Origin of the sequence: Saccharopolyspora terrae (assembly GCF_004348435.1) — a bacterium.
In the GTDB taxonomy this organism is placed as follows: domain Bacteria; phylum Actinomycetota; class Actinomycetes; order Mycobacteriales; family Pseudonocardiaceae; genus Saccharopolyspora; species Saccharopolyspora endophytica.
This window is the reverse complement of record NZ_SMKS01000048.1, coordinates 1-45,716: the sequence shown is the minus strand read 5'-3', so window position 1 is coordinate 45,716 and position 45,716 is coordinate 1. Positions and strand designations below refer to the sequence as shown.

Sequence of the window (45,716 nt, the reverse complement as noted above, 5' to 3'; positions counted from 1 at the left end):
TACAGCACCGAGACCCAACGGCGCGCCGCCTTGCCCGGCTGGCTACACGGCTACAACCATCACCGCCACCACACCAGCATCGGCGGCCCACCCGCCAGCCGCGTAACCAACCTCTCAGGTCAGTACACCTAGCCCTCTGCCGGGAACTGGGAGCGGAGCAGGCGTTTGAGGATCTTGCCGGTGGGATTGCGGGGCAGCGCGGACACCGCGGACACCGACTTCGGGCACTTGTAGTGGGCGAGCCTGGACCGGGTGAAGTCGATGAGCGCCTGCTCGTCGAGGGATTCGCCCTCGTCGGGCACGACGACGGCCTTCACGGTTTCGCCCCACTTGTCGTGCGCGACGCCGATCACCGCCACGTCGGCGACCCCCGGGAACTCCAGGACCACCCGCTCGACCTCGGCCGGGTAGACGTTCTCGCCGCCGGTGATGATCATGTCCTTGACTCGGTCCTCGATGTAGAGGTAGCCCTCGCCATCGCGGCGACCGGCGTCGCCGGTGCGCAGCCACCCGTCCGGGGTGATCGTCTCGGCGGTGGCGTCCGGCATGTTCCAGTAACCGGCCATCCGCTGCTCGGACCGGACCCAGAACTCGCCCAGCTCACCGAGCTCGACGTCGTCGCCGGTGGCGGGGTCGACGACGCGCACCTCGGTTCCCGGCAGCGGTCGGCCGGCGGAGGCGCGCAGGTGGGTGCGCTGCTCGTCGCGGTGCTCCTGCGGACCGAGGGCGCAGAACACTCCCGACATCTCCGTCATCCCGTACACCGAGTGCAGCGGGGTGGGCAGCGCGCTCAGGACGCGCTCCATCAGCGGAGCGGGCATCGGCGAACCGCCGTACCCGAGGACGCGCAGGCGAGCCATCGCGGTGCGCGCACGTGCGCCGTCGTCGATCAGCGCGTGGATGACGGCGGGGACGAAGAACGCGTGCGTCGCGCGGGTCGCCTCGATGAGGTCCAGCAGTGCCGCAGGAGCGACCTCGCGAACGAGGATCGTGCGCGCGCCGACGCTCATGCCGCCCAGCGCCCAGCTGGTCCCGCCGACGTGGAACAGCGGCATCGCGACGATGTTCGTCGACGACTCGTCCAGCTCGTACGCGGGCGTGAGGGCGCTGGCGTGGGCCGTCATGCTCCGCTGGGTCAGCATGGCGCCCTTCGGCCAGCCGGTGGTGCCGGAGGTGTAGAGCTGCAGGAAGCAGTCCTGCGGTGCGGATCGGTGCGGTTCGGCGACCGGGTCCGCCGCGGCGAGCCGCGCCTCGTACTCGTCCTGGTCGCCGCCGAGCAGGATCACCTCGCGCACGCGCGGCAACCGCCCCCGGATCTCGTCGAGCAGCCCGGCGAACTCCGCGCCGACCACGACGACTTCGGCGGTGGAGTCGTTGAGCACGTGGACCAGCTCCTCCGACGCGAGCCGGAAGTTGACCACCACGTTCACCGCTCCGGTGAACGACGCCGCGAGCGTCAGCTCCAGGCAGGCGAGGTGGTTCTTGTCCACGACGGCGAAGCGGTCCCCCGGCCCGATCCCGGACGACCGCAGCACCCCGGCCGCGCGCCGGACCCGGTCGTCGAGCTCCGCCCAGCTCACCCGCCGCTCGCCGAACGACACGGCTTCGACCTCGGGTTTCTCGGTCGCCCATCGCTCGACGAAGTCGTGGACGCTAGAGCACTCGGCAGCCAAGGCGGACCTCCCCTTTTCCAGGCGCGGACCGTACGCGCGGCCAGCGTACGAGGTGATCCCCCGCCGAGCACAGATCTGCGGCCGCGGCGCGCCGGGTTCGGACGCGCTCGTCCTGCGGGAAGGTGTCCTGCGCCACCTGCCGGAATTCGTGGTCGCACCCGTTGTTGAACGGCATGCGCAGCCGTGCGACGTCCGGAGAGCAGCATGCAGGTGCCCCCGAATCCCGCGAACCCGCGGACCGATCCCCCCGCGCCGCCGGAGATCCAGTCCCGCGCGGCGACGGTGGTGGTCATCGGCGGCGGCCAGTCGGGCCTGTCCGCGGGCTACCACCTCCAGCGCCGGGACTTCGCCAGCGCGCTGGACCACCCCGAGGCCGAGCGGACCTTCGTCGTGCTCGACGCCGGGCAGGCGCCGGGCGGGGCGTGGCGGCACCGCTGGGAATCGCTGCGCATGGCGACCGTGAACGGGATCTTCGACCTGCCCGGGTTCACCCAGCCCCCGGTCGATCCGGACGAGCCCAGCCGCGTGGCGGTGCCGCGCTACTTCGACGCCTTCGAGGAGGCGACCGCGCTGCCGATCCTGCGGCCGGTGACGGTCACCGCCGTGCGCCCCGGTCCCGATGGGAACCTGGTGGTGGAGACCGATCACGGGTCGTGGATCACGCGCGCGATCATCAACGCCACCGGGACGTGGTCGAACCCGGTCCTCCCCCACTACCCCGGGCAGGAGACGTTCACGGGCACCCAGCTGCACACCCGCGACTACGTCTCCGCCGAGCACTTCGCCGGGTCGCGCGTCGCCATCGTCGGCGGCGGCATCTCCGCGCTGCAGCAGCTGGAGGAGATCTCCCGCGTGGCGACCACCTTCTGGTACACCCGCCGCGAGCCGGTGTTCCGCGACGGCGAGTTCGACAGCTCCGCCGGGCGCGAGGTCGTCGCGAAGGTCGCCGCCGACGTGGAGGCCGGCAGGCCCACCGGAAGCGTCGTGTCCTACACCGATCTCCTGTGGACTCCGTACGCCCTGGCCGCCGAGGCGAGGGGCGCGCTCCAACGCCGCCCCATGTTCACCGCGATCGAACCGACCGGTGTCCGCGAAGCCGACGGGGCCTTCACCCCGGTCGACACGATCCTGTGGGCCACCGGCTTCAAGCCCGCCCTCGCCCACCTCGACCCGCTCGGGCTGCGCAACGATCTCGGCGGCATCCAGGTGCGCGGAACCCAGGTCGTCGGCGAACCACGCGTCCACCTCACGGGTTTCGGTCCTTCGCAGTCCACCGTGGGCGCCAACCGGGCGGGCCGGGAAGCGGTCACCGCTCTCGTCCGGCACTTCCGCGAGCAGGACGCCGAGGAGCTCACCCGGGCGTGAACCCGCAAGGCGCACGGCGACTTCGTGCGTTCACCGCTACTTCGGTGATGAACTCCCACAGGCGGTGAGATGTTCGCCAGATGGCAACTGCCGTCCGGACTTCGTCGCATTCCGAACAATTGGAAAGGTTTTCTTCACGGTCGGCGTTTCCTCGTGTACGGATTCGCATGACATGCGGGAGGAGACCGTGATGTCCAACAACAAACGAGCAGGCACGGAGAGGAAGCGCCGCACGGCAGCCGTAATCGCCGCCGCCAGCGCGAGCGGCGTGCTGATCGCGATGGGTGGCACCGGGATTGCCCAGCCACCGCCACCGCCTCCGCCCGCTCCGGCACCCCCTGCACCGCCGCCTGGCCTCGAGGAGCAACCTCCTGGCGGTCAACAGCCCGACACGGACGAGGGTCGTGGCGATCAGATGAACGGCGGGATCGACACCGGCATGACCGTGGAGTCGGTGGAGGTCGTCAGCCAGGATCTGGACGACAATGCGCCCGAGCAGGTGGAGTACCGCTTCGCCAAGCCCGTCAGCGATGTAGGAGATCCGTCGTCCTTCCAGCTGTCCGGCTTCGCCACGAACGCCTCGGTCAAGGCGCAGAGCGCGCAGATCAAGGAAGGCGACACCAACACGGTGCTCACCGAGTACGCGCCCGGAACCGATGTCGAGGCGTTCACGGTGGCGATCACCGATTCGCAGGCGGTGCAAAACGAGAGCGGTCGGACCAACCTGCCTAACACCAACGAGCTCCAGGGCGGCGAAGGCGGCGTCAGCGGTACCGACGCTCCTCGGCTCGAGAGCGCACAATCGAACGACACCCTCGACCAGGTGACCTACACGTTCGACCGCAACCTCAAGGAGGACGGCGGCGGCGCCGACGCCTCCAAGTTCGGTCTGTACACCCGTGACGGCCGGGCGATCGACGGGCAGTCCATCGTCACGTCCAATGACAACACGGTCACCGTCCAGTTCGACTCCCAGGTCGAGGACGGCGTGCGGCAGTTCGCCGAGTCCGACGCAGTCAGCGACACCCGGGGCGTGATGAACGCACCGACCTCCACGGGAGAGGACACCACCGGTCCGAACCTGGCCTCCACCAGCGGACTTGTCGGCAAGACCCAGTTCGACTACAAGTTCGACGAGCCGGTGACCGCCGAGGACGCCAAGAAGTTCACGGTCTACACCGCGGACGGCAAGGCGATCCAGGGCAACAGCATGGTGCAGCCCTCACCGGACACCATCCGTGTCGCGTACCCGGACATCCAGGACTACGGCGACCAGATCAGCTTGGCCGCAGTGGACGAAGGTGCCGCTCAGTCGTCCGATGGCTCCGCCACACCGAACGCCCTGGGTGACCAGAGCGTCGGCGGCGACAGGTCGGGCAGCCTCACCTCGGGTCCGGATCTCACGGGCGCCTCGGTCGACTCCGACACCGGCCAGGTCCGCCTGGACTTCGACGAGACGATCGACGACGGCAAGGACTACGACCCGGCCGGCTTCCAGCTGGTCACCTCGGCCGGCGACAGGATCGACGCCAGGGACGTCGTCGAGGTCGATGAGAGCAGCGTCCTGGTCAGCTTCAACCGGGCATCCGCTGAGGCTGCCGACTCCGTGACGATCAAGAACAACGCGGTCCAGGACGAGCAGGGCAACGGCAACCTGCTTTCCAACCGGGGCCTGGGCGGCGGCGACACCACCGCTCCCGCACCCGACCAGTCGGACCAGTCCGATCAGGGCGGTCTCGAGGAGCGGGCACCTGCGACTCAGCAGAGCGACGAGCAGGACCTGAACCGCGACAACGACCGGACCGATCAGAACAACGACCTGGACGACGACCGGAACAACAACCGGGACGACGACCGGACCGATCAGAACGACAACCAGAACGACAACCAGCACAACGATCGGGACGACAACGGTCCCAACTGATCACCACCCGGTGTGCCTCGCTGCGACTCCTCGGAGCGAGGCACACCACTACAGCGGAGGAGGCGCAACGATGTCGGAGACACCGTCGCGCGCCACCGGCGAACCGGCCCCGTCAGCGAGATCCCACGACCCGACGACGGGGCCGTCGGCCGCCTACCCGGCGCCGCACCGGGACCCCCTCTCCGGGACGTGCTCGTTCATCGACCAGCAGTTGCGCGCCGCGCTTCGCGTGCTCGCGCCCAAGCTGAGGCACCACAAGCTCTCACCCGGAGACCGCATCTTCAGCGTGGGTGCGAGAGTGGGGGCGATCTCCATCATCGAACGGGGCCTCGTGGCACTGCGCAGCCCCGGCTCGGCGACGCTGATGCTCCTGCGGGAGAGCGGGATAGTCGGCGACGTCGAGGTGATGACCGAGATCCGGGCGGAGAAGGAAGCGACCGCCCTGCTCGACACCGACATCATCCGCCTGCCCGGCGACGAGTTCCGCTGGCTGCTCCAGCGCTACCCGGAGTTCGCCTTGCGGTGGAGCGATGCGATGGCGTGCCGGATGGCCGGTTACGAACGCCGACTGCTCGACATGCTGGCCGGCGATCTGCGGGCGCAGGTCTCGTCCCTGCTGCTGCACGAGTTCGCCGATTCCGACGTCACGCACCTGACCCACCAGATGATCGCCGAACTGCTCGGCGTGCAGCGCACCAGCATCAGCCGCGTGGTGAGCCAACTCGTCCACCACGAGATCGTCGAAAGCGGTTACGCGCACATGCGATTGCGCGACCGCACCGCGCTCGCCCGTGCCGCGCTCGGATATTCGGCGGGTAGCCACACCTGAGATCTCTACCAGGCGGGAGTTCGACCAATGAACGACAACACGGCGTGGAACCTGGGTGAGGAATCCGAAATCCTCCGCCATCGCGAAGGAGAGGTGATGCGCGGCCTGCTCTGGGAGCTGAAGAAGGTGATCGTGGGCCACGAGCCGGAAACCGAGGAGATCGTCGTGTGCCTGCTCGCCGGTGGCCACTGCTTGCTCGAAGGGCTGCCCGGAGTCGCCAAGACGCTGACGATCAAGACGCTCGCCCAGGCCGTCGACGTGGACTTCACCCGCATCCAGTTCACCCCCGACCTCGTACCGTCGGACATCGTCGGGACGCGGATCTACCGGGCCTCCCGCGAGGAGTTCGACATCGAGCTGGGACCGGTGTTCACCAACTTCGTGCTCGCCGACGAGATCAACCGCGCACCGGCGAAGGTGCAGTCGGCGATGCTGGAGGTCATGGCCGAGCGGCAGGTCAGCATCGGCGGGCAGACGTGGGCGATGCCGCGCCCGTTCCTGGTGATGGCCACGCAGAACCCGATCGAGACCGAGGGCGTCTACCCGCTTCCCGAAGCGCAGCGGGACCGCTTCCTCGTCAAGATCCTCATCAACTACCCGCAGGCCGGCGACGAGCTGGAGATCGTGCGGCGGATGAGCACCGGGACACCGGTCCCGAAGCAGGTCCTCGACGCCGAGCGGCTCACCGCTCTGCAGGACGCCGCCACCCAGGTCTACGTCGATCCGCTGGTGATGGAGTACGCGGTGGCGCTGGTGATGTCCACCCGCACGCCCAGCGAGCTCGGGTTCGGCGACATCGCGCCCTACCTCTCGGTCGGCGCGAGCCCTCGCGCCAGCCTCGGCCTGATCGCCGCGGCGCGGGCGTTCGCCCTCATCCACGGCCGCGGCTACGCGGTTCCGGAGGACGTCCACCACCTCGCGCCCGCGGTGCTGCGGCACCGGCTGGTCCTGACCTACGAGGCGCTGGCCGACGGGGTCACCGCTGACGACATCATCCACAAGCTGCTGGACCGCGTGCACCAGCCACGGCCGGCCAAGACCAGATCTTCCCTGTGGGGTCGGTCCTGATGCGGGCCCACCACGAGCAGCCGGCGACCCGAAGGGTGCTGGCTCAGCTGGAACTGCTCATCTCGCAGCGGCTGGCCGGAGCCGTGCACGGCGACTACCAGGGCTTCTTCCCGGGGCCGGGCGACGAAGCCGGTGAGGGGCGGCTCTACGTGCCCGGCGACGACGTGCGCATGATCGACTGGAACCTCTCGGCCCGCACGACCCACACCCACGTCCGCGACCCGATCCGGGATCACGAGCTCGACGTGTGGCTGGTCGTGGACCTGTCCGCGAGCCAGTCGTTCGGCACCCGCGGTGGCGAGAAGCGGGAACTCGCGCTGTTCGGCGCCGCCGCGTTCGGGTTCGCCGCCACGTGGCTGGCGAACCGCATCGGCGCGGTGCTGCTCTTCGACGGCGAGTCCGAGGTCAGGCCGCTCCGCTCGGGCAAGATCCACCTGCAGGCGACGCTGCACCGCATCGCGCAGCTCAACACCCGCAGCGCCCGTCCTGAACGCCCCGTCGGCCGCACCGACCTCCGGCCCGCCCTGACCCAGGTCGGGACCGTCGCACGTCGCCGCGGATTCATCGCGGTCATCTCCGACTTCCTGGTCGAGCCGGGCTGGGCTAACGAACTGCACCGGCTGTCCCAACGCCACACGGTGGTGGCCGTGGAGCTCGTCGACCCGCTCGAAATGCGGCTTCCGGCGGTCGGATCGCTGGCGGTCGAGGACCCCGAGACCGGTTCGAGGCTGACCGTCGACACCCTCGACGGCCAGCTGCGGGAGCGCTACGAGGAGGCGGCCCGGCAGCAGAGGCAACGGATCGCCTACATCATCCGCAACGCTGGAGCCGAGCACCTGCAGCTGCGCACCGATCAGGACTGGATCGGCCAGCTGGTGCGCTTCTTCCAGCTCCGGCGGCACCGACAATACGGCTATCGGCGGTCATCATGGGTGGTCTGAGCTTCGCGGCACCGGCGTGGTTGTGGCTTCTCGTGCTCGTCGCTGCCCTGGCAGTGGGTTATTTTCTCGTGCAGCGCCGGCGTCTTCGATACACGGTCACGCTGACCAACCTGGACCTGCTCGCCTCGGTGATGCCCAAGCGACCGGCGTGGCGCCGCCACGTGCCGCCCGCGCTGATGCTGCTCGCCACCCTGATCATGGTGCTGGGCCTGGCCGGGCCCACGGTTCGGATGCCCGATCCGTCGCGGAACAGCGTCGTCATGCTGGCCGTGGACGTGTCGCCCTCGATGATGGCCAACGACGTACCGCCGAACCGCTCCGAGGCGATGAAGTCCGCGGTCCGGGACTTCCTGAACTCGGTCCCGGACGACACCCAGGTGGGGCTGGTCAGCTTCGCGGCCTCTGCCAACGTCGACGTACCACCCACGCAGGACCACCGAGCGGTCACCGATGCGCTCGCCAAGATCCCGTACCAGTCGAACACGTCCCTGAGCCAGGCGGTGCTGACGGCCCTGAACACCTTGCGCACCGCGGGCGGTAGTTCCGCGGGGATCGTGCTGCTCTCCGATGGCGCGAGCAACACGGGACCACCACCGGAGGTGGCGATCGAGGCAGCCCGAGCCGCCAAGGTTCCGGTGTCGACGATCGCCCTGGGAACGCCGACCGGGAAGGTCCAGCTCGCCAAGGGACCCGTGGACGTCCCGCTGGACACCCGGGAGTTGGAACGCCTGGCTCGCGACACCGGCGGTCTGACGTTCACCGCCGCCAACGAAGCTCAGCTGCAGGCCATCTACAGCAACATCGGCGAGTCGGTCACGCCGCCGATCGTTCCGGTCGACATCAGCAGCTGGTTCTTCCTCTCCGCGCTCATCGCAATGGTCGCGGCCGCCGCGTTGTCACTCGTGTGGTTCGCACGAATGCCGTGATGTCGGTGAATTTCATTCCCGATCGCGCAAGCCCATTGCGAATTGTCGCAATCTGGACGATGCCGCGTTGTCGAGAAAGCCCCTGCGATCGGCGAGGCTGCGCTTGATGTCGAGGTACAGCTTCGTTTCCGCTTCGCATCCCCGGCACGAGTCCAGGTGGCGCTCGAACTCCTCGAGCTCCGATGCATCCAGGTCCCGGTCGATGTACCGCTGCAGCAGGGAGAGCGCCTCAACGCATTGCCTGGTGCGCTCATCCTTGGCGCGCTGCGCCCACTGCTGTGACCGGTGGTCTCGCCGCAGCGGTTCGAACCATGCAGGCACGGCACACCACCTTCCCGGCTCTCACCTCGCGTGGGTGCAGACAAAACCCAGTCTACACCGCAGTTCTCGGCCTCAATCCGATTCGGGCGGGCACTGGTCCACATCTTCGGCGTGTGACTTTATGCCCTTAATGCCACCTCGAATACCCAGGATGCTTGGCCTTAAGCCAGATCGCTCTGAAGAACAAAACGATTGGCATTGGTTGGAAGGCCTCGAGCTCTGTCCGCGGTAGTAGCGGTGAACGGTGTCGCGCCACGCGGCCACGATGCGCCGGGTCCGTCGCAACGAGCAAGTGTTTTCCACGAAGAAGGGGGTGTCGAGACCGTGGACAAGTCCGACACTTTCTCCGTGGTCGAAAGGCAGCAGTTGTTCGACCGGTACATCGTCCCGGAGATCCCACTGCTGCTGCGGGTCGCGCGGTCGCTCACCGACCAACCCGCCGACGCCGAGGACCTGGCTCAGGACGCACTGCTGCTGGCATATCGCGGAATCACGAGTTTCGACGGCTACTTCCCACGTGCGTGGCTGCTGCGGATCCTCCACAACACCCACGTCAGCAGGGTTCGCCGTCGCACTCCTCTGCTCATCTTCGGCACCAGCGATCGCGAAGAGACCATCAGCGATCCCGCACCGCACGTCTCACCGGAGAGCGTCGTCGTCGACGACTCCTTCGGCTACGCCGTCGAGAAGGCCCTCGGCATGTTGCGACAGCCGAACAAGAGGGTGATCGACCTCGTGGACATCGCGGGACTCTCCTACGCGGAGGCCGCGATCGCGCTCGACGTCCCGATCGGGACGGTGGTGAGCCGCTTGCACCGCGCCCGCAAGCAGATCCGCGAGCACCTCGCCGACCAGGGCGTCGGCCCGCACCGGCGCGGTTGGTGAGTCCCTACCGGGCAGGTCCGTCGATGAGCCCGCGGGCCTGGTCGATCGGCACGGTGAACCCGAGCCCGGCCGCCTCGTTGCCCTTCTTGGTGCCCGCGACAGCGGTGTTGATGCCGACGACCTCGCCGTCCATGTTGACCAGCGGACCACCGGAGTTGCCGTGGTTGATCGCGGCGTCGGTCTGGATGGCGTTGCCGAGTCCGGCGCCGTTCCCGGTCGGGACGCTGCGGTGCAGCGCGCTGACGATCCCGCTGGTGACCGTGCCGGGCAGGCCCAGCGGTGAACCGATGGCGATGACCTGCTGACCGACCTCGGGCTCCGGCCCGTAGGCGAGCTTCGCGGGCGTCAGATCCTTCACCCCGTCGGCCTGGACGACCGCGAGATCGGCACGGGGATCCTGCTGCAGGACCCGGGCCGGTGCCTTCTTGCCGTCGTTGAACGTCACCGTGAGCTTGGCGCCGTTCGCCGCCTTGGACACGACGTGGTTGTTGGTCAGGATCCGCCCGCCCTCGTCGACGATGACGCCGCTACCGGTGCTCTTGCTGTCCTGGCCGACGACGTCGAGCGACACGACGCTGGGCTGCACGGCGGCCGCGGTCGCCTGCGGGGATGCGGAGGGCTGCGAAGCGTACGAGGCGATCCCGTAGGTCGCGGCGGCGGTGGCGCCGCTGCTCAGCAGCGCGGCGGCCACGACCACGGCGGTCACGCCGTGACGCTTGGGCGCACGCTTCAGCCCGACGTGCTCGGGAAAACGGGGGCGAGGCATCTGCTTGAACAGCTCGCCCAGCTTGTCCATCGACGACGGCCGGGGAGCCTCGTCGTTCGACGGGTCGACTGCTTCGGTCTTGGTCTCCGCGGGCTCGGTCGAACCCCACGGGTCATAGCTGAAGGGGTAGTCGTTGCGCACCCTCTGGTACTGGGCGGGCGTGTACGGAGTGTGAGTAGGGGCTTGCTCCATGGCCGAAAGTCTCCGTATCACACCCGAAGATCGCCAGGCTTTCTTACGTAGGGTGCATCACTTCACGCCTGGTCAGGACTAAATACCCGGAAACTCGTCAGTCTTCCGGGTGAAGATCGGGACGCTGTCAACGGTGCCTCTCCGGAGGCGCGCGCTGAGACAGGTGGGAACGGAGTTGCTTCTGCGTCCGCCGGGGCGAATGTGACTCCGCTCCAACGCGATCCGGTCGACCGAGGAGTCACACTACGTGGACCCCCGCCGACCAGGATTCACGACAACGCCTGCACGGCGGGCATTTCCCAACACGCTACCAACGTCGTGCGGACGCGTCACCTCGACCACGTCCGACGACCGGCGAAACCGGGCGCCCGGCACGCATTCCACGATCACGCCGAAGATCGGGGTTGCCCGCGAACCGGTTCGGCGAGCGGAACCGGGTCAGGTGGCACCGCTGGTTGCTCTGCGGGGGTACGTGGCGGCATCGGTGGTGTACTCGGGATTTCCGTACTCGGCGAGCCGCTGCTTGACCACGCGGGTGGTGTAGCAGTCGGTCAGCTTCCGCAGGAGGGGCTGCCCGGCGACGACGGACATCGCCACGAACCGGCCGAGCACGAACGGCGCGGTGGCGGCCACGCACGCGGCGTCGACCGGTCCGAACTGGACGCTCATGGCCTCGGCCCGCTTGAGGTCGCCGCCGCAGATCCCCAGGAAGAAGGCCCGGCTCCAACTGCGCTCCACGGTCTCGGCGGCCTGGTCGAGCAACGAGTTCCCCTGCCGCAGGTCGGCGGCCATGGTGGAGCGGACCAGCTCCCCGCAGGTGGCGTCGTCGAAGCCGCGGCGCAGCGTCGCCGCCCGCGCGTGGAAGACCTCGATGATCCCGGACGCCGTGGTGGGCAGGAGCTCTTCGGGCAGCCCGAGCAGGAAGCACCGGTACCGGCTGAACTCCAGCATCGCGCGCTCGCGCGGGGAGAACTCGTCGCGGCCGGCGCTCCTGGCGAGCACCGCCGCCAGGTACATGTTGAACAGACCGGCCGGCATCTGGTCGACCTGCGGCACCGGCACCCCGTACACCTCGGGGTCCCACCCCTCGGAGCTGGCGAGGGCGTTGCAGCGCACCATCGAATGCATCAGCCGCACCATGGCGGCCGCCTCGAAGCCCTCCCCGTAGCGCTCCAGGGCTCCCGGCAACGTCGTCACCGCGAAGAAGTTCGCGGTCTCGTTGACCCGGCGGGAGGCCCGGCGCCCGGTGAGCGCACCGGTCAGCGCCATCGGCAGGGCGGCGTAGGTGTTGATGAAGGTCGCCAGGAACGCGCCGCGGGTGATGTAGGGGGACAGGAACGCCGCCCCGATGCGCAGCTGCCGCGCGCCCTCCTCGACCAGCTCGACGTCGAGCCACTCCGGCGTCGCTTCCATCGACGCGATGAACGCGCGCAACTCGTCGGGCGCGTCGGCGACGGAGTCGACGCCCGACCGACAGGCCTTCCGCAGCATGTCGATCAGGCCCTTGGCGCCGTGCTGCTTCGCCAGAGCCGCGTAGGGGTCGGCCACGACGTCACCGAGCATGGTGGTCGTGCGGATCAGCTCGACGGCCCGCTCGTCGGCGAGGACCGAGTCGCGATCGGCGACCCAGGCGGGCAGGTCGGACCTCACCTGCGGGTCGGTCGTGAACCGGTGGGGGGTGCGGTCGAAGTCGATCGAGCCGTAGAGATCGGGCAGCCGCCAGCGTTGTTCGCGGACGCGCTCGGCGAGTTCAGGATGGTGGAGCGCCATTGCGACACCTCAACTTTCAACCTGTCACTTCAGACTGACAGGTTGTCAGTTAGAGTGTCAAGGGTGAGCGGACCCCCCAGCGCGCGCAAGCGGATGAGCTCGGCCGACCGCCGCGAGCAGATCCTCGACGTCACGCACGACATCGTCGACGCGGAGGGGTTCCACGCCGCGACGCCCAACCGCATCGCCGAGGCCGCGGGCATCACGCGCCCGGTGCTCTACCAGCTCTTCGGCGACATCGCGGGCCTGTTCGTCGCGCTCGTCGACCGCGAGTCCGAGCGCGCGGGAATCCAGTTCGCGCGAGCGACGTCGCAGCTCGTCGGAATCGCGGAGGAGGACCGGCTCGTCAGCACCTTCTGCGGTGTGCTCAACGCCGTCGACGAGCATCCCGCGACCTGGCGGCTGTTCCTGTTCCCACCCCAGGGCGCTCCCCCTGAGCTGCACCAGCGCCTGGCCGAATCCGAGGAGCTCGTCCTGCGGTTCCTCCAGCAGGAGCTGGAACGCACCTTCCCGCGCATGCCCGACCCCGAGTACACCGCCAGGATGGTGCACGCCTCCGGGCGCGAACTGCTCCAACGCCGCCTCGTCGACCCCACCCACGCCACCACCGAACGCCTCGTGGCCCTCGTCCGGCACGTGCGGACCTGGGTGCTGCCGACGCGGAACCTCACGACCTGACAGCACCGCCGGCCCGGGAGTTCCGCGCCGGCGGTGCTCGAGGTCACAGGGATGCGGGCACGACCAGGAAGCTCCAGGCCAGGATCGGGCCGATCCCCACGATTCCCGCCGTGTAGCCGATGATTTGCTTGTAGAAGCGCTCCCGGTCGACGCCTCGGGCGTTGCTGAGCACGAGCGCGCCGTTGGTGGAGAACGGCGAGGTGTCCACGATCGTCGTCGAGATCGCCAGCGCCGCGACGAGCCCCACCGCGCTGAGGTGGCTGGCCAGCAGCAGCGGCACGGCGATCGGGATGATCGCGGTGAGGATCGCCGTCGACGAGGCGAACGCCGACACCACCGCCACGACCAGGCACAGCAGCAGCGCGACGAACAGCGGGGCTCCCATTCCGGCGGCGCCGTGCGAGATCGTCTCGATCGTGCCCGCCTTCTCCAGGATCTCCACGTAGGTCACCATGCCCGCGACCAGCAGGATGGTGGACCAGCTGATGCCCTCGACCGCCTTGGACTGGTTCTTCATGTCCACCAGCGCCAGCACCGCGCCCGCGACCAGGGCCAGGAACCCGATCTCCAGGTGGAAGACCAGCGCCCCCACCACCAGCGCCGCCAGCGCGACCAGCGTGAGCCCTTGCCGCCACGTCGCCTTCGGCTCGGCCGCGGCCTCCGCGTCCTCCACGATCGGCTCGGGCGAGGCTTCCGGGGTCCTGCGACGCAGCAGCAGGAAGGTCAGCACCGACAACAGCACGTTGAAGGCGAAGCTGGCCAGGAACAGCGCCAGCGGGGACACCGCGAGCGGGGTGTTGCCGACCATCCCCAGCACCAGCGCGCCCGAGACCGCGATCGGCGAGAAGGCTCCGGCGTGGGCGCCGCTGATGACCATCATGCCGACCATCAGCTGGCTGATGCCGTAGCGGTAGGCGAAGTTCATGCCGACCGGCACCAGCAGCGCGACCGCGGCCGGGGTGAAGGTGCCGAAGGCGGTGAGCACCGCCGCGACGCCGAACAGCACCCACGGCACCAGCGCGGCCTTGCCGCGCACGAGCCTGATCCCGACCCGCACCAGCAGGTCGATCGTGCCGTTGCGCTGCGCCACCGAGAACAGGTAGGTGACACCGACGATCGTGACGAACAACGAGACGGGGAAACCCTCGAAGATCTCGTCCTCGGTGAGCCCGAGCGATGCGGTGCCCACGACGAACGCGCCGATGAAGGCCAGGATCCCGATGTTGATCGGTAACAGGGTCGCGACGACGAACATCACGCCGAGCGCGCCGATGGAGATCATTTCAGCAGACATCTTTGTCCTTGAGGTGGGAATCAGGCGGAATGCTAGGCGGGAATCGACTCGGGAACCACGATGTCGGCCGCGCAGAGGATGCGGGCGGCGCGGCGGACGGTGACCCGCCGCGGCCCCGACGTGGTGAGATCACCGCTGGTGACGGCGATGACACCGGCTGCAGTGGCGATCCGGAGCTCGGTCGCGCCGGGGGCGCTGGACACCGAGCGGACGACGGAACCGTCGAGGAGGTTGCCGACGGCGACGCCGACCGCCGAGGTGAGCCCGATCGCCGGGTGCGGGGCGTTCATCGACAGCATCCGCACCGACAGGTCGTGCTCGTCGGCGGCGACCTCATCGCCGAGCTGGGTCCGGTAGGCGCGCGGCGGCCCGACGATGCCGACCTTCGGCACCGCGTCGTTGACCGCCGCACCGGGTGAGGTCAGCCCCATCCGCTCGGCCGCGCGGTGCCGGAACCGCCGCAGCGGGTCCACGAGCTCGCCCATCTCGCGGAGGCTTTCGGCCCCGGTGAGACCTTCGGCGTCCAGCAGGACCATCGGCGCACCGGCGTCGATCATCGTGACCCGAGCCCGCAACCCGTCGATCTCCCACTCCTCGACCACGTCGCCCGCGGGCAGCAGCGCCCCGGTGGTGCCGCCGGCCGGGTCCAGGAACGTCAGCCCCACCGCCACTCCCCCGGCGCGGGTTCCCGGAACGGTTTGCGTGCCGAACTCGCTCACCTGCCCGTGCGGCGTGTCCACTTCGGCCTCGAGGACCGCGCCGGTGTTGGTGTTGCGCATGACCACGCGGGTGCGGTCACCGCTGACCGGGACCAGGCCCCGGGCCACCGACCACAGCGCGATCGCGGTCGCGCAGTTGCCGCAGTTGCTGCCCCACTCCACGCGCCCGACCCCGATGCCGACCTGCGCGAACAGGTAGTCCACGTGCACGCCGGGCGTGCCGGAGGGCCGCACGACCGCGGCTTTCGACGTGGTCGGGGTGGCACCGCCGATGCCGTCGAGCTGGACGGGATCAGCGGCACCGTAGGCGTTGACCAGCAGCGCCTCGATGTCGCTCACCGAGGTGGGCAGCTCGGCTTCGTCGAACAGCCAACACTTGCTGGTGCCACCGCGGACCAGCGTTGCCGGAACGTGCACGCCAACCTTCTTCCTCGCTCCGAATCGTTGGCGCTCACCCTGACAAGACCAGTGACTTCAGTACAATGTTCATGTACTTAGGATGGCTTAAGCAGAGCTAAAGGCTCTTGGGAGGCTCGGTGCTCGACGTCCGCAGGGTGTTGCTGCTGGTGGAGGCGGCTGAACTCGGTTCGCTCACCGCCGCGGCGGACGCGCTGGCCATCACGCCGTCCGCCGCTTCGCAGCAGATGTCCAGGCTGGAAGCGGAGGTCGGGCACCCGCTGTTGCACCGCTTGCCACGCGGGGTCCGGCTCACCGACGCCGGGCACGCGCTGGCCGAGCGCGGCCGCGCCATCCGCCGCGAACTCCGCGGCGCGCAAGCGGATCTGGAGTCGCTGGCCCAGCTCGACCGGGGCACGCTGCGCCTCGGATCGTTCCCGACGGCCAGCGCCTCGCTGCTGCCGCTGGCGCTGACCCGGTTCTCCCGCAAGCACCCGGGGATGCGGACCGCGGTGCGCTCCGCGCTGTTCGCCGAGCTGCTCGAACTCCTCGACACCGGCGAAGTCGAGCTGGCGCTGCTGTGGGACTACGACTGGAACCGCATCGACGAGCAGGCGCTGCACGTCGAGCACCTCCTCGACGACCCGACAGTTCTGGTCGTGCCCGCCAACTCCGAGCTCCTGGAGGAGCCGCGCATCAGCCTGGCCGATCTGGCGAGCCAGGAGTGGATCATCCGCGCCGACAACCACCCGGTCGCCGAGGTGCTGCGGCGCAGTTGCCGGCTCGCCGGTTTCGACCCGAAGATCTCCTACGAATCCCACGACTACCAGGAGGCGCAGGCGATGGTGGCCGCGGGCTTGGGCATCGCGATCGCACCGCGCCTGGCGCTGACCAACCGCCGCCACGACGTGCGGCTGGTGCACTTCGCCGACGACGTGCCCGCCCCGACCCGGCGAATCCTGTTGGCCCGCAACGCGAGCAGGCCACCGACACCGGCCGCCTCGGCGATGACCGACATCATCCGCTCGGTCTCCCAGCGCTTCACCGAGTCCAACCTCCACCGCACCCAGCTCGGCACCGTGCGCACCGGCTGACACCGCGCCGCCGGGAAGCCGTCGCGGGAGGTCGTGCCTAGGCTGGTGCCATGCCGCTGCTGCACGCCAACTCCTCGGTCCTGCTGGTCGTGGACCTGCAGGAACGCCTCATGCCGGCCATCGCGGCCGGTTCCGCCGTGCTGGACAACAACGCGCGGCTGGTCCGGGCCGCGACGCGGCTGGGCGTCGACGTCCGGGCCAGCGAGCAGAACCCCGCGGGGCTGGGCGCGACCGTCGGCGAGATCGCCGAGCTGCTGCCGCGACCGGCCCAGCCGAAGACGTCCTTCGCCGCCGGGTTCGACCCCGGACCCGGCACGGTCGTCGTGACCGGGTGCGAGACGCACGTCTGCGTGCTGCAGACGGTCCTGGCGCTGCGGGAACGCGGGCGGGACGTCGCCGTGGTCGCCGACGCCGTCGGCAGTCGCGTCGAGACCGACCGCGAGCGCGCGCTCGACCGGATGCGCGCCCACGGCGCCGACGTCGTCACCACCGAGATGGTGCTCTTCGAGTGGCTGCACGACAGCGACAACCCCGCCTTCCGCGAGGTCCTGGAGCTGATCAAGCAGCCGCGTCAGTCCTGTTGAGGCAGGCCGGGGTTGTTGCGGGCCGCGAGTTCCGCGCGGGAGCGGATGCCGAGCTTCGCGTAGACGCGGGTGAGGTGGTACTGGACGGTCTTGCTGGACAGGAACAGCTCCGCCGCGACCTCCTTGTTGGACAGCCCCCGGGCGACCAGGCGCGTGACCGATTCCTCCTGCGGGGTCAGGGCATCCGCCGTCGGTTCGGGTCGGGTCCGGTGCACGCCACCGGCTTTGAGCTCGCGGTCGCAGCGCTCGACGTAGGTGGTGGCGCCCATGGCGGCGAAGCCGTCCCGGGCGGCGCTGAGCACGACGTCGGCGCGGGCGCGGCGGCGGAGGCGGCGCAGCGTCTGGCCGTAGCTGAAGTTGATGCGGGCCTGGTCGTAGCGCAGCGGCAGCCCGCTGATCAGCTCCAGCGCCTCGTCGAACGCCGCTGATGCCGCCGCGACGTCGCCTCGCGCGCCGTGCAGGCGGCCGCGGGCCGCGGTGAGCCGGGCGCGCGTCGAGGCGTGGCCCCGCTTGGCGGCCAGCTTCTCGTGCGGGGCCAGGAACTCGTCGGCCTCGTCGAGCCGGCCGAGCAGGACCAGGGCGTGGGCGTACATGTCCTGCCAAGGCCAGTGGCCGGGTTCGTCGGTGCTGGTGCTCGGTGACGGTCGGGTCAGCGGGTACAGCGCGCGCAGCACGCCGTCGGAGTCGGCGCGGGCCTCGGCCACGTGCGCTCGGGCGAGCTGGCTGGGGACGCGCATGATCTGGTAGTCGCCCGCACCGGTCGCGCTCTTGAGCAGGACCTCCTCGGTCTCGGCGAACTCGCCGCGCAGCGCGTGCACCGCCGCGGCCGTCCACAGCAGCAGCGGTCCGGTCACCAGGATCCCGGTGCGCTCCTGCATGTCCATCGCCTCGCGCACGGTGGCCAGCGCCTCGTTCCACTCCCCGGTGAGGAACTGGACCCTGGCGAGCCAGGCGCGGGCCCACAACGAGATCCGGGCCGACCCGCCGAGGTAGGCGGTGGGGATGGAGCTCTCGAAGTCGACGCGGGCGTCGTCGACCCGGTCGGTGAGCAGGTTGATCCAGCCGCGGGCCATCGTGGCGCGCTGCCACTGCGCGCCGTGGCGCAGCCGGGCGGTGAGCTCGTCGTAGTGGCGCTGGCCCTGCGCCACGCTGCCGGTCGCGGCCAGGCCGAGGCCGCGGATGGCCTCGGCTTCGACCGCGGTCGGCGTGTTGGGGCCCGCCAGCTCGATGGCCCGATCCGCCCACAGGACCAGATCCCGACCGTCGTAGCGGCAGAGCGCGTCGAGCACGTAGCGCTGGCAGATCAGCGCCGCGGTTTCGGGTTCGCGGTCGGTGTTGACGATGTCCCAGGCCCGCCGGAGCCTGCTGCCCGCTTCGGCCGCGCGGCCTCGGACCATGGCGAGGTAGCCGAGAACGGCATCCCTCAGCGGGGTTTCGCGGATGCTCTCGACCTCGGGGATCAGCGCCGTGGCGCGGAAGACGTCGCCCGCGCCGATGAGCGCGTCGACCGCGCGGGTGATCAGCGCTTGCTGGTGCTGCGGATCGTCGGTGAGCCGGCTCGCATCGCTGAGCAGGGTCGCCGCGGTCCCCCAGGCTCCTTCGGACGCGCGCTCACCGGCGAGGGCTTCGAGCCGACCCGCCACCTCGGAGTCCGGCACGGGGCTGGCGGCGACCAGCAGTCGCAGGGACCGGACCGGGTCGTCGACCAGCTCGGCGGCCCGGCGTTGCAGCGCGGCGCGTCTGGCCGGTCCGAGGACGGTGAGCACGGCGGCGCGCACCATCGGGTCGGGTGGGCTGACGTAGGTGAGCCCGCGCGGGGCCAGCGCCACGAGGCCGGCGGCGGTGGCTTCGTCCATCAGCGGCAGCGGTTCGCCGTCGAGCTCGGCCAGGGACATGACGTTGCGGACCGGGGCGTCGGTGCCCAGCACGGCGGTGGCCTCGGCGAACCCGCGTGCGCTCGGCGTGCACGTCTCGAGGCTCTCGCGCACGAGGGCCTGGACCGCGGCGGGTGCGGGCAGGGTCGGTTCGAACTGCGACCAGGTGCTGCGGGGAAGTTCGGTCAGCAGCTGCACGGCCGGTCGCGGCCTGCCGAGGGTGTGCCGCCGCAGGCGTTCGGCCATCGACGGGTGCAGCGCGACTCCCCGCGCGGCGGCCAGCTCGCTGATCTGCGCGGCGTCCAGCGGCGGGATGCGCGGTGCGTCGGTCGCGATGCGCGGCAGCAGGTCCAGGACCTCGGCTGACGCCCGGCGATCGCCGGTGGTGGAGGTCGCCACCACCCGCAGGGCGGCTTCCGGGTGGTGGCGCTGGGCCGAGGCGAGGGTGCGCAGCGAGTCGAGGTCGCCGAACTGCGCGTCGTGGATCACCAGCACCGTGCTCGGTGCGAGTCGAGCGACGAGTTCTGCTGCCGTGGCAAGCGGATTCGACGTCGGCAGGCCCGGGAAGAGCTGGGCCAGCAGGGATCCGGGCTGCTCCGCCTCCCACTCCGCGGCCGTGGCGCGCAGGACGGGCCCGTCGTGGCGGCGGGCGAGGTGTTCGGCGAGCGTCGAGCTGCCGATCCCGGGCGGCCCGCTGAGCAGCACGAAACGGCTCTGGCCGGTCTGGAGGATCTGCTCCAGACCGGCCACGAGCTCGGTGCGCCCGATCAGCGGCTGCGCCGGTCGTGTCACGTCCACCTCGTCGTTGGTTCCAGGCCGCCTGTTCGTCCACGGTGACTCATCGCGCCCGCGGCGGTCGAGTCGCGCGGCCGGTCCTGCCGTGAACAGGCGCGGAACAGCCTAGACCGGGTTCGGGCTGCCGGCCGGGGCTGCGACCAGCGGCCGTTCTGCCTCGTCCTCGTCGTGCGAGCGGGGCACCAGCAGGGTCACCGCTGCCGCACCGGCCGCGACGGCGGCGAACAGGTAGAACGCCGTGGTTCCGCCGAGGCCCGCCCCGACGAGCAGGCCGCCGACGACGGGACCGACGATGCCGCCGATCCGCCCGAAGCCCGCGCACCACGCGACACCGGCCGCGCGCGCCCTGGTCGGGTAGTAGTTCGACACCAGACCGTAGATGAGCACCTGCGTTCCGATCGTGCCGATCCCGGCCACCGCGACCGCCAGCAGCAGCACGATCAGCGGGAGTTTCAGCGGGAGCAGCGCGAGGGTGCCCGCCGCGAGGACGAACGTCGTGGCGACCACGCGCTTGGCCCCGGCTCGGTCGGCCCACAGCGACGCGAACAGACCGCCCACGATCGCACCGAGGTTGAGCACGAGCAGGAACGCCAGCGAGTAGGTCTTGTCGTAGCCGTTGTTGGCCATGATCTGCGGCAGCCAGGTGTTGAGACCGTAGGTCAGCAGGAGACCTGCGAAGCTCATCAACCCCAGCAACGCCGTCGGCCAGGCGAGGTCCTTCGACGCCAGCGCGGGGAATCCCGCGCGGGGACTGGCCGACGGTGCCACGGGCTCGGTCCGCAGCTCGATCCCGGTGCGCTCGGCGAGCGCCTTCGCCTGCTCGACCTTGCCGCGCGCGGCGAGCCACTTCGGCGATTCCGGCAGCTTCACCAACGCCAGCGGGAGCACGAGCACGATCGGCAGGGCACCGATCCAGAACAGCCCGCGCCAGCCGACCACGTCGTCGAGCACCAGGGCGAGAAGCCCGGCGAGCACGCCACCGGCGGGCACTCCGCTGTAGACGATGGCGTTGAGCCGGTTCCGCCGCCCGGGATCGGCGAATTCGGCCACCAGCGGTCCGACCGTGGCCACCAGCGCGCCGACACCGATCCCGGTGAAGAAGCGTCCGATGCCGAAGGCGGCGACGCTCTGGGTGAGCGCGGTCGCCCCCATCCCGATGGAGAACCACGCGAGGTTGATCAGCATGATGCGGCGGCGGCCGATCAGGTCGCCGAGGGTGCCCGCGACCAGCGCGCCCACGAGGACTCCGATGAGCGCGTAGCTGCCGAGGGTGCCCGCATGGCCGGGCGTGATCGCCCCGAGCTGGGTCGGGTCCTTGAGCAGGGTGGGCAGGACGGTGCCGTAGACGACGAGGTCGTAGCCGTCGAACACGAGCACGATGGTGGACAGGGCCACCACCCAGGAGACGGTTCGTTGGCGCCGACGCGTCGTTGAGTCGGTTTCGGACATGAGGAGCTCCCGTTTCGTCGGAGGGAGGAGAAGCGGCCTGATCAGGCCGAACCGGCGGCGCGCGGCCGCACGTGCGATAGGTGGGGCGGGGGCGCGTCTCGCCCCCGCCCGACCGGCGTCAACCGAGGTCGCCGCCCGCGACCGGCAGGACGCTGCCGGTGATGTAGGACGCCTCGTCGGAGGCGAGGAAGGTGATCGCCGCGGCCTGCTCGTCCAGCGTTCCGTAGCGCTTCATCAGCGAGGTGCTCACGGTCTGATCGATGTGTGCCTGGAACCAGGCGCGTTCCTCGTCCGTCTCCAGCGCGGACCCGCCGCGCGAGATCCGCCGAGGTGGTGCCTCCGTCCCGCCGGGAGCCGTGGCGACCACGCGGATTCCCGAGTCAGCGCACTCCAGCGCCAGCGACGCGGTGACCGCGTTGATGCCGCCCTTGGCCGCCGAGTAGGGGATGCGGTGGACGCCGCGCGTGGCGGCGGACGAGACGTTGACGATCACACCGGTGCCGCGCTCGCTCATCGACGGCAGCACCGCCCGGCAGGTAAACAGCGTCGTCAGCAGCGACCGGCGCAGCTCGGCCTCGATCTGCTCCGGGGTGAACTCGGTGAACGGCTTGAACCAGATCGCACCGCCGACGTTGTTGATCAGCACGTCGATGCGGCCGTGGCGAGCGATCGCCTCGTCCACCACCGCCTGCGCGCCCTCCCAGGTCTCCAGGTCGGCCACCACGGGCACGCCCGACAGCTCCTCCGCCAGGTCCTCGACCAGCTCCGACCGGTCGGCGAGCACGAGATCGCCGCCCTCGGCCGCGACGCGACGTGCGGTCCACTCCCCGATGCCCTGGGCCGAGCCGGTCACGACGACGACCTTGCCGTCGAAGCGTCCCGGGGTGATGAACCGCGGCCGCTTCGCCGATTCGGCGTCGGCCATCGCGCGCCGGGTGGTGACCTTGGAACGGTCCGCGTGCTCGGCGATCAGCCGTCGGGCGGTCGTGCGGTCGCCCGCCTCGAAGGCGCTGACGATGTCGAGGTGGTCCTGCGTGCACCGCGGGTGGCACCAGGTGGCGTTGCGCAGCGTCGTCTCCATGTGACCCTTCACGCCGAGCGCGCGGTAGGCCTGCAGGAGGTGCTCGTTGCCGGTGAGGGTGAACAGGTAGTCGTGGAAGGCCGCGTTGGTCTCGGTGTACTGGGCGGCGTCGACGAACCGATCGCCCTCGACGTAGGGCACGGCGGACTCGGCGAGCAGCCGGTACCCGGCCAGCTGCTGCGAGGTGAGCCTGCCGATGGTGAGTTCGAGCGCGCCCAGTTCCAGCGCCTGGCGCGCTTCGAACACCGCGTCCGACTCGTGCACCGACGGGTGCTCCTCGCCGATCTCGTACCCGCTGGACGCGGGTGCGGTCAGCGGTTCGAGGTCGGACGGCGGGGACAGGACCTCCTGCCCGGCGATGGATCGGGCCTCGGCGTTCTCGATCAGCGCCGCACCGGGATCGAGGGCGCGGCTACCGCTGCCGGTGTCCTGCCAGATCCGCTGTCCGGCGATCAGGCTCGCGGTGACCGTCTCCTCACCCGCCGACCGCTCGAACCCGGCGTGCAGGGCCGGGATCGAGACGTCCGGGAAGAGGTTCTGCCCGGCGACCTTCCGGCTCCCGCCGGGGTTCGCCTCCGGCACGAGCTCAGGCTCGGGCTCGGCCTCGGCGGACGGCTCCGGTTCGGGTTCGGGTTCCGGAGCGGGCTCGGGCGCCGGTTCCTGAGCCGCGGTGGCGGCGAGGGCGAACTTCTCGTAGTAGAAGCCGGTCGGCTCGAACCCGTCGTCTGCGAAGTGCTTGCGCACCGCCTCCACCATCGGCGGCGGTCCGCACAGGTACACCGCGACGTCGCCGCCGTGCAGGTGCTCGTCCCGGATCAGCTTGGTGACGTAGCCCTTGTTGGGCGCTGCGCTGTCGGGGTCGGCGACGCAGTAGTCCCAGGTGAGGTTCTCGATGTCGGCCGCGAGCTCGTTCACCGCGTCGGTCTCGACGAGGTCGTCGTCGGTCGTCACGCCGTAGATCAGGTGCGCGGGGCGCTTCGAACCGCACGCCCGCATCTTGCGCAGGATCGACAGGATCGGCGCGAGCCCGGTCCCCCCGGCCAGCAGCAGCACCGGGCGGTCGGTCTCGCGCAGGAAGAAGCTGCCGTGCGGGCCGGTGAACGACAGCTCGTCGCCGACCTTCGCGCGCTCGGTGAGGTACTCCGACATCACCCCGCCCGGGGTGATCTTGACCAGGAAGCTCAGGTGCTCCTCGTCGGGCGCGCTGCTGAAGGAGTACGACCGCGTCTGGTCGGTGCCGGGCACCGCGATGTTGACGTACTGGCCGGGCAGGAACGCCAGCTTGTCGCGGTCCGGCGTCTTCAGCGTGACCGACACCGTGGTCGGCGAGAGCCGTTCGAGCGCGGTGAGCGTCGCGGGGTAGGTCGCCGCCTGCGTCTTGGCCACGGCCGAGGTGCTGGCGATGCGCAGCACCAGGTCCGACTTCGGGGACATGCTGCACGGCAGCACGTAGCCGCGCTCGGCCTCGTCGGCGGTCAGCGCGTCGTCGATGTAGGTCCCGCCGTCGTACTCACCGGACTCGCAGAACGCCTTGCACGTGCCGCAGGCGCCGTCCCGGCAGTCCAGCGGGATGTTGATGCGCTGCCGGTAGGACGCGTCGGCCACGGTCTGGTCGGGAGCGCACGTGATGAACCGGGTGACACCGTCCTCGAAGGACAGCGCGACTTGGTGAGTCATGGCCGCCTCGCTCAGATGTGGTACACGTCGACGACGTGGTGGATGTAGTCGTTCTTGAGCACCACGGTCTTCCGGCGGATCAGCGGCGCCGGGCCGGAGAAGTCGATGGTGTAGAACGACGTCCCGTAGTAGGGGTCCACGGTCTTGTACCGGAAGTACATGGTGTGCCAGTTGAAGCGCACGTCCACGATGTCGCCGCGGCGCTCGATCAGCTCGACGTTGCTGATGTTGTGGCTGGTGCGCGGTTCCGGGATCGAGGTGGCGCTGGAGCGCTCGGTGCGGATGCGGAAGACCCGGTCCTCCAGGCCGCCCTTGTTCGGGTAGTAGATCAGCGAGATGTCGGTCTGCGGATCCTCGGTGAGCAGGTCGTCGTCGCCCCACGAGGGCATCCAGTAGACGACGTCGTCGGCGTAGCACTCCAGCCACTTCTCGAACTCGCGGTCGTCGAGGTAGCGGGCTTCGCGGTAGAGGAACTGCTCGATGTCCTGCTGGGTGATCGGCTTTCCGGTGGTGATGGCGGTGGCGTCAGCGTGGACGGTCATCGGGAACTCTCCTGGCGCAGAGGGGGTCACTGGGATTCGGCGGCGCGTTCGGCGGCGATGGCGGCCTGCATGGTCTGCTGCCAGTAGCCGTGCTGCACCGGGTAGAGGCCCTCGTCCTCGTTCTTCTGACCCGCCGAGATCACGCCCTTCATGTCGAGGGCTTCGGCGACCTCGTCAGGACCGGTGAGCCAGTGCTCGGCACCGCGGCTCATGTCGTTCCACGGCGCGGCGGTGGCGCGGAAGGTGAGCTGGCAGGAGCGGAACTCCTCCAGGTCGTCGGGAGTGGCCATGCCGGAGGCGTTGAAGAAGTCCTCGTACTGGCGGATCCGCCACGCCCGCGCCTCGGCGCTCTCGCCCTTGGGGGCGATGCAGTAGATGGTGACCTCGGTCTTGTCCGGCGCGATCGGCCGGAAGTGCCTGATCTGCGTGGAGAACTGGTCCATCAGGTACACGTTGGGGTACAGGCACAGGTTGCGGGAGCCGCGAACCATGAACTCGCCCTTGGCCTCGCCGAACTCCTCCTTGAGCTCGTCGATGCGGTCCCACAGCGGACGGTCCTGCGGGTTGCCGGCCCACGTCCACAGGCACAGGTGGCCGTTCGGGTAGGACCAGTAGCCGCCACCGGACTTGCCCCAGCTGCCCGCGTCGAGGGTCTTGGTGCTGTTCTTGGACTCGCCGGTGCCGCGCCGGGCGGTGGTCGCCGCGTAGTTCCAGTGCGTGGCGGTGACGTGGTAGCCGTCGGCGCCGTTCTCGGCCTGCACCTTCCAGTTGCCGTCGAAGGTGTAGGTGGACGCGCCGCGCAGCACCTCCAGCCCGTCCGGCGACTGGTCGACGAGCATGTCGATGACCTTGGTGGTGTCGCCCAGGTGCTCGCTCAGCGGCGCCACGTCCGGGTTGAGGCTGCCGAACAGGAAGCCGCGGTAGGAGTCGAAGCGGGCGACCTTGGTCATGTCGTGCGAGCCGTCGGTGTCGAACGAGTCCGGGTAGCCGGCGCCGTCGGGGTCCTTGACCTTGAGCAGCTTGCCGTCGTTGCGGAACGTCCAGCCGTGGAACGGGCACGTCAGCGTGCTCCGGTTGTCGGCCTTGCGTCGGCAGATCATCGCACCGCGGTGAGCGCAGGCGTTGATCAGGCAGTGCAGTTCGCCGTCCTTGTCGCGGGTGATGACCACCGGCTGGCGGCCGATGTAGGTCGTGAAGTAGTCACCCGGGTTCGGCAGCTGGCTCTCGTGGGCGAGGTAGATCCAGTTCCCCTCGAAGATGTGCTTCATCTCGAGTTCGAAGATCTCCTCGTCGGTGAAGATGCGGCGGTTGGCCCGGTACACCCCGGCCTCGCGGTCCTCTACGACAGCGTCTGCGACGACGGCGGACACGTGGTTCAGCATCTCGGTCATGGATCCTCCCGGCCCAGATCGACTCTGATCGGCCCTGCGGCGACACCTGGCCGCCGTGGCATGACTGGGAACCATGACACCTCGTGGCACCGGTCACACCAGGCAAATACCCAGACCTGGCTTAGGGTGTTATTCATCCACGCCGTTTATCAATCGAGCGAAACCAAGTCTTTGTCTTCGATGAGCGGGTTCCTTACCGTGAGAAAAATCGGCGACGAGGACGAGGGAGGAGGCCCGCCGTGGAGCTTCGCCACCTGCGCTACTTCGTCACCGTCGCCGAGACGTGCCACTTCGGCCGCGCCGCCGAGCAGCTGCACATCGCCCAGCCCGCGCTCTCGCACACCGTCCGCCAGCTGGAGGACGAACTGGGCGTCGCGCTGCTGGCCCGCACGACCAGGCAGGTCCGGGTGACACCGGCGGGCGAGTTCTTCCTGGGCGAGGCCCAGCGGGTGCTCTCCGCCGTGGAGGCCGGGGTGCGCGGCGTGCAGCGCATCGGAGAGGGGCAGCTGGGGCTCGTCCGGGTCGGGTTCACCGGCACGGCCGCGTTCTCCCACCTGCCGCACCTCGCCCGGGCGCTGGCCCAGCGGGTTCCGCAGGTCGAGCTGGAGGTGCACGCCGAACTCCTCACCGCCGAGCAGTGCGATCAGCTGCGCGACGGTTCTCTGGGCCTCGGCGTGCTCCGGCCGCCGGTGACCGGTGACGACATCGACTACCGCGTGATCGAGGTCGAGCCGCTGGTGCTGGCGGTGCCCGCCGACCACCGGCTGGCCGTCGAGCCCGTGGTGGCCACGACCGATCTGCGGGCCGAACCGCTGGTGACCTACGACGGGCGCAACTCCGTCGTGCACGCGGCGGTGCTGCGCAGCTGCCGGGACGCCGGGTTCACCCCGCACCAGCAGCACCAGGCCCCGGGCACCGCGGCACTGCTCGCGCTCGTCGCGGGCGGCTTGGGCGTCGGGGTCGTTCCGGCTTCGGCGCGCTCGCTGCCGCTGGCCGGGGTGGTGTTCCGGGACCTCGCCGGTGCGGCGACCGTCGAGCTGGCGCTGGCCTGGCACCGCGAGACCAGTTCGCCCCTGGTCAACACCGTCCTCGCCGAATTGGAGGACGTCTTCCCGTCCGCACGACCACCAGCAGAGGCCGGTTCATGAAGATCACCCAGGTGGAAGCGATCCCGTTCGCCATCCCGTACCGCAAGCCGCTGCGCTTCGCCTCCGGCGAGGTGCACGCCGCCGAGCACGTGCTGGTTCGGGTGCACACCGACGACGGGATCGTCGGCGTGGCCGAGGCTCCGCCCCGGCCGTTCACCTACGGCGAGACCCAGGCCGGGATCGTCGCCGTCATCGACTCGATCTTCGCTCCGCAGCTGGCGGGCCTGAGCTTGCTGGACCGCGAGATCGCGCACGCCCGGCTCGGGCGCACCGTGGGGAACCCGACCGCGAAGTCGGCCATCGACATGGCGATGTGGGACGCGCTCGGCCGCACCCTCGACGTGTCGGTGACCGAGCTGCTCGGCGGCTTCACCGACCGGATGCGGGTGTCGCACATGCTCGGCTTCGACGAGCCGGCCGCGATGCTGGCCGAGGCCGAGAAGATGCGCGACAACTACGGAATCACCACGTTCAAGGTCAAGGTCGGTCGCCGCCCGGTGTTCCTGGACACCGCCGTGGTGCGCGCGCTGCGCGAAGGGCTCGGCGACTCCGTCGAGCTCTACGTCGACGGCAACCGGGGCTGGACGGCCGCCGAGTCCGCGCGCGCCATGAAGGAGATGGCCGACCTCGACCTGCTCTTCGCCGAGGAGCTGTGCCCGGCCGACGACGTGCTCGGGCGGCGCTGGCTGGTGCAGCAGCTCGACGTGCCGTTCATCGCCGACGAATCCGCCGTCTCCCCCGCCGACGTCACCCGGGAGATCCTCGGCGGTTCGGCCACGGCGGTGAGCATCAAGACCGCGCGGTCCGGGTTCACCCGCTCGCAGCGGACCCACCACCTCGCCGAAGGGCTCGGGCTGGAGGTCGTGATGGGCAACCAGATCGACGGCCAGCTCGGTTCCCTGTGCAGCGTCGCTTTCGGCGCCGCCTACTCGCTGACCTCCCGCCGGGCCGGCGAGCTGTCCAACTTCCTGGACATGAGCGACGACCTGCTGGCCGAGCCGCTGCGCATCAGCGACGGTGAGCTCACCGTCCGACCCGGCGCCGGTCTCGGCGCCGAACTCGATCCCGACAAGCTCCGGCACTACCGCCAGGACTCCTGACCCACCACGAACCAAGGAGGATCCCATGACCACCGCTTCTGATTCGGCCACCGCCGCCGCTTCCGGCGCCAACGCGACCGAGCGGTTCAAGAGCGACAAGCTGGTCGGCGTGGAGAACACGCCGCCCGAGCGCGTCAGCACCCTCGCCCGCGAGGTGCTGGAGGCCGTCCACGAGACGATCCGCAAGCACAAGGTGACCTACGACGAGTACAACGCCCTCAAGGCGTGGCTGATCAGCGTCGGCGAGGACGGCGAGTGGCCGCTGTTCCTCGACGTCTGGGTCGAGCACGTCGTCGAGGAGGTCGCGACCGAACACCGCGAGGGCAACAAGGGCACCATCGAGGGCCCGTACTACGTCCCGGACGCCCCCGAGCAGGGCTCCAGCGGGTCGGTCCCGATGCGGGAGAACGAATCGGGCACGCCGCTGACCTGGACCGGGAAGGTCACCTCCACCAACGGCTCCGCGCTGGCGGGGGCGAAGGTGGAGCTGTGGCACGCCGACGCCGACGGCTTCTACTCGCAGTTCGCGCCGAACATCCCGGAGTGGAACCTGCGCGCGTCGTTCACCACCGACGCCGACGGCAACTTCGAGATCCGCACGGTGCGCCCTGCTCCGTACCAGATCCCCACCGACGGGGCCTGCGGCAAGCTCATCTCCGCGGCCGGCTGGCACGCGTGGCGCCCGGCGCACCTGCACGTCAAGGTGTCGGCACCGGGTCACGAGCTGCTGACGGCGCAGCTGTACTTCCCCGGCGACGAGCACAACGACGACGACATCGCCTCGGCCGTCAAGCCCGAGCTGATGCTCGCCCCGAAGCCGGCCGCCGGTGGCGAGGCCATCGAGTACGGCTTCGTCCTCGACCCCGCCTGACCGATCAGTCCACAGGAGACACACTCGTGCTTTACCACATCCGCATGGACGTGAACCTCCCGCCGGACCTCGATCCGGAGGAACGCGCCGACCTCCTCGCGCGCGAGAAGGAGTACAGCCAGAAGCTCCAGCGCGAAGGCAAGTGGCCGCACCTGTGGCGGATCGCGGGCGAGTACGCGAACGTCTCGGTCGTCGACCTCGCCGACCACGACGAGCTGCACTCCGTGCTGTCCGGGCTTCCGCTGTTCCCGTACATGAACATCGAGGTCACACCCTTGGCGGTGCACCCCAACAAGATCAACGGCTGAGTACGGCCGTTGAGGGCGGCGCGGGTAGCGCATCCCTCAACAGCTCTCAGCAGGACTCCACCGATGCCGGGTGTCCGTTGTGGACACCCGGCACCTTCTCCGCCCGAGGGGGATTCGTGACCAGCACGCTCGACGACGTCGACATCGAGAAGCCGGTCCACCGGGAACGGTTCGAACGTCCGGCCTCCCCCGCCACCGGGCCCCGCCGGGTGCTGCGGGACCTGAGCGGGGCGTCGGTCGCGGGCGGGATCGTCGGTCTCGTCTTCTCGGCCAGCGGCCCGATCGCCGTGATCCTCTCGGCGGGCACCCACGGCGGCCTCAGCTCGGCGCAGCTGGCGTCGTGGGTGTTCGGGGTGTTCTTCCTCAACGGCATCCTCACCGCCATCGCGTCCTGGGTCTACCGGCAGCCGCTGGCGTTCTTCTGGACGATCCCGGGCACCGTGGTGGTCGGCGCATCGCTGAACCACCTGAGCTGGCCGGAGATCCTGGGCGCGTTCGTCGTGACCGCGCTGCTGATCCTCGCGATCGGCCTCACGGGCTGGGTGCGCACGATCATGGCCGCCTTGCCGATGCCGATCGTGATGGCCATGGTCGCCGGGGTGTTCCTGCGGTTCGGGCTCGACCTCGTCACCGCGACCGGATCGGACATGAGCGTCGCCGTGCCGATGATCGCGGTCTTCGCGGTGCTGAGCGCGTTTCCCCGCGCGGGACGCCTGGTCCCGCCGATCCTCGGCGCGCTGGCCGCCGGTGCGCTCGCCGTCGCCGCCTCGGGCAGGTTCGCCCTCGACAGCGCGGGATGGCTCGCCCAGCCGATGCTGCAGACCCCGGAGTTCTCCTGGCGGGCGATCACCGAGCTCGTCGTACCGCTGGCGATCACGGTCCTGGTGGTCCAGAACGGCCAGGGCACAGCGGTTCTCAAGCAGGCAGGCCACAACCCGCCGACGAACGTGGCCGCCGTCCTGTGCGGGCTCTGGTCGTTGCCGGCCGCCGCGGTCGGCGCGGTCTCGACCTGCCTGACCGGCCCGACCAACGCGCTCCTGGTCGCCTCCACCGAACGCTCCCGCCAGTACACGGCGGGCATCGTGTGCGGGCTCGGCGCGATCGTCGTCGGCCTGTTCGCCCCGGCGTTCGTCAGCTTCATGCTGGCCACGCCCCCGGCGTTCATCGCCGTGCTGGGAGGCCTGGCCATGCTCCGGGCGTTGCAGGGCGCCTTCGTCACGGCGTTCAGCACGAACTTCACCCTCGGCGCCCTGCTGGCCTTCCTCGTCACGGTCTCAGGCGTGAACCCCCTGAACATCAACTCCGCGTTCTGGGGCCTGCTCGCAGGAGTCCTCGTCTCCCTGGCCCTCGAACGACAGCACTTCAACCCACGCAACCCCTGACCCCGTCAGACCAGGACAGCGAACAGTCCCCCGACAACGGCCGCACCGACCACCGAACCACCCACGACCTGTGCCGTCGTGTGGTCACCAAGCCGTACCCGCGACCACGAGATCGCCGCGACGACCAGCGATGACAGCAACCACGCCGGCCCGTGCAGAACCACCAGCACCACGGCCGCACCAGCGGCCACGGCAGCGTGCAAAGACACCTTCCACCAGATCGTGATCGCCCCGGTGACGAGCAAGGCGGAGACCATCGTGACGTCCAGCGCCACCAGCATCCACGGCGCACCCAGAACGATGAGCAGCGCCAAACCGATGCTGCTCAGCACGATCAGGGCCAGGAAGGGCACGAGCCTGCCCTTCCGGTCGCGGACATGGTGCCCGTCCCACCGCCCCGAACGCGCACCCCACACGATCACCACCATCGGCAGCACGCTGCTGGTCAAAGCCACCAGGAGCCCCCATCCCAGCGTCGGGCCCGCGGCACGGGTCGCCTGCCACGCCACGATCAACGGCAACACCGTCACGACCACAGAGGGCGCCAGCACCTCGGTGACCACACGCGCGATCCGATCAACCCACGTCCAGCGCGCGAGTTCACCCACTGCTTGCAACTCGGTTCGCATCTCCGCCCGGTTCTTCGAGACGGCACCCAGGCCAGATCTTGCCCGGCTGAGCGCAGGGTCCTGCATCGTGTCGTTCATTCCCACGGCTGCCCGCGTCACGGCACGTGGTTGCCTGCTGCTTGGAGGAGGCCGTACCACTCGCCTCGGGTGAGCCGGATGTCCGAGCCCGCAGCGGCGTCGGTGATGCGCTGCGGGGTGGTGGTGCCGAGGACCACCTGCATCCCGGCCGGGTGGCGGGTGATCCACGCCGTGGCGATCGCGATGGGCGTGACGCCGTACTTGGCCGCGAGCTCGTCGAGCATCGCGTTGAGCCGCGGGAACTCCGCGTCTCCCAGGAAGACTCCGCCCTGGGCGCCCTTCTGGAACGGCGACCACGCCTGGACGGTGATCCCGTTGATGCGGCAGTGCTCGACCAGGCCACCGCCGTCGCGGGTGAGCGCGTCGTCGACGGCCGTGTTGGCGGCCAGGCCCTGCGCGACGATCGTCGCGTGCGTCACCGACAACTGCACCTGATTGGCCACGATCGGCTGCCGCACAGCGGTCTTCAGCAGGTCGATCTGCCGCGGCGTGTAGTTCGAGACGCCGAAGCTGCGCACCTTCCCGGCGGATTCGAGCTCGTCGAAGGCGCGCGCCACCTCATCCGGCTCGACCAGCGCGTCCGGGCGGTGCAGCAGCAGCACGTCGACGTACTCCGTGCCCAGCGCCCGCAGCGAATCCTCCACGGAGGACACGATGTGCTCGTAGGACGAGTCGTAGTGCCACTCCTCGTCGACGATGCTCGTCTTCGTCTGCAACGTGATCTGCTCTCGCTCCGCGGCGGAGAGCCCCAACGCCTCGTTGAACCTGCGCTCGCAGTGGTGCGTGCCGCCTCCCGGGTGCCGGAAGCCGTAGAGATCCGCGTGGTCGAAGAAGTCGATCCCGGCCTCGCGGGCCGTGGTGTAGAGCTCGCGGATCTGCTCATCGGTCTTGTCCGCGATCCGCATCATCCCGGAGGTGACGTTGGGAGCAAGAGCACCGGTCGTTCCGAGCGGAACGGTCCGCATAGGTCGTTTCCCCATCAGTAGGCGTCAGCATGAGCCCGGACGTGCCGAGCCGGCACCGGAGATTCTTCACGACCGCACTCCGGTTCGGCCAGTCCGCTCACCTGTTCCCGTCCCGCGCGGTGGAGGGAGGGTCTATCGGCCCTACCCGTGCCGGTGGCGTGTCTGCATGGTTGCCTCAACAGGCCCGCCGACCGCCGGAGGACGCCATGCTTCGACGCCATGAGATCCGCATCCTCGGAGAGATGGAACGACAGCTGCGCACCGACGACCCGGCGCTGGCCGGCGAGCTGACCCACCCCCGGACCCGGTTCCGCGACTGGGGGACCACGCGCAGAGCGCTGGGGTTCACGACGGCGGCTCTGGCCCTGCTGTGCCTCGCGCTCGGCGAAGGCGCGGCCTTCTTCACCACCGCAGCCCTGGCCGTGGCGCTGATCCTGCTCAGCCACTGGTCCGTCCGAACCGAATGACCGCACCAACCGGGCGTGCTCAGCGCGGGATTCGAGGTGCGCGCCGGAGATCCGCGGCGTTCGCGATGTTGCTGACCATCCCGCCGAACACGAGGCCGTGGTACGGGTAGATCCCCGCCGCCCAGTACAGCTGTCCGGTCAACCCGTGCGGTTCGCACACCGCGCACTGCCGGTAGAGCGCGCCGCCATCGTCGGCCTCCACGCCGAGCTCCAGCCAGGCACCTCGATCTCCGCCCGCAACCGCAGCGGCCTGGGGCGGTCGACGTGTTCGACCCGCCACCAGTCCGGCGCTCCCCCGGCGTGCAGCCGAAGCGGGTCCCGACGTCCTCGCCGCAACGCCACGCCACCGACCAGCCGGTGCACCGCGTACCGGGATGGTTCCCCGCACCGAGGCGCTCCGCAGAGCCATCCCCGACTCGCCGCGGCGTGCGGGCACGGTCTTGCCCGAACGATTCGGGCATGCTGTTGACCCGCACGAACGAGATCCGCGAGGTGCCTTCCGATGACCGTCGCCGTCGCCCTGTTCACCCGTGACCTGCGGGTGCACGACAACCCGGTGCTGCACGCCGCGGCGACCGGCGCGGACCGGGTGATCCCGCTGTTCGTCCTCGACCCCGCGATCACCGGAACGGGGTTCGCCGGGTCCAACCGCGCCGATTTCCTGGCCCGCAGCCTGGCCGACCTGGACGACGCCCTGCGCGAACGGGGTGCAGCCCTGGTCGTCCGGCGCGGTGATCCGCTGCAGGAGCTGGCGGAACTGGTCGCCGACCACGACGTCACCGACGTCCACCTGGCCGCCGACGTCAGCGGTCACGCGCAGCGCAGGCAGGACGCGCTGGTCGACGGGCTCGACGCGAGGGTGCACCTGCACGACGCGTCCATCACCGCCGTGGCGCCCGGCGCGATCACCCCGACCGGCGGCGGCGCGCACTTCGCGGTGTTCAGCCCGTACCTCCGGCGCTGGCAGGAGACCGGTCAGCGGTCACCGCTGCCCCCACCGGACCGGCTGCGCCTCCCCGACCTCGACCCGGGGAAGGTTCCGCAGGCCGCCGAGATCAGCTCCGGCGTCCCGGCCGAGGACCTAGTCGGAGGTGGCGAGCGCAGCGGCCGGAGCCTGCTGTCCGAATGGGCTGACGGTCTGGTCGACGACTACTCGTCCGGGCACGACGACCTCGCCGGGGATCGCACCTCGCGGCTGTCGCCCCACTTGCACTTCGGCACGCTCTCGCCGACCGAGGTGGTGCACCGGGTCGGCACCCGCACCCAGGGCGCGCAGGAGTTCGTCCGGCAGGTGGCGTGGCGGGACTTCCACCACCAGGTGCTGGCCGCGAACCCGCGCACCTCGACCGAGGACTACCGCCCTCGCGGCGACGACTGGCGCGACGCGCCGGAGGAGCTGCGCGCCTGGGCGGAGGGGCGCACCGGATATCCGATCGTGGACGCGGGCATGCGCCAGCTGCTGCGGGAGGGCTGGATGCACAACCGCGCTCGGATGATCACCGCGAGCTTCCTGACCAAGACGCTGCACCACGACTGGCGGGCCGGCGCCCGGCACTTCCTGTGGCACCTGGTGGACGGGGACGTGGCGAACAACCAGATGAACTGGCAGTGGGTGGCCGGAACCGGCACGGACACCCGACCCAACCGGGTGCTCAACCCGCTGCGCCAGACCGAGCGCTACGACCCGCGCGGGGACTACGTGCGGCGGTACGTGCCGGAACTGCGCGACATCGACGGCCCGGCGGTGCACACCCCGTGGAAGCTCCCAGACGACCAGCGCCGCGCGCTGTCGTACCCGGAGCCGATCGTCGACCTGGACTTCGGTCGCCGCCGCTTCCTGGACGCCCGCACCTCCGGCTGAGGTTCCAGGATCGCCGCTGACCTGGGCCGCGAACCGCCGGCGCGGAACGGGGCCGTTCCCGATCACGCACGAGCAGATATGTCCGGTTAGGGTAGATCAGATGCGAGAAGCGTTCCACGGCGAACTCGAGGAGCTCGGCGAGCAGCTGGCCGCGATGGCCGGCCAGGCGGCCGAGGCCATGCGGCTCGCCACACAAGCCGTGACCACCGGTGACGTGTCGTTGGCCGAGCGGGTCCTCACCGCCGATGCCGAGCTCGACGACGCTCGCAACACCTGCGAGGACCACGCCCAGCGGCTGCTCGCGCTGCAATCACCCGTGGCCGGTGATCTGCGCACCGTCCTGGCCGTCCTGTACTGCGGGGTGAAGGTCGAGCGGATGGGTGATCTGGCCGCCCACGTCGCGGGCCTGGTCCGCTACAGCCATCCGGACCCGGTCGTGCACGACGAGGTCGCCGACATCGTGGCCGCCCTGGGCGAGGTGACCGTGACCATGGCCGGTTCCCTGCAAGAGCTGATCCGAGGTTCGGGTCCCGCGGACTCCGCCTGGCTGAACAGCACCGACGACGAGGTCGACGCTCTGAGCAGCCGGTTGGACGCCGCGGTGCGCACCGACAGCTGGCCGCACGGCGTGGCCTCCGCGATGCACCTCGCGCTGCTCGCCCGGTTCTACGAGCGCTTCGCGGACCAGGCCGTGTCCGTGGCCCGCCGACTCGAGTTCGCCACGACCGGCGAGATGCCGGGCTGAAGCACCCCTCAGGGCTTCCGCCCAGCGCGATCGTGCCGCCCGGTGCGGACGGCGTAGCGGCGTTCGGCGTAGGCGAGGTCGTCCCGCCAGAGCCTGCGCGCCGCCCGCGCCATGGCCGGTCGCAGCAGCGTCGCCGCGTTCCTGGCGAGCAGGAAGCCGGTCCTGGGCGAGGTCGCGACGACGGCTTCGACGACCTGCGTCAGCGGACGCCCGTCGGCCGTGCTCCCCACCGGCGTGGCGTGCGTTTCGACCACGCTGCCCGCGCCTTCCCCGGAGATGATGCGCATCAGCACGGTTCTCGCCTCGGGGCAGGTGAACTCGGCGAGGACGGGAACGCCGAGGCGTCCCGCCACGCGGAAGGTGACCTCGACGAGGAAGCGGTCCTCGACAGGTACCGCGCCGTCGACCGGCGGAGTCTTCAGGACGCGGAGCCGGGTGAACGAGTGCGGGTGGAACCACGCGCCGTGCCAGGGATCGAGGCGGTTGGCGACCACATCGGACGGTTCGCAGACACCGGTCACCGCCATGACCGCGTCGATGCTGCGGCGCGCCACCGGGCGGGCGGCGATCACCGGCTCGTCGAGCGGCTCCTCCTCCCCCGCGCTGTCCAGCCGGACCCAGGCGAGAACGCCGTCGTCGTGGCTGGGCAAGGGTTTCCAGCCGGGCCGTCCGCGGCCTCCCAGGCGCATCCCGTGCCACCGGCACACCAGAGCTCCGCAGTGCACGGCGGCCTCGCTCAGCGGAGCCCCGAGGTGCGGGCACGCACCGGGCCCGACCTGCAGCACTCCCGACCGATCGCGCCAGGCCACGAGCTCGGTCCCCGCGACGTGGAAACCCAGCGGCCGGTCGGCGCGAACCTGGCGGCTGCCCGCGAAGACGTACCAGTTGCCGCCGGAGCGGCGCTCGGCCCGCGCGAGCGCGGCACGGATGATGCGCGGCTCGGCCTCGGGGTAGGTCGGGTACTGCTCGGCCCACGCGCCCCTGGGAACGGGTTGCAGCGGCCACCTCTCGGGCCACTGGTCGAGGATGTTCACCACCGAGTCCTCCCTTCTCGCTGGGCGAGCCGCCGCAGCACGCCGTTGCGACCGCAGGTGGGAACCGAGCGCAGCTCGTGCCCCCGAAGTCCCCAGTGACCGAGCAGCCGGTTGGCGGCGTGCCAACCGGTGGTCGCGGCCCGTTCCATCAGCGCCACGGGCAGGTCGATCCGGACACCGTCGCCGGCGAGCACGAGGCCTGCGTGCGGAGTCGTCACGCCCGGCCGCCGGAGGAAGTCGCCGACACCGAACAGCGGGCAGTCCTCGCGCCACAGCACCGATTCCGCGACGACACCCGCTCGCGCGGTCTCGGGGTAGAGCTCGTGGAGCCGACCCACCAGGTCGTTTCCCAGGCGGCGGGTTCGGGCGCAGTCCCCCGGGTGCTCCGCCACGGCGTAGGCGTGCAGCTCGACCACGGAGCCACCGCGCCGGGCCACCCAGCCGCGCGCTTCACCGTCGTAGCGGTCCAGGACGCTGATGTTGTCGAGCGGGCCGTGGCCGCTGGTGGCCAGGAACGCCGCCCGGCGCGGCTGGACCGGCCGGTCCAGCCAGAGCCGCTGGACGAAGAACGACGGGGCGTTGCGCAGCCCGCGCACCGATTCCGACCAACCGGGCGCCTCCAGGTCCGGCGAGTCGTCCAGGAGCTGCCGCAGCGCCCGCACGTCAGCGGCGATGACCACGCCGTCGGCGTCGAGAGGTGCACCTCGGTCGCGGTGCACCCGGTAGGTGCCGTCGGAGCCGCGTTCGATCCCCGACACCGCGGTGCCCAGGTCGAACCCGACGCCGAGCGCGGTCAGGTACGTGCGGAGCGGATCCCACAGGCTCCGCTCGAAACCCGCCTCCGGAACGTCGAACAGCAGGCCTTCGCTGGAGCCGAGGAAGAAGATGTGGAACATCGTGGCCAGCTCCGCCGCCGACATCTGCTCCGGGGTCGCGAAGAAGCTGCGGGAGAACACCTCCAGCGCCAGGTGCCGGGCCGCTCCGGGGAAGCGGATGCGGTCGAGGAACGTCGCGGCGTCGACGTGGTCGAGACGCTCGTAGATCTCCGGGACCGACACGGTCGCCAGCGGCGCCGCCGCGCGGGGGTCCAGCCTCGCCAGGTCGGAGAGGCGGAACGTGGGGCTGCGCAAGGCGAACAGCAGCGCGTTCCACGGCGGCGTGCGGGGCAGGCCCTGGAACGTGTCGATCCGGCCTTCGGCGTCGATCAGCGGGTAGTCGGGCAGCGCGACGAGGCGCTCCAGGCCCGGGTCGGTCCTGCGCAACAACTTCCGCAGGTTGTAGTACTGGCGGAAGAAGGCGTGGAAACCGCGGCTCATCGCGACCTCGTCGCCGTCGGGCAACTGCTCGGTCCAGCCGCCGACGCGACCGCCGAGGTGGGTGTTGCGCTCGACGAGCTCGACCTCCACGCCCCGCTCGGCCAGGCCGGTCGCCGCGCACAGCCCGGCGACGCCACCTCCGACGACCACGACTCGGGGCCTGCGCCCGAGCGCACCCGCGTCGGCGACTCCAGGCGGTGCCCGGTGCCGCACCGCCCGCGGGTCCGCGCAGCCCTGGTCACGCATCGGGGGTGTTCCCGGAAGGTGCCCTGGCGAGGAAGGTGTGCACCACGCGCCGCTGCCACCCCGACACCGTCCGGGTCTCGACGTCGGTGAAACCGCAGTCCCGCAGTCGCCGCTGGAAGCGCTCCACCCCGTCGAACGACCGGACGCTGCGCCACAGGTACCGGTACAGCGCGGAACTCCCGCTCGCCGCGGTTCCGGCGGGGATGATGATCGTCCAGCACACGAGGTTCCAGACCGCGCGCGCCCGCATCGAATCGCGCACCGAGAACTCGTGCACGACGAGCCTGCCGCCGGGGCGCAGCAGCCTCCGGAACGCGCGCAGCTGCCCGTCGGGGTCATCCAGGTTGCGGACCAGGTAGGCGGCGAAGACGGCGTCGAAGGGGCCGTCCTCAGGCAGGTCTTCGACCCGGCAGTGCGCGAAGCGCACCGACGCGGGCCACGTCTTCCGCTGAGCGCAGCGCAGCATCTGCTCGGACGCGTCGACCGCGACGACCTGCGCGAGCGGTGCCGCGTCCAGCACCGCTGCCGTGGAGGCCCCTGTGCCGCAACCGGCGTCGAGGATCCGCAGCCCAGCACCGCTGCCGGGCAGTCCCATGCGGCGTGCGGAGGCGCGGAGGTGGCGGTGGTACCCGGGATCGGCCGCCACGAGGGCGTCGTAGGACGCTGCTGCGCCGTCGAAGGCCGCCGGGACGGCGCGGGCGCGCAGCGCGGTCTGCCTGCGCCTCATCGCGCGGCCCCCGTTCGGCCACGTCGGTGGCGCTGCCGCTCCCACGCCAGGAGCACCGCGGTGACCAGGGAGAAGCCGAAGAGGAAGTCCTCGACCGGGATGTCCCACGGGAACCTGATGCCGCTGATGTGCGCGGGATCGTAGATGACGATCGGTGCGTCGAGCTTGGTCAGCCACCCGTCGACGGGGACCTGGAACGCCAGGACGATGGCCACGGAGATCCAGTAGGCCGGTTTGGCGAACAGCCCGGTGCGCAGGACGGCGCACTCCAGGAGGACCACGACGCCCACCGACAGCAGCGCCGGGAGCGTGTACCCGAGCCCGGTCACCGGTGCACCTCCACGTCGCTGCGGGCGCGTCGACCGCGCCGCGTCAGCGCCTCGACGGACTGGTAGGTCAACAACGCGCACAGCGGGACGACCAGGAAGAAGAGGAACTCCTCCAGCACGATCCCGGCCAGCGAGACCCCGAGCGTGTAGCGCGGGTTGAAGCTCCACACCTCGGCCCAGACGGCCACCGCGTCCCACACCAGGAAGATCAACGCCACCGGCAGCACGGCGGCGGCGATCCTCCCCGGTTCGCGCAGCACGCGTGCGCCGAGGCACTCCAGCGGGAGCACGACGAGGAGGCATCCCGCCATCACGAGCAGGTACTGCCACTGGTCCGCGTTCACGGCCGCGCACCTCTCGTGGGTGCGGGCCGGTGCGCACCGCGCTCGCGCGCCCGGACGGCCCGGAACCACGCGGCGCCGGCGATGCGCGCGCGGTAGGCCTTGCCCACCACCGCGCGGCGCGTGAACACCGCGAAGTCGTCGGCTTCGATGCGGTCGAGGATGCGCGAGTACAGCGCGTGCGCGGTCTGCACGCAGGGCCGCGACACCGGGTCCAGCATCCCGATCCCGACCTCGGCGAACCGGTAGATCTCCCGGGTGTGCGCGTGCTGTTCGACGAGTGCCGCGCGCACCCGGGGGTCGGTGCGGCGGTGGCGGTGGCACCAGAGGAGCAGGTCCCGGTCCACGCCGTGCGCGGCGAGCTCGTCGGCGGGGAGGTAGACGCGTCCGCGTTCGAGGTCTTCGGCGACGTCGCGCAGGAAGTTCGTCAGCTGGAACGCCCGGCCGAGCGCTGCCGCGTGCGGCGCGGCCTCGTCGAGCGGGACGACAGCGCCCAGCACCGGCAGCACTTGCAAGCCGATCACCTCGGCGGAACCGCGCATGTAGGTGCCCAGCGCGTCGCGGTTCGGGTAGTCGCGCACCGAGAGGTCCATGCGCATGGACCTCAGGAAGTCCTCGAAGAGCTCGCTGGGCAGCCCGTGCCGCACGGCGGTGTCGACCACGGCGGCCAGCAGCGGATCGGAGCAGCTCCCGCTCCGGATGCCCGAGAGCAGTTCGGCACCCAGGCCGCTGAGCCGCTCCGCGCACCGCTCGGGCTCCTCGGGCTCGCTCGGCTCGTCGACGATGTCGTCCGCCCAGCGGGCGAACCCGTAGAGGGCGTGCACCGACGGTCGTTGCGCGGGCGTCAGGAGGCGGGTGGCCAGGAAGTAGGTCCTCCCGTGGCGGGCGTGGAGGCCGCGGCAGAGCTCGTAGGAGCGGCGCAGGGCGGGGTCGGTGATGTGCGCGGCGTCCAGCTCAGCTCGTGGCACGGCACCTCCCCTCGTCCGCGCGGCCGGACCGCTCGCTCGTCTGGTGCATCCGTCCCATTGCAGCCCGGCAGCCAACTGATCGCATCCGCGCTGCGGGACCAGGCTGAACCCGAAGACCGTTCGGGGCCGGTCCACGACCTGCGTCGTGCGCACCGGCGCGGGAGGCAGAATGTCGCCATGAGCGAGCCCTCCTTCACCCTCGTGCAGCTGCGCTACTTCGAGGCCGCCGCACGGCACCTGAGCATGACCGCGGCATCGAACGAACTGCTGGTCTCGCAGTCGGCCGTGTCGACCGCGATCGCTCAGCTGGAGAAGGAGATGGGGGTGCAGTTCCTGCTGCGCCACCACGCCCGGGGGCTGAGCCTGACCACCGCGGGTGAGGAGTTCTACAAGCGGGTGCTGGACTTCCTCGCCCACGGTGCGGAACTCGTCGAGACCGCCCGGCAGTCCGGCACGGAGCTGGTCGGCACGCTGGCGGTCGGCTGCTTCGCGACGCTCGCGCCGTTCCGGCTGCCCGGTCTGCTGGCCGAGTTCGAGGCCCGGCACCCGCGGGTCCACCTGTCGTTCCGCGAGGGCGAGCACCACGCGCTCAAGGCGGCCCTGCGCTCGGGCGCGACCGAACTCGCCCTGCTCTACGGCTACGACCTCGACGACGACATCGAACGCGAGGTCGTGGGCACGGCCTCGCCCTACGTTCTGGTCGCCGAGGACCACCGGCTCGCGCGGCGGAAGCGCCGCAAGGTCTCGCTCCGCGACCTCGCCGACGAGCCCATGGTGCTGCTCGACCTGCCGCACAGCCGCGACTACCTGCAATCGATCCTCAGCGACGCGGGGGTGCGGCCGCGCATCCGCCACCGCGCCAGCGGCTACGAGACCGTCCGGGCCCTCGTCGCCAACGGGCACGGATTCGCCCTGCTCAACCAGCGTCCACCGGACGAGACCACCTACTCGGGGTCCCGGGCGGTGGCGCTCGAGCTGACCGACGACGTGCCGTCGCTGGAGATCGTCGTCGCGTCGATGCGCGGAGTCCGCCTCACCCGCCGGGCGCAGGAGTTCCGAGACCTGTGCCGCGAGCTCTACGCGGGCTGATCGTTCGGCCGCGGCCGTGAGACCGCGCCCGACCGAACTTCTCGACCTAGAGGCTCAGGTATCTGCGTTGGGTTGCGATGTGATCGGCGACGAACTTCGCGTCGTGCCACACGCCCCAGATGAAGCTCGATCCGCGGCGGGCCAGCCACGGCAGGCCGAGGAAGTACACGCCCGGCTCGGCGGACACGCCGCGGCGGTGCTCCGGCCTGCCGTCCTCGTCGAACGCGTCGACCTGCAGCCAGTCGTAGTCGACGGCGAAGCCGGTCGCCCAGACGATCGAGTGGACACCGGCTGCGGTGAGGTCGAGTTCGAGGGTCGGCTCGGTGACGCAGGCGGGGTCCGGGCCCAGTTCGCGTGCCTCGGGTTCTTCCGGCAGGTCCAGGCCGTTGCGCGCCACGTAGGCGTCGGCTTCGTCGAGCAGCGCCAGGTAGTTCGCGTCGCCGTTGGCGATGTGGGTGCCGAGGTCCGGGGCGAAGCGCAGGACTCCGCCGTCGAACGAGCTGGTCATCCCGACGAGGTCGATCCCGAGGTCGGCCAGCGCCCGGAAGTCGACCGTGCGGCCACCGCGCGCTCCGCTGACCGCGATGGTGACGTGCTCGGCCCCCGACGGCGGGGTTTCGGCGTCCCACTTGCCGAGAACGCCGAGCCACCAGCAGAAGTCACGTCCGCGGTAGTGGCGCGGCGGACGGTCGTGCGGGCCGACCGAGAGGTAGGTGGTTCGGCCCGACCGGCGGAGCTCTTCGGCGATCTGCACGCCCGATGACCCGGCGCCGACCACCAGCACCGCACCGTCGGGCAGCTGCTCGGGGTTGCGGTACTCGCTGGAGTGGATCTGCACGGGTCCGGAGTCGCGCGGCACGATCGGCGGGATCACGGGCCGCTGGAAGGGTCCGGTCGCGGCCACCACGTAGCGGGCGTCGAAGGAGCATTCCGAGGTTTCCACGCGAAAACCGGCTCGCCCCTCCTTCTTCCGCACCGACGTGACTTCGACGCCGGTGCGGATGGGCGCGGCGATCTTCTCGGCGTACGCCTCGAAGTACTCGGCGATCTGGTCCTTCGAGGCGAACGCGTCGGGCGACAGGTCGACGAACTCCAGCCCCGGGAACCGGTCGTGCCACGCCGGCCCGTTCGCGACCAGCGAGTCCCACCGCTCCGAGCGCCAGCGCTCGGCGATGCGGTTGCGCTCCAGGACCACGTGCGGCACGCCGCAGTCGCTCAGGTGCTCGCTCATCGCCAGACCGGCCTGCCCCCCGCCCACGACGACGGCCTCGACCTCTCGGCTTGACATCCACGGACCTCCACTCCGGACCGGCGGGTGAACCGCCCCGGTTCGCCTCCGCACCGCTGCTTCTCACCGGATCCTCGCCCCCGACACATCCCGTGTCCAACAGATGTTTTCTGTCACTTGCATCTGGCATCCCGATGCAGCGTGCATCTGTTGTTTCGATTCATTGATCCGGAAACATCTACTGGACAGAACCTCAGTGGCGAGTTCAGGCTGAGGCGATGACGCCGCCGACGCGTGCGACGAAGCCCCAGGGAAAGGCCATGAAGTGACAGTTCACCGTCGCATCCGACCGTTCAACACCCGCGACACCTATCCCGAGCAGAGCCTCGACAACGACCTCTGCCAGGCCGTCGTCGCCAACGACACCGTCTACGTGCGCGGCCAGATCGGGCAGGACCTCGACACCAGCGAATCCGTCGGCATCGGCGACGCCGCGGCCCAGGCCGAGCAGGCGATGGCCAACATCAAGATGCTGCTCGAGGAATCGGGCAGCCGGATGGAGCACCTCGTCAAGCTGACCATCTACCTCATCGATCCCCGCTACCGCGAGGACGTCTACCGCGTCGTCGGCAGCTGGACCAAGGGCGTGCACCCGATCTCGACCGGCGTGGTGGTCTCCGCGCTCGCACGACCCGAGTGGCTGTGCGAGATCGACGCGATCGCCGTGATCCCGAAGGAGGAGAAGTGACCTTCTCGATCGTGGCCCGCGACCGCACCGGCGACCGAGTCCGGTTCGGCATCGCGGCCAGCTCGTCCAGCCCCGCCGTCGTCGCCCGCGTCGCGCACCTGCGCCCGGGCATCGGCGCGGCCGCATCCCAGAACATCACCGACCCGCGGCTCGGGGTTCGCCTCCTCGACCGGCTCGACGAGCACGGCGACGCCGCGCGGGCGATCCGCGAGGTGACCACCGGCACCGACCACATCGAGTACCGGCAGCTCACCGCGCTCGGGACGACCGGCCCGGGCTTCGCCCACAGCGGTGCGCGGACCCTGGGCACGCACGGATCGGCCACCGCGGACGGCGTCGTCGCCGCGGGCAACATGCTGGCGGACGAGCACGTCCCGCAGGCCATCGTCGACGCGTTCACCGCCGCCACCGGGGAACTGGAGCAGCGGCTCGTCACCGCCCTGCGGGCCGGGCTCATCGCCGGCGGCGAAGAAGGCCCCGTGCACTCCGCCGGCCTCGTCGTGATGTCCGATGTGGACTGGCCGGTCACAGATCTCCGGGTGGACTGGGCGGACGACCCGGTCGACCGGCTCGCCGAGCTGCTCGACGTGTGGCTCCCGCAGCGCGACGACTACGTGACCCGCGGGCTCGACCCCTCCTCCGCACCGTCCTACGGCGTCCCGGGAGACGACTCGTGACGAGCATGAAAGCCGCCGCCCGCAACGTCATCGACCGGCACGCCGAGGAGCTGATCGGCCTGTCGGAACGGCTGCACGCCGACCCGGAGACGGCGTGGGAGGAGCACCGTGCCGCCGCGGCCGTGCCCGAGCTGCTCGACCGGGCCGGGTTCACGGTCACCCCCGCCTACCTCGGCTTGGACACCGCGTTCCACGCGAGCTTCGGCACCGGCCCCAAGCGGATCGCGCTCTGCGCCGAGTACGACGCGCTGCCGGGCCTCGGCCACGCCTGCGGCCACAACCTCATCGCGGCCAGTTCGATCGGCGCCGCGCTGGGGCTGGCAGCGGTGGCCGACGACGCGGGCGTGACCGTCGAGGTCTACGGGACTCCGGCCGAGGAAGGCGGCGGCGGCAAGATCGAGCTGCTCGACCGCGGCGCCTTCGCCGGGGTGGACCTGGCGATGATGGTGCACCCCGCGCCCGTCGACGTCGCCGAGGCACGGCCGTTCGCGGTGAGCCATTCGAAGATCTCCTACTCGGGCAAGTCGGCCCACGCCGCCGCCTACCCCGAGTCCGGGATCAACGCCGCCGACGCGTTCACCGTCGCCCAGGTCGCCATCGGGCTGCTCCGCCAGCAGATCCCGGCATCGGCCAAGGTGCACGGCATCGTGACGCACGCCGGGGACGCGCCGAACGCGATCCCGGAGCGCGCCACCGGCCGCTGGTACGTGCGAGCCGAAACGCTCGCGGAGCTGGCCGAGCTGGAGCCGCGCGTGATGCGCGCCTTCGAGGCCGGGGCGCTGGCCACCGGGAGCGAGCTGACCGTGGAACCGGAGAGCAAGCCCTACGCGGAGTTCCGCGCGGACGACGCGGCGCTGGCGGCCTACCGCGCCAACGCCGTCGAGCTCGGCCGCGAATTCGCCCCGGACGGCACGGCGTCCCGCATGAACCGCGCCTCCACCGACATGGGAAACGTCTCGCAGGTGGTGCCCGCCATCCACCCCTACATCGGCATCGGCTCGCTCCCGGCGATCAACCACCAGCGGGAGTTCGCCGACCACTGCGTCGGCGGCACCGCCCAACGCGCCCTGCTCGACGCCGCGATCGCCCTGGCCTGGACCGGAACTACTCGGCTTTGGCCAGGAACGCCACCGGACGTGGCAGCACCAGCGGGACGATGAAGCTGTCCAGCACGGCGAGGTGGTTCGGCGCCAGGATCACCGGGCCCGTCGTGGGCACCTTCTCC

The 45,716-nt window shown here is 70.4% G+C and carries 41 protein-coding genes and 4 pseudogenes; 23 read left to right on the top strand and 22 right to left on the bottom strand.

Going from position 1 to position 45,716, the window contains the following annotated elements; translation table 11 throughout:
* Positions 1-132, top strand: a pseudogene (locus tag E1181_RS22775) (IS481 family transposase); the annotation flags it as partial.
* Here the strand turns inward: E1181_RS22775 and E1181_RS22770 are convergent.
* The gene (locus tag E1181_RS22770) at positions 129-1,673 is read right to left on the bottom strand and encodes a long-chain-fatty-acid--CoA ligase (protein ID WP_132677687.1); all 1,545 of its coding nucleotides are present in this window, start codon (positions 1,671-1,673) and stop codon (positions 129-131) included. The pseudogene E1181_RS22775 and the gene E1181_RS22770 overlap by 4 nt on opposite strands.
* 204 nt (positions 1,674-1,877) lie before the next feature.
* Here E1181_RS22770 and E1181_RS22765 point away from each other — a divergent pair, with 204 nt between their 5' ends.
* The 6 genes and pseudogenes from E1181_RS22765 (at position 1,878) to E1181_RS22740 (ending at position 8,726) form a co-directional block, all read left to right on the top strand.
* Positions 1,878-3,038 carry an NAD(P)-binding domain-containing protein gene (locus E1181_RS22765; protein WP_132677686.1) on the top strand — a complete coding sequence of 387 codons (1,161 nt, stop codon included), beginning with the start codon at positions 1,878-1,880 and terminating at the stop codon, positions 3,036-3,038.
* Between the two features lie 415 nt (positions 3,039-3,453).
* Positions 3,454-4,962 (top strand): hypothetical protein, encoded by a 1,509-nt coding sequence (locus tag E1181_RS22760; RefSeq protein ID WP_132677685.1) that lies wholly within the window; start codon positions 3,454-3,456, stop codon positions 4,960-4,962.
* A gap of 70 nt (positions 4,963-5,032) precedes the next feature.
* Positions 5,033-5,791 carry a Crp/Fnr family transcriptional regulator gene (locus E1181_RS22755; RefSeq protein WP_132677684.1) on the top strand — a complete coding sequence of 253 codons (759 nt, stop codon included), beginning with the start codon at positions 5,033-5,035 and terminating at the stop codon, positions 5,789-5,791.
* 27 nt (positions 5,792-5,818) lie between these two features.
* A pseudogene (locus E1181_RS22750) lies at positions 5,819-6,890 on the top strand (AAA family ATPase); the annotation flags it as partial.
* Positions 6,859-7,800, top strand: a complete 942-nt coding sequence (locus tag E1181_RS22745; RefSeq protein ID WP_408010445.1) for a DUF58 domain-containing protein — start codon at positions 6,859-6,861, stop codon at positions 7,798-7,800. The pseudogene E1181_RS22750 and the gene E1181_RS22745, both read left to right, overlap by 32 nt.
* Complete coding sequence (locus E1181_RS22740) at positions 7,788-8,726, top strand: VWA domain-containing protein (protein ID WP_132677681.1); 939 nt, start codon at positions 7,788-7,790, stop codon at positions 8,724-8,726. Before E1181_RS22745 ends, E1181_RS22740 begins: the two co-directional genes overlap by 13 nt.
* Before the next feature lie 12 nt (positions 8,727-8,738).
* Here E1181_RS22740 and E1181_RS22735 read toward each other — a convergent pair whose 3' ends face one another.
* A complete protein-coding gene (locus tag E1181_RS22735) occupies positions 8,739-9,047 on the bottom strand; it encodes a zf-HC2 domain-containing protein (RefSeq protein WP_132677680.1) in 309 nt (102 codons plus the stop codon).
* 348 nt (positions 9,048-9,395) lie between these two features.
* Between E1181_RS22735 and E1181_RS22730 the strand changes: the two genes are divergently transcribed.
* Positions 9,396-9,932 (top strand): RNA polymerase sigma factor, encoded by a 537-nt coding sequence (locus E1181_RS22730; RefSeq protein ID WP_132677679.1) that lies wholly within the window; start codon positions 9,396-9,398, stop codon positions 9,930-9,932.
* Positions 9,933-9,936: 4 nt separating this feature from the next.
* On the opposite strand, the gene E1181_RS22725 is transcribed toward E1181_RS22730, so the two are convergent.
* Together E1181_RS22725 and E1181_RS22720 are read right to left on the bottom strand one after the other, a co-directional pair.
* Complete coding sequence (locus tag E1181_RS22725) at positions 9,937-10,890, bottom strand: S1C family serine protease (protein WP_132677678.1); 954 nt, start codon at positions 10,888-10,890, stop codon at positions 9,937-9,939.
* Between the two features lie 438 nt (positions 10,891-11,328).
* Positions 11,329-12,660 carry an oxygenase MpaB family protein gene (locus E1181_RS22720; protein WP_132677677.1) on the bottom strand — a complete coding sequence of 444 codons (1,332 nt, stop codon included), beginning with the start codon at positions 12,658-12,660 and terminating at the stop codon, positions 11,329-11,331.
* A 63-nt stretch (positions 12,661-12,723) separates the two neighbouring features.
* Between E1181_RS22720 and E1181_RS22715 the strand changes: the two genes are divergently transcribed.
* Positions 12,724-13,338 (top strand): TetR/AcrR family transcriptional regulator, encoded by a 615-nt coding sequence (locus tag E1181_RS22715; RefSeq protein ID WP_207922263.1) that lies wholly within the window; start codon positions 12,724-12,726, stop codon positions 13,336-13,338.
* 43 nt (positions 13,339-13,381) lie between these two features.
* On the opposite strand, the gene E1181_RS22710 is transcribed toward E1181_RS22715, so the two are convergent.
* Complete coding sequence (locus tag E1181_RS22710) at positions 13,382-14,632, bottom strand: SLC13 family permease (RefSeq protein ID WP_207922262.1); 1,251 nt, start codon at positions 14,630-14,632, stop codon at positions 13,382-13,384.
* A 32-nt stretch (positions 14,633-14,664) separates the two neighbouring features.
* On the bottom strand, positions 14,665-15,768 hold the full coding sequence (locus E1181_RS22705; RefSeq protein ID WP_132677676.1) for a PrpF domain-containing protein: 1,104 nt from the start codon (positions 15,766-15,768) through the stop codon (positions 14,665-14,667).
* 119 nt (positions 15,769-15,887) lie between these two features.
* Between E1181_RS22705 and E1181_RS22700 the strand changes: the two genes are divergently transcribed.
* Together E1181_RS22700 and E1181_RS22695 are read left to right on the top strand one after the other, a co-directional pair.
* Entirely contained in the window at positions 15,888-16,841 is a 954-nt protein-coding gene (locus E1181_RS22700; RefSeq protein WP_132677675.1) for a LysR family transcriptional regulator, read from the top strand.
* 50 nt (positions 16,842-16,891) lie between these two features.
* A complete protein-coding gene (locus tag E1181_RS22695; protein WP_132677674.1) occupies positions 16,892-17,425 on the top strand; it encodes an isochorismatase family protein in 534 nt (177 codons plus the stop codon).
* Here E1181_RS22695 and E1181_RS22690 read toward each other — a convergent pair.
* From E1181_RS22690 to benA, 5 genes are all read right to left on the bottom strand, one after another.
* On the bottom strand, positions 17,413-20,091 hold the full coding sequence (locus E1181_RS22690) for a helix-turn-helix transcriptional regulator (protein ID WP_132677673.1): 2,679 nt from the start codon (positions 20,089-20,091) through the stop codon (positions 17,413-17,415). The genes E1181_RS22695 and E1181_RS22690 overlap by 13 nt on opposite strands.
* A 108-nt stretch (positions 20,092-20,199) precedes the next feature.
* Positions 20,200-21,543, bottom strand: a complete 1,344-nt coding sequence (locus tag E1181_RS22685; protein WP_132677672.1) for an MFS transporter — start codon at positions 21,541-21,543, stop codon at positions 20,200-20,202.
* Between the two features lie 118 nt (positions 21,544-21,661).
* Positions 21,662-24,301, bottom strand: coding sequence for a benzoate 1,2-dioxygenase electron transfer component BenC (benC, locus tag E1181_RS22680; protein WP_132677671.1), 2,640 nt, complete (start codon positions 24,299-24,301; stop codon positions 21,662-21,664).
* 11 nt (positions 24,302-24,312) lie between these two features.
* Complete coding sequence (gene benB / locus E1181_RS22675) at positions 24,313-24,843, bottom strand: benzoate 1,2-dioxygenase small subunit (protein WP_132677670.1); 531 nt, start codon at positions 24,841-24,843, stop codon at positions 24,313-24,315.
* Between the two features lie 26 nt (positions 24,844-24,869).
* Positions 24,870-26,234, bottom strand: a complete 1,365-nt coding sequence (benA, locus tag E1181_RS22670) for a benzoate 1,2-dioxygenase large subunit (protein WP_132677669.1) — start codon at positions 26,232-26,234, stop codon at positions 24,870-24,872.
* A 239-nt stretch (positions 26,235-26,473) separates the two neighbouring features.
* Between benA and E1181_RS22665 the strand changes: the two genes are divergently transcribed.
* The 5 genes from E1181_RS22665 to E1181_RS22645 all read left to right on the top strand — a co-directional run bounded on the left by E1181_RS22665 (position 26,474) and on the right by E1181_RS22645 (position 31,043).
* Positions 26,474-27,382 (top strand): LysR substrate-binding domain-containing protein, encoded by a 909-nt coding sequence (locus E1181_RS22665; protein WP_132677668.1) that lies wholly within the window; start codon positions 26,474-26,476, stop codon positions 27,380-27,382.
* Entirely contained in the window at positions 27,379-28,482 is a 1,104-nt protein-coding gene (locus tag E1181_RS22660; protein ID WP_132677667.1) for a mandelate racemase/muconate lactonizing enzyme family protein, read from the top strand. The genes E1181_RS22665 and E1181_RS22660 overlap by 4 nt, the downstream gene beginning before the upstream one ends.
* A 25-nt stretch (positions 28,483-28,507) precedes the next feature.
* Complete coding sequence (gene catA, locus E1181_RS22655; protein ID WP_132677666.1) at positions 28,508-29,353, top strand: catechol 1,2-dioxygenase; 846 nt, start codon at positions 28,508-28,510, stop codon at positions 29,351-29,353.
* Between the two features lie 26 nt (positions 29,354-29,379).
* Positions 29,380-29,661 (top strand): muconolactone Delta-isomerase, encoded by a 282-nt coding sequence (gene catC / locus E1181_RS22650; protein ID WP_132677665.1) that lies wholly within the window; start codon positions 29,380-29,382, stop codon positions 29,659-29,661.
* 116 nt (positions 29,662-29,777) lie between these two features.
* Positions 29,778-31,043, top strand: coding sequence for a benzoate/H(+) symporter BenE family transporter (locus E1181_RS22645; RefSeq protein WP_207922261.1), 1,266 nt, complete (start codon positions 29,778-29,780; stop codon positions 31,041-31,043).
* Positions 31,044-31,048: 5 nt separating this feature from the next.
* Here the strand turns inward: E1181_RS22645 and E1181_RS22640 are convergent, their stop codons facing one another.
* Both E1181_RS22640 and E1181_RS22635 read right to left on the bottom strand, forming a co-directional pair.
* The gene (locus tag E1181_RS22640) at positions 31,049-31,672 is read right to left on the bottom strand and encodes a phosphatase PAP2 family protein (protein WP_132677691.1); all 624 of its coding nucleotides are present in this window, start codon (positions 31,670-31,672) and stop codon (positions 31,049-31,051) included.
* 95 nt (positions 31,673-31,767) lie between these two features.
* Positions 31,768-32,715 carry an aldo/keto reductase gene (locus E1181_RS22635; RefSeq protein WP_132677664.1) on the bottom strand — a complete coding sequence of 316 codons (948 nt, stop codon included), beginning with the start codon at positions 32,713-32,715 and terminating at the stop codon, positions 31,768-31,770.
* Between the two features lie 29 nt (positions 32,716-32,744).
* Between E1181_RS22635 and E1181_RS32965 the strand changes: the two genes are divergently transcribed.
* Positions 32,745-33,182, top strand: a complete 438-nt coding sequence (locus E1181_RS32965) for a DUF3040 domain-containing protein (RefSeq protein ID WP_408010436.1) — start codon at positions 32,745-32,747, stop codon at positions 33,180-33,182.
* Positions 33,183-33,201: 19 nt separating this feature from the next.
* On the opposite strand, the pseudogene E1181_RS32255 reads toward E1181_RS32965, so the two are convergent.
* Positions 33,202-33,539, bottom strand: a pseudogene (locus E1181_RS32255) (DUF2867 domain-containing protein); the annotation flags it as partial.
* Between the two features lie 145 nt (positions 33,540-33,684).
* Between E1181_RS32255 and E1181_RS22620 the strand changes: the two are divergent.
* Together E1181_RS22620 and E1181_RS22615 are read left to right on the top strand one after the other, a co-directional pair.
* Complete coding sequence (locus E1181_RS22620; RefSeq protein WP_132677662.1) at positions 33,685-35,043, top strand: cryptochrome/photolyase family protein; 1,359 nt, start codon at positions 33,685-33,687, stop codon at positions 35,041-35,043.
* A gap of 100 nt (positions 35,044-35,143) precedes the next feature.
* On the top strand, positions 35,144-35,788 hold the full coding sequence (locus E1181_RS22615; RefSeq protein ID WP_132677661.1) for a phosphate signaling complex PhoU family protein: 645 nt from the start codon (positions 35,144-35,146) through the stop codon (positions 35,786-35,788).
* Positions 35,789-35,796: 8 nt separating this feature from the next.
* Here E1181_RS22615 and E1181_RS22610 read toward each other — a convergent pair whose 3' ends face one another.
* The 6 genes from E1181_RS22610 to E1181_RS22585 are packed head-to-tail and all read right to left on the bottom strand — an operon-like array spanning position 35,797 to position 40,749.
* The gene (locus E1181_RS22610) at positions 35,797-36,825 is read right to left on the bottom strand and encodes a DUF5914 domain-containing protein (RefSeq protein ID WP_207922260.1); all 1,029 of its coding nucleotides are present in this window, start codon (positions 36,823-36,825) and stop codon (positions 35,797-35,799) included.
* A complete protein-coding gene (locus E1181_RS22605; protein WP_132677660.1) occupies positions 36,819-38,384 on the bottom strand; it encodes an FAD-dependent oxidoreductase in 1,566 nt (521 codons plus the stop codon). The genes E1181_RS22610 and E1181_RS22605 overlap by 7 nt, the downstream gene beginning before the upstream one ends.
* A complete protein-coding gene (locus E1181_RS22600) occupies positions 38,377-39,111 on the bottom strand; it encodes a class I SAM-dependent methyltransferase (protein WP_132677659.1) in 735 nt (244 codons plus the stop codon). The genes E1181_RS22605 and E1181_RS22600 overlap by 8 nt, the downstream gene beginning before the upstream one ends.
* Positions 39,108-39,440 (bottom strand): lycopene cyclase domain-containing protein, encoded by a 333-nt coding sequence (locus tag E1181_RS22595; RefSeq protein WP_132677658.1) that lies wholly within the window; start codon positions 39,438-39,440, stop codon positions 39,108-39,110. The genes E1181_RS22600 and E1181_RS22595 overlap by 4 nt, the downstream gene beginning before the upstream one ends.
* Positions 39,437-39,784: a lycopene cyclase domain-containing protein gene (locus E1181_RS22590; RefSeq protein ID WP_268952493.1), complete on the bottom strand. Its 348-nt coding sequence runs from the start codon at positions 39,782-39,784 to the stop codon at positions 39,437-39,439. The genes E1181_RS22595 and E1181_RS22590 overlap by 4 nt, the downstream gene beginning before the upstream one ends.
* Positions 39,781-40,749 (bottom strand): phytoene/squalene synthase family protein, encoded by a 969-nt coding sequence (locus tag E1181_RS22585; RefSeq protein WP_132677657.1) that lies wholly within the window; start codon positions 40,747-40,749, stop codon positions 39,781-39,783. The genes E1181_RS22590 and E1181_RS22585 overlap by 4 nt, the downstream gene beginning before the upstream one ends.
* A 177-nt stretch (positions 40,750-40,926) precedes the next feature.
* On the opposite strand from E1181_RS22585, the gene E1181_RS22580 reads away from it, so the two are divergent.
* On the top strand, positions 40,927-41,838 hold the full coding sequence (locus E1181_RS22580) for a LysR substrate-binding domain-containing protein (protein WP_132677656.1): 912 nt from the start codon (positions 40,927-40,929) through the stop codon (positions 41,836-41,838).
* A gap of 46 nt (positions 41,839-41,884) precedes the next feature.
* Here the strand turns inward: E1181_RS22580 and E1181_RS22575 are convergent, their stop codons facing one another.
* Positions 41,885-43,126 (bottom strand): flavin-containing monooxygenase, encoded by a 1,242-nt coding sequence (locus tag E1181_RS22575; protein WP_132677655.1) that lies wholly within the window; start codon positions 43,124-43,126, stop codon positions 41,885-41,887.
* A gap of 265 nt (positions 43,127-43,391) precedes the next feature.
* Here E1181_RS22575 and E1181_RS22570 point away from each other — a divergent pair, with 265 nt between their 5' ends.
* Genes E1181_RS22570 through E1181_RS22560 form a run of 3 tightly spaced genes read left to right on the top strand, consistent with a single transcriptional unit; the run spans position 43,392 to position 45,651 of the window.
* Positions 43,392-43,814, top strand: coding sequence for a RidA family protein (locus E1181_RS22570; RefSeq protein WP_132677654.1), 423 nt, complete (start codon positions 43,392-43,394; stop codon positions 43,812-43,814).
* Positions 43,811-44,491: a DUF1028 domain-containing protein gene (locus tag E1181_RS22565; RefSeq protein ID WP_132677653.1), complete on the top strand. Its 681-nt coding sequence runs from the start codon at positions 43,811-43,813 to the stop codon at positions 44,489-44,491. The genes E1181_RS22570 and E1181_RS22565 overlap by 4 nt, the downstream gene beginning before the upstream one ends.
* The gene (locus tag E1181_RS22560) at positions 44,488-45,651 is read left to right on the top strand and encodes a M20 family metallopeptidase (RefSeq protein ID WP_207922259.1); all 1,164 of its coding nucleotides are present in this window, start codon (positions 44,488-44,490) and stop codon (positions 45,649-45,651) included. Before E1181_RS22565 ends, E1181_RS22560 begins: the two co-directional genes overlap by 4 nt.
* Here E1181_RS22560 and E1181_RS22555 read toward each other — a convergent pair.
* Positions 45,599-45,716, bottom strand: a pseudogene (locus E1181_RS22555) (1-acyl-sn-glycerol-3-phosphate acyltransferase); the annotation flags it as partial. The gene E1181_RS22560 and the pseudogene E1181_RS22555 sit on opposite strands and share 53 nt — an antisense overlap.

Coding starts and splice junctions, on each gene's coding strand:
- E1181_RS22660 (WP_132677667.1), top strand. CDS start 27,379: ATGAAGATCACCCAGGTGGAAGCGATCCCGTTCGCCATCCCGTACCGC.
- E1181_RS22620 (WP_132677662.1), top strand. CDS start 33,685: ATGACCGTCGCCGTCGCCCTGTTCACCCGTGACCTGCGGGTGCACGAC.
- E1181_RS22685 (WP_132677672.1), bottom strand. CDS start 21,543: ATGTCCGAAACCGACTCAACGACGCGTCGGCGCCAACGAACCGTCTCC.
- E1181_RS22615 (WP_132677661.1), top strand. CDS start 35,144: ATGCGAGAAGCGTTCCACGGCGAACTCGAGGAGCTCGGCGAGCAGCTG.
- E1181_RS22600 (WP_132677659.1), bottom strand. CDS start 39,111: ATGAGGCGCAGGCAGACCGCGCTGCGCGCCCGCGCCGTCCCGGCGGCC.
- benB (WP_132677670.1), bottom strand. CDS start 24,843: ATGACCGTCCACGCTGACGCCACCGCCATCACCACCGGAAAGCCGATC.
- E1181_RS22635 (WP_132677664.1), bottom strand. CDS start 32,715: ATGCGGACCGTTCCGCTCGGAACGACCGGTGCTCTTGCTCCCAACGTC.
- E1181_RS22765 (WP_132677686.1), top strand. CDS start 1,878: ATGCAGGTGCCCCCGAATCCCGCGAACCCGCGGACCGATCCCCCCGCG.
- benC (WP_132677671.1), bottom strand. CDS start 24,301: ATGACTCACCAAGTCGCGCTGTCCTTCGAGGACGGTGTCACCCGGTTC.
- E1181_RS22580 (WP_132677656.1), top strand. CDS start 40,927: ATGAGCGAGCCCTCCTTCACCCTCGTGCAGCTGCGCTACTTCGAGGCC.
- E1181_RS22710 (WP_207922262.1), bottom strand. CDS start 14,632: ATGTCTGCTGAAATGATCTCCATCGGCGCGCTCGGCGTGATGTTCGTC.
- benA (WP_132677669.1), bottom strand. CDS start 26,234: ATGACCGAGATGCTGAACCACGTGTCCGCCGTCGTCGCAGACGCTGTC.
- E1181_RS22640 (WP_132677691.1), bottom strand. CDS start 31,672: ATGCGAACCGAGTTGCAAGCAGTGGGTGAACTCGCGCGCTGGACGTGG.
- E1181_RS22605 (WP_132677660.1), bottom strand. CDS start 38,384: ATGCGTGACCAGGGCTGCGCGGACCCGCGGGCGGTGCGGCACCGGGCA.
- E1181_RS22575 (WP_132677655.1), bottom strand. CDS start 43,126: ATGTCAAGCCGAGAGGTCGAGGCCGTCGTCGTGGGCGGGGGGCAGGCC.
- E1181_RS22725 (WP_132677678.1), bottom strand. CDS start 10,890: ATGGAGCAAGCCCCTACTCACACTCCGTACACGCCCGCCCAGTACCAG.
- E1181_RS22695 (WP_132677674.1), top strand. CDS start 16,892: ATGCCGCTGCTGCACGCCAACTCCTCGGTCCTGCTGGTCGTGGACCTG.
- E1181_RS22745 (WP_408010445.1), top strand. CDS start 6,859: ATGCGGGCCCACCACGAGCAGCCGGCGACCCGAAGGGTGCTGGCTCAG.
- catA (WP_132677666.1), top strand. CDS start 28,508: ATGACCACCGCTTCTGATTCGGCCACCGCCGCCGCTTCCGGCGCCAAC.
- E1181_RS22740 (WP_132677681.1), top strand. CDS start 7,788: ATGGGTGGTCTGAGCTTCGCGGCACCGGCGTGGTTGTGGCTTCTCGTG.
- E1181_RS22760 (WP_132677685.1), top strand. CDS start 3,454: ATGAACGGCGGGATCGACACCGGCATGACCGTGGAGTCGGTGGAGGTC.
- E1181_RS32965 (WP_408010436.1), top strand. CDS start 32,745: ATGAGCCCGGACGTGCCGAGCCGGCACCGGAGATTCTTCACGACCGCA.
- E1181_RS22720 (WP_132677677.1), bottom strand. CDS start 12,660: ATGGCGCTCCACCATCCTGAACTCGCCGAGCGCGTCCGCGAACAACGC.
- E1181_RS22755 (WP_132677684.1), top strand. CDS start 5,033: ATGTCGGAGACACCGTCGCGCGCCACCGGCGAACCGGCCCCGTCAGCG.